Here is a 57,671-nt window from a genome sequence, read left to right on the forward strand (position 1 = left end):
CTGCGCCTGACGATGGGCTCAACCGTCGAGCAGCGTCATGGTCGCGGCTGCATAGCGGTCGCCCGCCACCGCGCCCTCGGCGGTGAAGATCCCGTCCAGCCGTGCCAGCTCGTCAGCGCTCAAGGCAATCGAGCTCGCCGCCACGTTGCTTTCCAGGTACTTGCGTTGCTTGGTCCCCGGGATCGGGATCAGGTATTCGCCCTGAGCCAGGACCCAGGCCAGGGCCAATTGGGCGGCGCTGATGCCCTTGTCCGCGGCCAATGCCTTGACCCGTTCCACCAGGGCCAGGTTGTGGTTGAAGTTGTCCGCCTGGAAGCGTGGGTTGGTGCGGCGATAGTCATCGGCGGCAAAATCCTGCGCGGACGTCTGGGTGCCGGTCAAAAAGCCTCGGCCCAGCGGGCTGTACGCGACGAAGGCGATGCCCAGGCGCTGGCAGGTCTGGAGCACGCCATTGCGCTCCGGTTCCCGTGACCACAACGAGTACTCGCTTTGCACGGCCGCCAGCGGATGCACGGCATGGGCGCGCTGGATGGTGTCGGCGCTGGCTTCCGACAGGCCGATGTGGCGGACCTTGCCGGCCTTGACCAGCTCGGCCATGGCGCCGACGGATTCTTCCACCGGCACCTGCGGATCGATGCGGTGCTGGTAGTAGAGGTCCAGGTAATCCGTTTGCAGGCGCTGGAGGCTGCCGTCGATCGATTGCCTGATGTACTCGGGGCGGCCATTGACGCCACGGGCATGGGGATCGCTGCTGCGCACCAGGCCGAATTTGCTCGCCAGGTAAAGACCCTCGCGCTTGCCCCGCAGCACACGCCCCAGCAGCGCTTCGTTGGTGTGCGGCCCATACATGTCGGCGGTGTCGAACAAAGTCACGCCCAGCTCAACGGCGCGGTGGAGGGTGGCGATGGCTTCCTGCTCATCCACGCCCGTGGTGTAGAAATCGGACATGCCCATGCAGCCCAGGCCGATGGAGGAAACGTGGGGGCCGTGATGGCCGAGTTGACGGGTGTTCATGGTGAGGTTTCCCTGGTGTTGAATGACGAGTTCAGTGTCCAGTAAACGGTTGGGTGGATAAATCCGTGATTATTGGTTTAACTATTCGTCATTTCTAAACAGTGAGCCCGATGATGGATCGACTACAGGCCATGCAGGTGTTCCGGCGTATCGTCGAGCTGGGCGGCTTTGGCAAGGCGGCCGACGACCTCAAGCTGCCGCGCGCCACCGTCAGCCTGTTGATCCAGCAACTGGAAGCGCACCTCGGGGTGCAGTTGCTGCACCGCACCACCCGACAGGTGCGCGCAACGCTCGACGGCGAGGCCTATTACCAGCGCAGCGGCCAGTTGCTGGACGACCTCGACGACCTGGAAAGTTCGTTGTCGGTGCAGCGCAGCCAACCCCATGGCACGTTGCGCGTGGACATGCCCATTGCCTTTGGCTGCGCCTGGATCGTGCCTCGGTTGCCGGCGTTCTATGCGCGCTACCCGGCGTTGCAACTGGACATCGGTTTCCATGACTGGCAGGTCCACCTGCAACGCGAAGGCGTGGATTGTGCGATCCGCGCCGGCAACATCGCCGACCAGGGCTTGGTGGCGCGACCCATCGTGCGCCTGCCACAACTGACCTGTGCCAGCCCCGGCTACCTTGCCCGCGCGGGCACGCCCCAGGTGCCGGAGGATCTGGCGTCACACCGGGTCATCCGGTTCGCGTCCGGCAATGGGCGGTTCTTTCCGTTCGAATTCGAGGTGGCCGGGCAGGTGCACGAGAGGCAACTGCCTGGTGAGCTGACCGTCAATAATGCCGACGCCTATGTCGCGGCCTGCGAAGCTGGCTTCGGCTTGATCCAGGTGCCGCGCTACCACGTTCGGCGGCAGTTGGCCGAGGGCACGCTGGTCCAGGTGTTGGGCGAGTACCCGGTGCCGCTGTGGCCGATCTCTGCGGTGTACCCGCCCCATCGACAGCTATCCCCACGGGTGCGGGTGTTTATCGACTGGGTGGTGGAGCTGTTGCAGGGTGTCGCCGATGAACAGGGTGCGGTGATGGAGAGGATCTAGTCGACGTCACGGCCGCGGCCAGGCATGAACATCGCCTGGCCACGCCGGCCATCAGACGATGTCGTCGATGAGGATGTGTCGCTCGCCACGGCTGCACTGCTCGATCCGTGCCTGCACCTTGTAGACCTGGCGCAGCATCGACTCGGTGATCACCTCATGGCTCGGGCCGCTGCCCTGGGTGGTGCCGTCGGCAATGACCAGCACCTGGTCGGCAAAGCGCAGCGCCTGGTTGAGGTCGTGGATGGCAATGAACACGATGACCTTGCGCTCGCGGGCCAGGGCGCGCATGAACTTCAGGACCTGGACTTGCCGGTGCATGTCCAGGGCGCTGGTCGGCTCATCCATCAGCAGGATTTCCGGTTCGCGCACCAGGGTTTGTGCAATCGACACCAATTGCTGCTGTCCGCCGCTGAGCTCGCCGAGGTTGCGAAAGGACAACCCGGTGATGCCGAGCGCGGCGAGGATGTCGTCTACCCGTCGCAGTTCATCGTCGTGGACGACCCAGCCTTGGGTCAGTTGTTTACGCGCCAGCAGCACCGACTCGTACACCGTCAAGCGAGCGCTGGCATTCAAGCCCTGGGGCATGTAGCTGATGCCTTGCGGTCCTTTTTCCGAGTCCTGCAGCACCACCTGACCGGGGCCGTCGATCAGGCCGGCCATCCGTTTGAACAAGGTGGATTTGCCCGCCGCGTTCGGGCCGACCACCGCCACGACCTGGCCGCCGACAAAGGCCGCGGTGGTGACGCCCTCGATGACGGTGCGCTGGCCGTAGCGGGCCCCCAGGTTGTCCAGTTGGAGCTTCACCATGTGTTTTTCTTCCCGCCCAGGATCAGTGATATGAAGAACGGCACGCCGATCAACGACGTGACCACGCCGATGGGAAAGATCGCGCCGGGAATCAGGGTCTTGCTGACCACCGAGCTGGCGGACAGGATCAATGCGCCGGTGAGCAGGGACGCCGGCAGGAAGAACCGTTGGTCTTCACCGATCAGCATCCGCGCGATGTGCGGCCCGACCAGCCCGATGAAGCCGATGGTGCCGACGAAGGCCACGGGGAACGAGGCGAGCAGGCTGACCATGATCAGCGTTTGAAAGCGCAGGCTGCGCACATTGACGCCGAAGCTTGCCGCCTTGTCGTCGCCCAGGCGCAACGCCGTCAGGGCCCAGGCGCGCCTGGCGAAGATCGGCAGGGTGACGAGGATCACCAGGCAAATGACCCCCAGTTTTGGCCAGGTGGCCTTGGTCAGGCTGCCCATCGTCCAGAACACCACGGCCGCCACCGCTTGCTCGGTGGCGAAAAACTGCACCAGCGCCAGCAGGGCATTGAAGGTGAAGACCAGGGCAATGCCCAGCAGCACGATGGTTTCGGCGGTGACGCCGCGGCGCATGCTCAAAAAGTGGATCAACAGGGCCGATAGCATCGCCATGATGAAGGCGTTCAGCGGCACCATGTACTGCGCCGCCAGGGGAAACAACGCGACGCCGAACGCCAGTCCCAACGCGGCGCCGAAACCGGCGGCCGCGGAAATACCCAGGGTGAACGGGCTGGCGAGGGGGTTGTTGAGGATCGTCTGCATCTGTGCGCCGGCCAGGGACAATGCCGCGCCGACCGCGACAGCCATCAAGGCCACCGGCAGGCGGATGTCCCACATCACCACCCGAACTTGCGGGGACGCGCTGTCCGGCGACAGCAGGGCGCCGAGCACCTCTTCGAGGCTGTAGCGCGCCGGCCCGAGGGCCAGGTCCAGCAGCACGCTGCCCATCAGCAACACCACCAGCGCGCCGAGGATCAAGCGTTTGCGCAGCACCAGGCGTCGATAGGTTTCCCGCTGGACCTCCAGGGTCTCGTTCATCGAGCTCATGGCTGGGCCTGCGGGGCGTGCAGGCTGACGAAATAGCCCGGTTCGTACGGCACCGGCAGGAATCGCTCATGCAGCTCGCGGAAGGCGGCATCCGGGTCAAGGTCGGCAAACAGGTCCGGGTGAAACCACTTGGCCAGTTGCTGGATCGCCACGAACTGATAGGGGCTGTTGTAGAACTGATGCCAGATGGCGTGGAACGCCTGGTTGTCCTGGGCCTTGATACCCGCATAGGCCGGGCGTTGGGTATACCACGCCAGTTTGCGCCGCGCCTGGGCCATGTCCGCGCCGGGGCCGACGCCGACCCAATGGCCGCCAGGGGCGAAGGCTTCCCAGTTGGCGCTGGTGACCACCACCTGATCGGGGTTGGCGACAATCACCTGCTCGGCGTTCAACTGGCCGAACGTGGTGGGGATGATGCCTTTGGCAATGTTGTTGCCACCGGCCAGCTCGACGAACAGCCCGAAGTTCTCGTTGCCGAAGCTCAGGCAGCAGTCATCGGTGTAGCCGCCGATGCGCTCGATGAACACATTGGGACGGGCAGGGTGGCGGGCTTCAATCACATCGGTCACGCGCCGGATCTGTTGGTTGCGAAAATCGATGAGCGCCTCGGCCTGCGCTTGCTTGCCAAACAATTGGCCGAACAGGCGCATGGTGGGCTCGGTGTTCTGCATCGGGTTATTGCGGAAGTCGACGTAGACCACGGGAATGCCCAGCGCGTCGAGTTTCTCGATGTAGCGGGCGTCCTCGGTGGCGTGTTGGGCTTCGATGTTGAGGATGATCACGTCCGGGCGTTGGGAGATGGCCTGCTCGATGTCGAAGGTGCCGTCCTCGAAGCCGCCAAAGGTCGGGATCCTGGCGATGGCGGGAAACTTGCGCAGGTAGGCGCCGTAGGTGTCCGGGTCGGACTGGATCAGGTCCTTGCGCCATCCGACGATGCGTTCGAGGGGGTTCTGGGTGTCCAGCGCCGCGACCAGGTACAACTGCCGCCCTTCGCCCAGGATCACCCGCTGGACCGGAAGGTGGACCTTGACCTTGCGCCCGAGCAGGTCGGTCACGGTGCTCAAGGCGGGCGCCGGGTCGGCGGCCAGGGCTTCGCGCGGTGCCAGTGAGCCTAGCGAGAGGCCCAGCAGACCTGTGAACAGCAACGCGGCGAGCGTTCGGGTGCGGCGAAAAACGGTAACCATGGTTTATGCCTTTACAGAAGCCAGGCCGGACAACGACGCCTGTCGTTGCGACGGACCGGACGTTTCAGAAATCAACGGTGGCAGACAGCAGCAGGGTGCGCGGCGCCCCCTGGGAAAACGCGCCGTAGGAGGCGACTCCCGACCAGTACTCGCGGTCGAACACGTTCTGCACGGTGGCGCGAAGGGTGGTCGGTCGTTGCGCGATGCGCGTGGTGTAGCGGGCACCGACGTCGAAGCGGGTCCAGGCATCCAGCGCCTGGGTGTTGGCCTGGTCGACGTACTGGCGACTGGTGTAGATCGCGCCGCTGGTCAGCGTCAGGCCTTCGATGCCGGGTATGTCCCACTCCGCCCAGAGGTTGGCCTGGACTCGCGGAACACCCACCGGTGTGTTGCCACGGTTGGCGGCGACGCGGCTTTTGGTCAGTTGGCCATCCAGCAGGGTCGTGCCAGCCAGCAGGCGCGTGCCCCGGGCGATCTCGCCGGCCAGGTTCAGCTCGACGCCCCGGTTGCGTTGTTCGCCCTGGACCGAGAACACCCCGGAGGCCAGTTCTCCGCTGGGCTTCTTGATCTGGAACAGCGCCAGCGTGGCCATGAAGCTGTCGTAGTCGAGCTTGAGCCCGACTTCCTGCTGCCGGGAAACGTAGGGCGAAAAAACCTCGCCTGCGTTCGAGGCGGCGGACGGCGCGATGTCGCCCTTGCTCAAGCCTTCGACGTAGTTGTAGTAGAGCGAGACATGCTCCCAGGGCTTGGCGACGACGCCGAACAGCGGCGTGTTCTTGCCTTGGTCGTAGTCGGCGGTGACCGCTCCCGTGGCGTTGTAGTTGTGCGACTCGATGGTTTGTCGGCGCAGGCCGGCGGTCACTTGCAGGCGCCCGTCGAGCACGGACAGAGTATCGGCGAGGGCGATGCCGGACAGTTCGCTCGCGGAAACCTTCGGCGTGCTCGGCTCAGCAATCGAAGGCTTGGGCCGGTCGATCGGGTGGTAGATGTTCGACAGCAGCGGCGCGCCGGAATTGATGCCCCGGGACAGCTCATCGCGGTAACGGCTCGCTTGCAGCACCGTGCTGTGGCTGACCGGCCCGGTATCGAAGCCCAGTCGCGCGCCGATGTCGACGGTGTAGCGCTGGACTTCGAATTTGTAATAGCCGGGAATCGAGGAGGTATCGCCAGCGGCATTGATGAGGGTTGGGGTCTGGTCCGACAGACGTTCGACCGCCGATTGGCCGCCGCCGGCGTGGGCGAACACCGTCAACGCATCGCTGAGGTCATACTCGCCGCTCAGCAGCGCGGACCGGTCCCGGGTCTTGGACCGGCCCCAGTCCTGGCTGACACTGGTGCGTCCGTTGGCGGCGGACGGAATCTGCACGCCCGGCGCGATCAGGAAGGGTCGGGACGCGGCGTCGAGCTCCTCTTGCTGGTCGATCAGGTCCAGCGTGGTCCGCAGGCGTTCTCCCTGGTAGTCCAGGGAGAGGGCGCCGATCCCCAGGTCCCGGGATTGCTGGTCGATGGCCGTGTCCCCTTGCTGGAGGCTGCCGTTGAGCCTGACGCCGAACCGGCGTTCCTCGCCGAACCGGCGGCTGACGTCGAGGTGGCCCCCCAGTTGCGAGTTCATCGCGTAGCGGCTCGTGAAGCGGGTCAGGTCCTCGTCGAGCGGCCGCTTGGGCACCACGTTGATCACGCCACCGACGGCGCTGTTGGGCGACATGCCGTAGAGCAGGGCGCCCGGACCCTTGACCAGTTCGATGCGCTCGGCGTAGTCGGCGAACACCCGGTAGTTGGACGCCACGCCGTAGACACCGTCGAATGCCAGTTCGCCGAGATTGCCTTCCCCTACCGGAAAACCACGGATGAAGAACGAGTCGACGATTCCGCCTGCCTGCCCGGTGGAGCGCACCGAAGAATCACGTTCGAGCACATCGCCGACGGTGACCGCCTGCTGGTCCTTGACCAGGGTCGAGGTGTAGCTGCTGATGCTGAAGGGGGCGTCCATCGCATCCTTGTTGCCCAACAGGCCGAGACGCGCACCGCGAGCGACCTGGCCGCCGGGGTAGGTTGGCGGCAGGCTGTCGACGGGCTTGCCCAGGGTCTCGATGTTGATGGGCGGCAGCGCTACTCGACGCAGCACCAGGGTATAGCTGCCATCGTCGCGCCTGATCATGTCCACGCCACTGTCGGCCAGCAGACGGCCCAGGGCTTGCTGGGTCGTATACGTGCCGGACAGCCCGGGGCTGAGCAAGCCTTCGGTGATTGCCGGCTGGAACGACAGGGCCAGACCGGCTTGCGCGGCAAAACTCGACAAGGCGGGGCCGAGCGGGCCGGGCGCGATGTTGTAGGCGCGGACTGCGACCGTATCGAGTCGAGTCGGCGGGGCGGCCAAGGCCAGCGACCCGCTGTCCGCGCCCAGGACCAGGCCGAGCAACACACTGCGAAAGACGGGCTTGGTCAGACGATCCGGACGCCGGGGCCGCGCAACAAGCATGGATGGATGACCCTATGGACGAGGAAAAATGGTTATTCCTTTCTTTGCCAGCCGAGGCGAAAAAAAGTATCACCCTCGCGATGATTTTTTTCGTCGGGTCAGGCGGGGGAAAGGGTCACCCAGTAGCCGCTCAGGTGGCCGCTGACCAGGATCGGGTAGGTTTGCACCAGCATGTTCAACGTGCGTTGCGTGTCACTGACCGGGAAGGCGCCGGAAATGCGTAGCCCGGCGATGGCCGGGTCGCAGCGCAGGAAGCCGCGGCGATAGCGCGCCAGCTCGCTGACGAAATCCGCCAGGCGCATCTTGTCGACCACCAGCATGCCTTGGGTCCAGGCGCTGGCGTTGCGATCGGTCGGGGTCAATTGGCCAATGTCATGGCTGGAAAAATCGGTGCGCTGCCCGGCCGCGACGATCAACGGCGCCTGCTGGGTGCTTTGCGCCAACTCGACCCGCACGGCGCCGTCGAGCACCGCCAGGTGAGTGCGCGCCTGAAGCTCGCGGACGATGAACTGCGTGCCCAGGGCCTGCATCCGACCCTGGCCGGTGTCGACCCGGAACGGGCGGGCCAGGACGGCGGTGTCCGGGGCGGTCTGCACCAGGATTTCCCCTTCGCGCAGCCTGACAAGGCGTTGCCGGGTGTCGAACAGCACGTCGATGGCCGAGTCGGTATTGAGGGTGATCCGGGAACCGTCCGCCAGGCTCAATTCGCGGCGCTCGCCGACGGCGGTGCGGTAGTCGGCGGACCATTGCTGCTGTTGCGCGAGTTTCCAGGTGCCCCACCCGGTAGGCACTGCCGCCAGCAGCAAGGCCAGCTTGCCGAGCGCCCGGCGACGGTTGGGGTGGCTGGGACGGTCCAGCGTCGACATCGCCAGCGTCGCCGGTAACCCGCCGAGCTTGCTTTGCAGCAATTGCGCGCGGTTCCAGGCCCGATCCCGCTCGGGGCTGCTGACTTTCCAGCACTCCCATTCGGCGCGCTCGGTGTCGCTGAGCTCGCTTTCGCTCAAGCGCATCAGCCACTCGGCCGCCTCCTCGAGGACCTTGGGGTCCAGGGGCGGCTCATGGCGATGGGTCAGCATTCATTCCACCAGCATCAGGCACTGGATGAAGGCGTGCTTCATGTAGCGCTTGACGGTGATGAGCGAGATGTTCAACTGTTCGGCGATATCGTCGTACTTCAGGCCGCCGATCTGCGACAGCAGGAATGCCCGGCGGACCAGCGGGGCCAGGCTGTCGAGCATGGCGTCGATTTCGTGCAGGGTCTCCAGCACCATCCAGCGCAGCTCGGGCGATGGGACGTCCTGGACGGGCAGGTGCGCGAGGGCTTCCAGGTAGGCGCGTTCGAGGGCCTTGCGCTGGTACCAGTTGATCAGGATGCCCTTGGCCACGCAGCTCAGGTAGGCCCGTGGCTGTTCGATGGTGGTGACCTGGGACGCGAGGATGCGGGTAAAGGTGTCCTGGGCCAGGTCCGCTGCATCCATGGCGTTGCCGAGCTTTTTCTTCAGCGTGGCGTACAGCCAGCCGTGATGACCGGCATACAGCGCCTCGATCACGCGCAGATGGTTGTCGTTGTTCGCGGGCAGGGATTGGCTCATGGCTGCAGTTTTTTGCAATTGAGAAGTATTCCCAATGCTAATTGACAACCCGCCTGCGACGCAAGCGTGATTCCATCTGCGCCTTTCAGCGGCCGGGCAGGCGCCTGAGGGCGTGTACCAGGGCGTCGATTTCAGCGTGGGTGTTGTACGCGTGGACGGACGCGCGACTGACTTCTGGCAGGCCGCGCTGCTGCATGTCCAGCAACGTCGAGCCGGCCCGGGAGGTGCTGACGTTGATGCGTCTGGCTTGCTGCGCCAACCACTGCTGGAGCTGGGTCGCGTCGCTCTGGTGATGGGTGAACGTCACGATGCCTGACTTGAGCGCGCCCAGGTCCTGGACGGTTACCCCGGGGACCGTCGCCAATTGTGTGCGCAAGTGGCTGGCCAGTTGCTGGATGCGTTGCCACATCGGTTCGATACCCTGGGCGAGGGCGTACTCCACGGCGGCACCGAGGCCCAGCTTCGCCGCCACGTTGCATTCCCAGTTTTCGAAGCGTCTGGCGTCGTCGCGGATGGCGAAGGTTTCGGGTGTCAGCAGCGACGCGGCGTGAAGGTCGAGGAACGTCGGCTCAAGGGTCTGGCACAACGCGTGTTCGACGTACAGAAAGCCCATGCCCCGGGGGCCCCGCAGATACTTGCGGCTGGTGGCGGCGAGCATGTGGCAGCCGATCTTCTTCACGTCGATGGGCATCTGCCCGACGCCCTGGCAGGCGTCCAGCAGGAACAGCTTGCCGGCTGCCCGCGTCAATGCGCCGATCTGTTCGATGGGTTGGACCGGGCCGCCGTTGGTGGCGATCACCGGAAGCGACACCAGCGCCACGCGTTCATCGTCCAGAAGGGTCTTGAGCGCCGACAGGCAGACCTGGCCGTGCTCATCGTTGGGCAGGACCCGAAGCTCGATCCCGCGCTGGCGTTGCAGTTGCAGGTAGGGAATGTAGTTGCCGGCGTACTCGGTGGTGGACGTCAGCACCACGTCGCCCGGCCTCAATGGCAAGGAGTAGAAGGCCATGTCCCAGGCGCGGGTGGCGTTTTCGATCACGGCGATTTCATCGGCCCGGGCGTTGATCAGACGGCCAATGGCGCCATAGACGTTCTCCAGTGCTTGCGCCTGTTCTGCGGCGGCTTCGTAGCCTCCCAGGCAGGCCTCACGCTGCAAGTGGCCGGTGATGGCGTCGAGCACCGGCTGGGGCATCAGCGCTGCGCCGGCATTGTTGAAGTGGATCAGCTCCGCGGCACCGGGCGTGTCGGCGCGCAGTTGTTCAATGTCCAAAGCGAAACTCCTTGATCATTCCCCCGGCGGCGCGGGGCTGGCTTGCAGGCTGGCGGGCCAGTAGCGCAACGCGACGACCGGGATCAGCGCCAGCGCATACGCCAGGCAGACGAACAGGTAGGTGTACTGCAAACCATAGACCTGGCTGAGCAGGCCGCCCACGCAGATCCCCGCGATCGATGCAAACTGCGCGCTGCCCTGGGCGATCCCGAGCACATGGCCTTGCTGGCTGCTGTCGGCCGCTTTCGAAATCAGCGCCATCAGCACCGGTGTGGTGGCACCGAGCAGCACGCCCCAGATGAAATAGGCCACCACGAACACCAGGGCGTTGCGCGTGACGCCCGCCACGGCGGTCAGCGCGATACAACCCAGCACGACGTAGGTGATGCGTTGCAGGGTGTCCTGCTGGGAGCGGTGTTCGAAGTAGCGTGACCAGGCCGTGGCCGACAGGATGAAACCCAGGGCCAACAGGCCGTAACACAAGCCGACGACGGCGTTGCTGACCTCGAATACCGTGCTCACGTACAGGGAAAATGAGGTCTGCGGCAGCATCCGCGCCAGCAGCAGGATGCCCATCACGCACAGCAACGACAACAGCGGCGATCCCTGCCAGGGGCTGCTGCCGCGTCCGGTGGCCGCACTGGCGGTCTGAGCGGCTGGCTTTTTCACCGGCGGCACGTCCGGCAGGGTCACGGCAGCCACCACCGTGCAGACTGCGCACAGTACCGCCGCGATCATGTTGATCCAGAAGAACGTGGCGTAATCGAGGATCAGGCCGCCGACCACCGCGCCGAGCAACGACCCCACGTTGGTCGATATCTGCAGGATCGCGAACAGCCGCGCCCGGCGCGAAGGGGCTTCGATGCTGACGCCGTAGGCCTGCGCCGGGGCAATGTAGCCGGCGAAGGCGCCTTGCAGGAAGCGCAGCACCAGGATCACCCAGATGTCCCCGGCCAGCGCCAGGCCCAGTTGGGTCAAGGACAGCCCGGCAAGGGCGCGGATCATCATCAACTTGTGGCCATAGCGGTCGCCGATACGGCCCCAGAAGGCACTGGTCAGGATGATGCCCAGCATCGGCCCGACGTACACGGCGATGCTGGCGAAGCTGAAAACCGACTCCGAGGACGTCAGCCCACGCAGGTGGACCGGCCAGAACGGCCCGCTCATTTCCATCGCACCCATGGAGACGAGCTGGATCGCGAACAGAAGATAAATCAGGATTCTTACGTTCAAACCCTGGGTGACACCTGCGTGGGACATGACTCAGCCTCGGTGGTTAGGCGCTGGCAAGCGGGTTGGTCAGCGTGTGCTGCAAACGATAGTTGGAATACTGCAGCAAATGCATGCGCAGCAGCGATCGTGTTGGCCACGGGTCTTCAAGGAAGGCCTGGCGTTCGACTTCCCACAGCGGCGCCGCGACACGGTCGCGCACGGCCTCGAAGGCACTTTCGGTTTCCTCCCGCAGCACGGTCCACAGCCGGGTGTCGTCCAGCGCATATTCCGTGCTCAGCCACAGCGCGACTTCGTGCAGGTGGGTCAGGAACGCGGCGTCCAGCACGAACATGCGCACCGGCTCGATATCCTCCACGAACACCGTCGGCAAGATGCCGGGCTGGACATGGGGCTGCAAGGTATAGCCACGCGCTTCCAGCAGCGGCGCGTAGGTACGGCCGTCGCCAAAATCGCGGATCAGCAGACTACGCGCTTTGCCATCGGGGGAAAACAGCACCATGGTGTTTTGCTGGTGGGCCTCCAGCCCGATACCGTACATCAGGTAGATCGCCACCACCGGGTGCGTGACCACCCTGGCGTACTGGCGGAACCAGTCCTCCACATTGCGGGCGCTGGCGCGCAAGCCGTCGCGTTCGATCAGGTCGGTGAACAATGGGCGAGCACTGCCGGGCAGGCGCGTGAACAGCGATGCGACGGTGATGGGCAGGCAGTCGTCGTTGCGCTGTAAGGCCTGCCTGCTGGCGCGATAGACCACCGACAGGTGCCGACCGGGGGCGTCGTCCTGGGTGATCGCGTTGCGGTAGCGCACGCCGATCTCCTCCGGGAAGATTTCCAGGCGCTGGCCAAAGCCGTTTTCGGCGGCAAGGATCTGCGTGATCACCGTGCTGATGCGCGGGCCCATGTGGATCGACTTGGCTTGCAGGCTGCGCAGCTCACTGGTCATCCACACCGCAATGGGCAGTTTGATCAGCGGCGCGGCCTCTTGCTGCGCGGGCATCATGGTCCGATAGGACATGGTGGGCAGGGTGAGGATGTCCGGGCCGTCGGTGATCAGGATGCCTTGTTCAATTTCCGCGGCGAAATGCTTCAGCACATAAGCCTGCAAATGCCAGGCGTGGATCGGCAGCGGCAGCCACTGTTTTTCATCCAGGCCTCTGTCGTTGAGCGCAGTTTTCCATTGCTCCCAGTGCGCCGGGAAGTTCGCCGCGAACCAGCCCAGGTAATCGGTGACGTGGGGCATGCTCTCGCTGATGGCCATGTCGGCGCGCAATGCCGCGATACGCAGGGGCACCTGGGCATTGAACTCGGGCGACAGCTGCTCGACTTCTGCATCGCTGAGGCCCGGGCGGGACTTCCACGTGGGGTAATACGGGTGGCCTTCCAGTGAACCCCATTGGTCCAGCAGGATCGCCGCGTCCTGGGTGCTGGCGTGTTGGCGCAGATAGTCGGTCAGGCTGGCGAGGCCTCGACCCTGGCTGGCCTGGGCCAGCCGGGCGTTCCATTGCTGGCGATGCCGGCGGGCGTGGGCATCGTTCATCAGGCTGTTCTCCATGTCGGCCTTGAGCCCGGCCACGCCTTCGTCGGTGGGCGCGAAATCGAAGCTGTCCCGCAGCACGTCCAGCAGGTCCTGGTGGCTGTCGACCACCTGGCGCACACCTTCGTCGGTGACCAGCACCACTTCACCGTCGTGGATCAGGGTATCGGCCGGGGCCAGGGTGATGTGCGAAAAAAACAGATGTCCCCGGGCGTTCTTGAGCGGGTAGGTGGCCTGCGTGCCGTCGGCGCAAAACACCAGGGCGCGGCGATCCAGGATGTTCTCGGCAAACAGGCAACGCACCAGGCGGCGCATGGCGTTTTTGCGGGAGTAAGCGATCAGTGTCTTGAAGTCATCCATATCGGCTGTCTGCTCGTCGATGAGTAAAGAGGAGGTTGGGCTCATGCCGCGTGGGGCCAGTGACGGGGGAAGTAGTCCAGCGCCGAGTCGCGCAAGCCCTGCATGTAGGCCACGCTCCACTGCAGAACTTCCTCGATGTAGGGCACCTTCAGTTCGAAGCGCCTGGCCATTTCCACCAGCAGCACCAGGCCGTAGGCGACGTCTTCATTGAAGGCGCGGCTCTGGCGCTCGATCACGTAGCCGGCGCGGTTGTTATCGGCGGGCACCATCGGCGCGAGGATGTCGTTGTAGGCCTGGTTGGTGCGCAGGATCGACAACATGCTGCTGCGGTCACGGATCTGCTCGCCGTAGGCGTCGACGATTTCCTGTTTCAAGGACTTGACCGAAGACAGGTCCACGCCCAGGCGTTCGCTGATGACGGCGCAGAGCCGTTGGCTTTCCTCGTCCATGCGCTCCAGGAAGTAGGCCCCCAGTTCCGGGCACTCCGTCCACCAGCACAGCGGCTGCGGGAAGATCTTGCGATGCCACTGGCCGTAGGGCCCGATCAGCCCGTAGATCACCGAGCTGTGCATGATCGGATTGCCGGGCGTCAGGGTGATTTCCAGGTAGTTGTCGAGCAACGTCACGCATGGGCCGTACAAGCGGCTGAGCAGTTCGCCGAGCTGTTGGCGCGAGGCCTGCGATTCACGGGCGTGGGTCGCGACGTACAGCTGGCTTTTGCCGCCGCCCATGCGGATCGACCGCCCGGGCTTGAGATCGAACGCCGTGTGCGGGACATCCTTCATGCCCCAGATCACCAGGTTGGGTCGCTGCGCCAGCGCGGCTTCGGCCAGCCAATCGAACCCGCAGAAGCCCGGGATGGCACCGATGTACACCGGTTTGTCCGTGCTCAGGTGCGCGGCGATGCTTTGCAGGGTTTGCGGGCGGGCGTGGGCCGGCACCGTGATGATCACGATGTCGGCGTCCTCGACCGCGGCCTTGGCGTCCGTGGTCACTCGGTCCAGTTGCGCGCTCAGCGTCGAGCCGTCCGGCATCAGCGCCTGTATCGGCGTCCGACGGAGGTGTTGCTCGACGACCTGCGCATTGCGGGTGAGCAGCGAGACCTGGACATCGGGCAGTTGCTTGAACAGGACTGCGTTCAGGTGGCCGGTCCTGCCACCGCCACAGATGGCGACTTTCAGCACATTCATTCAGAGGCGTTCCTGTGTGGGGTGAAGGTTACGCAACGCTCAGTTGCAGGGGCGCCGAGCTGGACTCCAGCCATTGGGTCTTGCCCAGCCAGGTGTCCAGCTGCGCGCCAACGTTCGGGTCGAGCAAGCCACGCTCTTGCAGCCATTGTTCGTTGAAGACGGTGTGCAGGTATTTTTCGCCGCCATCGGCGATCGGCACCACGACGTTGCCGGTCAGCACGCCGGCGTGGATCAACTCCAGGGCCTTGAAAATCGCACCACCGGTCGAACCGCCCACCAGCAGCGCCAGGTTGCGGGCGACGTAGCGTGCGGTTTCGAAGGCCTGGCTGTCGGTGACCTGCACGCCCAGGTCGATGCAGCTGTAGTCGAGCACCAGGCCGACGGTGTCGCCGGCCGGGGTACCCGTGCCGGACTGGTAGTACGGATAACCGGGATGGCCGAACACAATGGAACCGGCGGGCTCGACCCCGACGGTCACCGTCTCGGGGTCATGCACTTTCAGGCCGCGGGCGATGCCGGTCATCGAGCCACCGGTGCCGACACAGCCGACATAGGCACCGATCGTGCCGTGCGCCTGGGCAATGGTTTCGCGCACGAAGTCGCTGTAGCCACCGGCGTTGGCGGCGTTGTCCGACTGGTTCATGAACACGGCACCGGGAATCTGCGTCGCCAGTTCGGCGGCCATCCGCTGGCGCTCGACCACGGCGACTTCATCTTCGCGGTAGTTGCCGGCGACGAATCGAACATCGGCGCCCAAGGCTTTCATGACCGCGATTTTGTCCTGTGCCGCGTGATGATCGACCACGGCAATGAACTGCAGGCCGAACTCCACGGCCGCCATGGCCAAGCCGATGCCCGTGTTGCCGGAAGACGACTCCACGACCACGCCACCGGGCTTCAGGCGTCCTGACTTGAGGGCCGCCAGCACCATGTTCCTGGCCATGCGGTCTTTTATGCTGCCACCGGGGTTGTTCTTTTCGATCTTCAGCAGCAGCCGTGCATTGGTATCAGGCACATCGATGCCCAACATGGGCGTGTTGCCAATCAGTTCTGAAACTTTGCCAAGTATCATGAGTAAGACTCCCTTTTTAGCAGTCAGGTAAAAATGTGTAGTGGCCTTGCGTACAACAAGTGGCGGTAATACGCCGGGGCAGGGGATGGCGATGGAATTCATTTTCCAGCAGGTCCATCTGATAACCGGCGGTGTTGGCGTAGATCAATAAGTCACCGGCCTGGGGTGAGGTTTCAAAGTTGATCAGGCGATAAGTAATGACGTCATCGTCCAGGCAACTATGTCCGGCGATATAGGCGTGTGTCGGGGTGTGCGGTGGCGCGCTTGCACTGATCAGGATCGGGTCCACCAGGTATTCGGATGAAAACCATGTTTCACAGGCACTGAAACTGCTGCCCTCGACGAAAATAACGGTTTTGTCATTGGCCAGTTTTTTACAGCGAGTCACCCGGAACACTGAAATGGCGGCCTGGTCGACCAAACTTCGGCCGGGTTCCAGGGCCAAGGTCATGTTTTGCGATTGCAGATAATGGGCAATCGTTTGGCCGGGTAAACAATCGGACTCCAGGAACAATGCCAACCATTGGCTGGCGGTGAGTTGACTGCCGTAGGGGTAAAAAGCCTCGGGCACTGTGTGGTTGTAATAATGGCTGGGGTTATTGTCGTTGCGCAGGAAACTGTCATAGCGCTGCGGGTCGACATATCGGATGGGCAGGCCTCCACCGATGTCGATCATGACGGGGGCCAGCCCCATTTCCCGGGCGGCGTCGACATACGCCACCACTTCGCCAAACGCCTGGACGCGCGATTCATGGCCGTAGCCGCCGAGGTGGAAATGAAAACCTTCGAAGTGAAAATGCTGTCGTTCCTGCGCCAACTGTTGCAGGCACCCGAGCACATCGTCGGCGCCCATGCCAAAGCGGCTCGTCGGGCAGCTTTTTGGCCGGTAACGCAACAGGATTCTGGCTTTTCTTGACGCTGTTCTGGACGCCAGCAGCGTTGCCAGGTGGCCGATTTCTTCCCGTGAGTCCACACAGATGAGGGCGCCGACGTCCACCAGGGCTTGATGGAATACTGTCGTTTTCGCCGGTCCCGTTGCGCATAAATGCTGTCCTGGAATACCGGCCCGTAACGCGGCGTGCAACTCGTGAAGGCTCGAAACATCGACACCAATGCCCATCGCCGCTGCCGCCGCCAGCAGGCTCTGGGACTTGTTGGCCTTGGCGCCGTAAAACAGCGTGTGGGCGACGTTGTAGTGTTTCAGCACGCCCTGAAGCGCCGCCGCGTTGAGCTTGAATGCGTGGGGCCATACCAGGTTCAGCGGCGATCCATAGTGGTCGACCAGTGCTGAAAGTTTGCCTGGACAGTGCTGGATGAACTGCGCGATTAGCGGGTCGAGCAATGGCGCCAAGAGGGTCGGTTGATGCACTTCAGTTACATTGTTAAATGTTGGCGTCATTACAGTAGGCATAGTTAACCCCTGGCGTATAAATCAACACCCATCAAGTTTTCGATAACTTGGTGTTATCGAAGAATATGAACTTGCCGTTTTTCAGGCATGAACGATTTAAACGCCTGGCGGTGCGTGCCAAACGAAACCCGGCCTCACTATCGTGACGTCAGGTTTTATCAATACTTCACAAAGATATTGCATAGAAATCCATTCCATGAGGTTTTACCTGGGCGTGAAGAGGCCGTTATCGAGTCTGCGGCTTATTCTCGAACAGGGTCATTAGCTGACATTCAAATGACATCACTGCACTGCACTTCCTTGGGGAGTACGAAAACTTCCTTTGTTGTGTGAGAGATATCTTCGATGGCGAGAACCATATTGCTAACGCGAACGATTATCAAGTAAGGTTTTCAAATATTTTGAATATTTACTCGTTGGCTGAACGTGTGCAAACGCTTGTTTGCTCACGTTTGCAGGTGCCCATCCGTACTTGGAAGAGCGCCTTAATACCTTGATCAACAAGGAATTAACCGACGTTGTAAGGGGCTGTTGCAGGACCGCGATGGCCCCGCCCGAAATCGATGAAATTTCGCTTGAACCACGACAGTTGCATGCCTAGGAGAGCTTTATGACCACTGAACGTCCCGGTACCACCCCCACGCTTCCCATCAGCTACCTGTTCGTCCCGGGGAACCGCCCCGAGCGTTTCGCCAAGGCCGTCGCGGCGGCTCCGGACGCGATCATCCTCGACCTCGAGGACGCGGTTCATCCCGACAGCAAAGCCGCGGCCCGCGCCGCGATCTGGGCCTGGCAGGAGAGTTCGCCCAACGTTTCCTGCCAGCGCTACATCCGCCTGAACAGCGTTGGCAGTGAGTTCTTCCGCCAGGACCTCAAGTGGCTCGAAGACATGCGCTACCCGCAGCGCTGCTCGGGAATCTTCCTGCCCAAGGCGCAGTATGGCGAGGGGTTGTCCGAGGTGGTCGAGCGCTTGCTGGCGTGGAGGCCCGGGCTCAAGGTCGTCGCCATCATCGAGACCGCCAGGGGCTTGCATGAGGTCGAGTCGATCGCCGGCATCGCCGGGCTCTCGCGGCTGGCGTTCGGCTCCCTGGATTTTTCCCTGGACATCAACTGCAGCCAGGTGCCCGAGGCGTTTCTCTTCGCCCGCAATCGCATCGTGCTGGCGTCGCGAACCGCCGGCTTGCCGGCACCGGTCGACGGCGTGACCCCGGCGATCAGCGACCTGGCGGCGGTCAAGCACGAGGCGCACTACGCCAGGTCCCTGGGCTTTGGCGCCAAGCTCTGCATCCACCCCGGCCAGTTGCGTACGGTCCAGCAGGCATTCCTGCCCGATGCCCACCAGTTGGCGTGGGCGGACCGGGTGATGCAGGCCGTGGCCAGTGGCAGCCATGCCGTGCAGGTGGACGGCGAGATGGTGGATCTGCCCCTCATCGAGCATGCGCAACGGCTGCTGGACGTGGCCAGTCTCTACGGGGAACCCGCCAAGGCGGATGCCTGCTGAACCGGCCATCGATCAGGGGAAATGCCATGCAACAGGGTTATCAGATTTCGCTCCGACCGTTGTGCGAGGTGCTGCAATCGGAGCACGTCGATCCGGCCAACGTGGAGTCGGTCCGGCAGTCGATCTTCCGGGCCGGCCATTGGCTGGAACCGATCATTGTCGAGCGCTCCCGAGGCATCGTGATGGACGGCAACCACCGGCTGAACGCGGCGCTGCAGTTGGGGTTGAAGCGAGTGCCGTGCATCCAGCTCGACTATGCCGATCCTCGGGTGCGCGTGCGGCACTGGCAGACCGGCCAGGCGTTCGAGGTGGCGCGGATTTTCACCACCATCGAGCGCGGCGAACTGTTCCCGTACAAGACTACGCGGCACGCGTTCTACCCGGCCCTGCCGGTCATCGCGATCCCGCTGGAGCGCCTGTATGGGTAGGCGGCTCGCCGGGGCGGGCAGGGTGCGGAAAAAAATAACGCCCGTGGGGTGATACTTTTCCGCAGGTCGGCTGGCAATAGGAGTGATTACCATTTTCTCTTGCTGAAAAGGATCCTTACGTCATGTCTGTTGCACGTCGACCTTGCGGTGAATCCGCGCTTTCATTCGCGATTCGTTGCGCCACGCTGGGCATTGTTCTGGTCGCAGGGAGCGCCAACAGCTGGGCTGCAACCTCCACGTCGCCGGCCAGTGCCGACGCGAACGCCGACGCTTCGGCGCCGGCGGATGCCCAGGGCCTGACCCTCGATGAGATCAACATCACCGGTGCCTACAACGGCGCGACCGCGCTGCCGCCGGCGCTCGCGAGCGGGCAGGTGGCCCGTGGGGCACGCCTGGGCATGATGGGCAACAAGGACGTGATGGACACCCCCTTCAACGTGACCAGCTACACCGCCAAGACGTTGGCCGATCTGCAGACCGTGACCGTGGCCGACGCCTTGCAGAGGGATCCCTCGGTGCGCTCGACAGGGCAGACGGGCGGCATCGTCGATTCGTTCTTCATCCGTGGCTTTCCGATCGGCGAGGGCAACATCGGCGAGTTGGCCTACGACGGCGTCTACGGCGTGGCACCCAACTATCGGGTGTTTACCGAGTACGCCGAACGGGTTGAAGTCCTCAAGGGGCCGGGCGCCCTGATGTACGGGATTTCACCGAACAGTGGCATCGGCGGGGTGATCAATATCGTCCCCAAGCGCCCGCTGGACGAAGACCTGACGCGCTTGACCACCACCTACGAATCCGATTCCCAGGTCGGCGGTCATCTTGATCTCAGTCGCCGCTTCGGTTCCGAGAACCAGTTTGGCGTGCGCTTCAATGGCAGCCTGCGGGGCGGCGATACTGTCGTGGACGATCAGGAGCGTGAGCTGAACATCGGCGCCATTGCCCTCGATTACCGGGGCGAGCGGTTGCGCTTGAACCTCGATTTCATCAGCCAGAAAGAAAGCTTCGAAGGTGCCTCGCGGCCCTTCACGATCGCACCGGGCGTGGAGGTGCCGTCCGCGCCCAACGGCCGGACCAACCTGCCGCAGAAGTGGGGCTGGTCGGACACCCGTGAACAGTCGGCCCTGCTGGGCGGCGAGTATGACCTGAACGATTCGCTGACCGTGTTCGCTCATGCCGGCGGTGGCCGCTCGGACGTCGATCGGATGTCCGACCAGGTGCCCAGGATCCTCAACAGTGCCGGGGATACCAGCAACGTGCCGGGGCACTATAAGTTCAACGTCGATCGTTCGACCGCCGACGTCGGCTTGCGCGGCGTGTTCGCCACCGGCCCCGTCACCCACACCACCACGGTGATGGCGACCACCTATCAGGATGAATTGTCCCGGGGGATCACCAACGGTACGGCGATTACCTCGAACATCTACCACCCCGTGGATGCCCCCAAGCAGTACCTGCGTTCGCCCAAGGTCCAACGGGTGTCCGAATCGGAGCTGTCCGGCGTCGCCGTGACCGACACGCTGTCGGTGCTCGACGACCGGTTGCAACTGACCCTGGGCCTGCGCCGGCAAAACGTGGAGTCGCGCAATTACAGCAACGGCGCGGTCAGCTCCCGCTATGACGACAGCGCGACCAACCCGATGGTGGGCGTGGTGGTCAAGCCCTGGGACGACGTGTCCTTCTACTACAACTATGTCGAGGGCCTGAGCAAAGGCGATACCGCGCCGAGTGGGGCAAGCAACAGCGGCATGACGTTCGCCCCCTACGAGTCCAAGCAGCACGAGCTCGGCGTCAAGTATGAGCATGGCACCTTCATGACCACCCTGGCGTTGTTCCAGATCGAGAAGCCGGGTGGCGAGCTGGGCGCGGATGGCGTGTTCTCGGTGCAGGCCGAGCAACGCAACCGCGGTGTCGAGCTGAGCATGTTCGGCGAAGTTGCCCCCGGCACCCGGCTGATGGGCGGCGTGACGCTGCTCGATGGCGAGTTGACGGAGTCGGCCACCGCCGCCAACCGGGGCAACAAACCCGTAGGCGTGCCGGACGTCCAGGCCAACCTCTGGGCCGAATGGGACACCCCATGGGTGCAAGGCTTTACCCTCACCGGCGGGGCGATCTATACCGACAAGCAGTACGTCAACCAGGCCAACACCCAGTCGCTGGATGCCTGGACCCGCTTCGATGCAGGAGCCCGCTACGCCACCAAAATCGAAGGCCGGCCGACGACGTTCCGGGCCACGGTGCAAAACGTGTTCGATCGCGAGTACTGGTCGGGCGTCGCCTCGTATGGTGCGTTTTCCGCCGGTTCGCCACGCACGTTGCAGTTGTCGGCCACGGTCGATTTCTAGACTGTGTACGAAATAGTTTGAAACGCAGGTTAGGCAAGGCAAAAACCGGCGAGGAAGCGCAGTTGACTGGTTGTCAATGAGCATTCCGAGCCGGTTTTTAACGCCGCATAACCAAGTTTCAGGCTATTTCGTACATAGCCTAGACGCACAACAACGGGTGGCCGCCGTACCGGGCCACCCCCGTTCGATCACCCTCTGAAAAGGACTTTTCATATGCAAGGCAATCCAGGCATGACGCCCTCCAATGCGCGCGCGCCATTGCGCCCGGCGGCAGAGCCGCAGGCCCACGATCCCGACCGGTGCGCCAACGAACCGATTCGCGACCTGCTGCGTTGTTATGGACTGCGCACCAGCCTGATCCGCTTCAAGGTGATCAACGCGTTGCTGGCGGCCGCCCAGGACGGCCGCACGATGGGCGTGCGCGGCGTGCATGCTTATTTGGCGAAAACGTCTGCCGACCTGTCGTTCGTCAGTGTGCGCGAAGTGCTCAGGCGACTTTGCGAAGAGGGACTCATCCTGTTCCAGGCAGACAAGACCTACTGCTTCACCGCCGAGGCTTGGGCGATGCTCGAACAGCACCTCGATGACGGACGGTGACCCGCAAGGGCAAGGATTCAAAAAAGGGGGTAGGTGCGCGGCAGTTGCGAACCGCGCACCGGACGATCAACGCAAGGTGTAGCCGTTGTCCACGATCCAGTCCTGGCCATACACGCCGCGTGCACCCCGGCTCAACTGGAAGAGAATGACGTCGGCCACGGCTTGCGGCTCAAGAAACTGGCCCGTCAATAACCGCTGGTTGACCGTGTTGGCCACGGAGCCCAAGGCCTGTTCATCAAGGCCCAGGGTGCCCCAGATCGGCGTGGCGGTTGGCCCCGGTGAGACCATGTTGAGGCGCACGCCGTGGGGCGCCAGTTCTACCGCCAGGGTGCGCATCTGCGCGCGCAATGCGGCCTTGGAGGCAATGTACGCGGCCAACCCGGCAAAGGTGGCCTGTTCCAGGAAGGTCCCGATGAAGACCACCGATGCCTCAGGGGCCAGATGCTCGCGCAGGCTGCTCAAGGTGTTGAGCGCGCCCGCGCCATTGACTGCCCATTGACGGTCGAAGGCCGCCAGGTCCAGGCCATCGGCCAGTTGTGCGATGCCGGCGTTGGGCACCAGGCAATCCACCTGGCCCAGGGTGCCGACCCGTTGCGCCAGCCTGGCCTGGTCCGCTACCTGTGTGACGTCGCCAGGCAACCAGGACAGCAGGTCGCCGAAGCGCTCGACCAGTTCGCCGAGGCCGCCGATCTGGCGCGACATCGCCACCACCTTCGAACCGCTTTCCAGCAGGCGCCGGGTGACGGCCAGGCCGATGCCCGAACTGGCACCGGTGACTACGCTGAGGTTGGGCTTGAATTCATTGTGCATGGGGCTTCTTCCTAGGTTCGCCAAAAGGGGCGAGTGACCTGATCAGAAACCGTGCCAATCGGTAGCACTATATAAATCAATGACTTGAAACTGATCGTGTCAATTTGACTCGCGCTGGCCAGGGTCAAAACAACCTTCACGTTGGTCGTTATAACTCGTATGGCGTGACCCATCCTGCTGCTGCGCAGATCGTCGCCCAAGGTCCCATCCGTGGGGCCTTGGCGCTAAAGGCATCAGAACAGCCGGGTGAACAACCAGTACAGGCTCCCGGACAACAGGATCGCGGCAGGCAGCGTCAGGACCCAGGCCATTACCAGGTTGCGGATCGTGCGCATTTGCAAGCCGGCCCCGTTGGCGACCATGGTCCCGGCCACGCCCGACGACAGGACGTGGGTGGTGGACACCGGCAGGCCGAACATGTCGGCGGCGCCGATGGTCAGCATCGCGACGGTTTCGGCCGAGGCGCCCTGGGCGTAGGTCAGGTGGCTCTTGCCGATTTTTTCACCCACCGTCACCACAATGCGTTTCCAGCCGACCATGGTGCCCAGGCCGAGGGCGATGGCCACGGCGATCTTCACCCACAGCGGGATGAAGCGTGTGGAATTGTCGATCTGCTGCTTGAACAGTTGCAGCTTGGCGCTGGTGTCGGCGTCGAAGTGGCCGACCTTGTTCTTGTCCATCAGGCGGATGGTTTCGCTGGTCAGGTACATGTCGTTGCGCACGTTGCCCACGGCCTCGGCTGGCACCCTGGCCAGCGAGCCGTAGCCCTTGACCTCGGCGCCGATACTGCCGGTCAGGGCAGCGAGGGCCGGAACCAGTTGCGGCGTCGCCTCCTTGGTGCCGACGTAGGTGGTCAGGATCGCGCGTGGATCTGCCGGTGCCGGCAGCGGCGAGTTCTTCACCAGGGCCTGTTGAGTGACTTCGGCCACGGCGGCGAATTGCAGCGCCTGGTCGGCGGGCATGGCGCGGTTCAGCGCGTAAGCCATGGGCAGGGTGCCGACCAGGATCAACATGATCAGGCCCATGCCTTTCTGCCCGTCGTTGGAACCGTGGGCGAAGGACACACCGGTGCAGGTCAGGATCAGCATGCCGCGAATCCACCACGGCGGCGGCGTGTTGCCTTCGGGTGCCTTGTACAGCGCGCGGTTCTTGACGAAGGCGCGCAGCGCCAGGAGCAGCAACGCGGCGCAGCCGAAACCCACCAGTGGCGACAGCAGCAACGCGTAGCCGATCTTGGTGGCCTGGGCCCAGTCCACGCCGCTGGTGCCGTCGCGGCCATGCATCAGCGCGTTGGCGACCCCGACACCAATGATCGAGCCAATCAGGGTGTGGGACGAGGAGGCCGGCAAGCCCAGCCACCAAGTGCCCAGGTTCCACAGGATGGCGGCGATCAACAGGGCGAAGATCATGGCGAAACCGGCGGAAGAGCCGACCTGCAGGATCAGTTCCACCGGCAGCAGCGCAATGATGCCGAAGGCCACCGCGCCGCTGGACAGCAGCACCCCGAGGAAGTTGAAGAAGCCCGACCAGGCCACGGCGAAATTCGGTGCCATGGAGTTGGTGTAGATGACCGTGGCGACGGCATTGGCGGTGTCATGGAAGCCGTTGACGAACTCGAAGCCCAGGGCGATCAGCAGGGCTACGCCCAACAGCAGAAATGGCGTCCAGGTGGTCACCACCGTGCCCAGTTCGTTCATGTCGTGCATCAGGCTGTAGGCGGTGAACAGCAGCCCGCTGCCCAGCACGGCGAAAAACACCACCAGGGTGATCACGCTCGGCTTGCGGTTGAGTTGCGGTCTTGAGCTGTGGGCGACTGAACTCGGTGAGTCCATGGCCAGGGTCGGGTTCGTCATGATGAAATCCGCTTCTAATAATAAGCTGTTGAGGGAAGGCTCGAGGTCGGGTGCCCGATCAGGTCCGGATCAATAGACCTGCGGCACGATGAGCTCCGGTGGCGTCGGGCTGCGGGTGTAATCTTCCTGTCGCACCCGTTGTGGCAACTCGATTGCCGGCACTTCCACCTCTTCGTAGGGCATCTGCCCCAGCAGGTGATGAATGCAATTGAGTCGGGCCTTTTTCTTGTCGTCGGCTTGCACCACCCACCACGGGGCCTCGGCGATGTGGGTGCGTTCGAGCATGATTTCCTTGGCCTTGGTATAGGCTTCCCAGCGCCGGCGGGACTCCAGGTCCATGGGGCTGAGCTTCCATTGCTTGAGCGGGTCGTGGAGGCGACTGAGAAAACGCAGGTGCTGTTCCTGGTCGGAAATCGAGAACCAGTACTTGATCAGCTGGATGCCCGAGCGGGCGAGCATCCGCTCGAATTCCGGCACGGTCCGAAAGAACTCTTCGTACTGGTCGGCGGTGCAGAACCCCATGACCTGCTCGACCCCGGCGCGGTTGTACCAACTGCGGTCGAACAGCACGATTTCGCCTGCTGCCGGCAGATGGGAGACGTAGCGCTGGAAGTACCATTGCGTCCGTTCACGGTCGTTGGGCGCGGGCAGGGCGGCGACCCGGCAGACCCGTGGGTTGAGTCGCTGGGTGATGCGCTTGATGACGCCACCCTTGCCGGCGGCATCGCGGCCTTCGAACAGGATCACCACCTTGTGCCCGGTCTTGACCACCCAGCTCTGCAGCTTCACCAGTTCGCCTTGCAAGCGAAACAGCTCGCTGAAGTAACGCCGGCGACTGTCCTTTTCGCTGCCCGGCGGCGTGTGCTCGTCGAAGAAGGTGTCCATGTCATGCCCGTCTTCGGATAACTCCAGTTCCAGCTCTTCGTCGGTGTGATCGAGCAGCTCGCGGTGGATGCGCTGGATCAAGATGTCCTGGCTAAGCATGGGGGGGAACTCGCGTCGTGGAGAGGCGAATTCGACGCTAGTCGCAATTTGTTACATGTGCGTGACGGTCATCTGCGCTTCACGCGATCGCCATGGGCTAAACCGTTTATCTACGCTCGATGCCCGCACGTTCCACTGGAGATCGAAGAACACGCCGCGCTGTCATCCAGGTGTCATCGACCCTGTGGCAAGCTTTTTGGCAAACCCGCACCGGGTGATCCGACCCGTTGGCAGATGAATGTGCAAGGAACACCGCGATGAAAGGCGACGCCCCCCTGTTTGCGGCCATTGACCTGGGTTCCAACGCGTTTCGCTTGATGATTGGCCAGACGGTCAAGCGCAACCGGCGCCTGGTGATCCAGGAAGTGAAGACCCTGCGTGAACCGGTCCGCCTGGCCGAAGGCTTGCAGGCCGGGGCGCTGGATGAGTTGGCACTGGATCGGGGATGGCAGGCGCTGGCACGGTTTGGCAAGAAACTGCGAGGTTTTGAAGCCGGCCGGGTGCGGGCGGTGGCGACCAGCGCGGTGCGCGAAGCGGCTAACGCTCAACTGTTCCTAGATAGCGCCCAGCGCCACCTGGGCTTTCGGATCGACGTGCTGTCGGGGCAGGAAGAAGCCCGTCTCGTCTACGCCGGGGTCGCTCATACGGTGCCGGGTGTCGAGGACACGCGGCTGGTGGTGGACATCGGCGGCGGCTCATCCGAGCTGATCCTGGGGCGGGGCGACCAGCCACTGTTGACCGAGAGCCTTGCCATAGGCAGCGGTACCTTTGGCACGCGCTATTTCCGTGACGGACACATCACGGCCCCGGCGTTGCTGGAGGCCGAGCGCGTGGCCAGCCTGGCCTTTGAAAAAGTCGCGATGGGTTTTCGTGCCCAGGGTTGGCAACTGGCGATCGGTTCGTCCGGCACGGCGCGGATGCTGGCCAAGGTGCTCAAGGCCAATGGCCTGAACGACCTGGGACAAGGCGGCATCACTTACACCGGGTTGTTGCGCCTGTCGTTGCGCCTGCTGGAAGTCCGGCATGTCGAACAACTACGCCTGGCCGGCCTGCAAGCCCATCGCCTGGGCAGCTTGCCCGGCGGCCTGGCGATCATGCTGGCGGCCTTCAAGGCTTTCGGGATCACCCAGATGATCGCTTCCGAACCGGGTTTGCGCTTTGGCGTTCTCCATGACCTGATCCACAAGCGCTGATCCGGCGCTGTCACGCCCGTCTTCCCATACTGGCAGCGGCTCTATCCAGAGCGCTCGCCACCGTTGTTCCATCCAACCGCGAATGCACTGGGCTGTCGCCAGCGACGGCCTGGGCCCGAGTGATTGCGCGAACGGGGCTTTTCGCTCTTTCGATATGCATTCAGTGAAGGCACAATGCGCATCCTTTTTTGGCTCGCCTTGCCGGAGGCCGCGAAAATGATCAAGACGCCGTACTACCTCATCGACAAACAAAAGCTGCTGGCGAACATGCAGAAGATCGCCTACGTGCGCGAGCAGTCCGGGGCCAAGGCCTTGCTGGCACTCAAGTGCTTCGCCACCTGGTCGGTGTTCGACCTGATGCAGCAGTACATGGACGGCACCACGTCGTCGTCGCTCTACGAGCTCAAGCTCGGCCGCCAGAAGTTCGCGGGCGAGACCCACGCCTACAGCGTTGCCTGGGCCGACGACGAAATCGAAGAGATGCTCGCCAACTGCGACAAGATCATCTTCAACTCCATCGGCCAGTTGCAGCGCTACACCCAAGCCTCGGCCGGCAAGGTCCGTGGCCTGCGGGTCAATCCGCAAGTGAGCAGCTCGGACTACCTGCTGGCCGACCCGGCGCGACCGTTCAGCCGCCTGGGCGAATGGGATCCGGAGAAGATCGAGCAGGTCATCGAGCAGATCTCCGGCTTCATGTTCCACAACAACTGCGAGAACGGCGATTTCGGTCTATTCGACCAGATGCTCGGCACTATCGAGGAACGCTTCGGTCATCTGCTGCATAAGGTCGAGTGGGTCAGCCTCGGCGGCGGCATCCATTTCACCGGCGAGGGCTATGCCCTTGACGCCTTCTGCGCGCGGCTCAAAGCCTTCTCGCAGAAGTATGGCGTGCAGGTCTACCTGGAGCCGGGCGAAGCGGCGATCACCCAGAGCGCTTCTTTGGAAGTCACCGTGCTCGACACACTCTACAACGGCAAGCACCTGGCCGTGGTGGACAGCTCCATCGAGGCGCACATGCTCGACCTGCTGATCTATCGCCTGAACGCCAAGCTGGCACCGAGCGAGGGCGAACACACCTACATGGTGTGCGGCAAGTCCTGCCTGGCCGGAGACATCTTCGGCGAGTATCAATTCGATCGTCCGCTGTCCATCGGCGATCGGCTGTCGTTCATCGACGCAGCGGGCTACACCATGGTCAAGAAGAACTGGTTCAACGGCCTGAAAATGCCGTCCATCGTAGTGAAACAACTCGACGGTAGTGTCGAGCTGGTTCGCGAATTTGTTTACGACGACTACCTGTCCAGCCTCTCTTGAGCGGACAGAAGGAGACTTGAAGAAATTGAAGAAGAACGTACTTATCATTGGTGCAGGAGGTGTCGCCAAGGTGGTGGCCCACAAGTGCGCGCAGCACAACGACGAACTCGGTCGTATTGCTATCGCGTCGCGCAACATCTCCAAATGCCAGGCCATCATCGACAGCGTCAAGGCCAAGGGTAGCCTCAAGCAACCCGCCGACATCAAGGCCTTTGCACTGAACGCCCTGGACGTCGAAGCGACCAAGGCGCTGATTCGCGAAACCGAGTCGCAGATCGTGATCAACGTCGGCTCCGCTTTTCTCAACATGTCGGTGCTGCGTGCCTGCATCGATACCGGCGTGGCCTATCTGGACACCGCCATCCACGAAGAACCGGGCAAGGTCTGCGAGACGCCGCCCTGGTATGGCAACTACGAGTGGAAGCATCTGCAAGAGTGCCAAGAGAAGAACATCACCGCCATTCTCGGCGTCGGCTTCGACCCGGGTGTGGTCAATGCCTATGCGGCCCTGGCGCAACAACAGTATTTCGACCGCATTGATTCGATCGACATCCTCGACGTCAATGCCGGCTCCCACGGCAAATATTTCGCCACCAATTTCGATCCGGAAATCAATTTCCGTGAGTTCACCGGACAGGTGTGGAGCTGGCAGGACAGCCAGTGGACCAGCAACACCATGTTCGAGGTCAAGCGCACCGACGACCTGCCGGTCGTAGGCTCGCAGAACCTGTACCTGACCGGCCACGACGAAGTGCACTCGCTGTCGAAGAACCTCGACGTGCCCAATGTGCGTTTCTGGATGAGCTTCGGCGAACACTACATCAACGTGTTCACGGTACTGCGTAACTTGGGCCTGCTCTCCGAGCAACCGGTCAAGACCGCCGAGGGCCTGGAAGTGGTGCCGCTGAAAGTGGTCAAGGCCGTGCTGCCTGACCCGAGTTCGCTGGCGCCTGGCTACACCGGCAAGACCTGCATCGGCGACCTGGTCAAGGGCGTCAAGGACGGCCAGCCACGCGAAGTGTTCATCTATAACGTGGCCGACCACGAAGATGCCTTCGCGGAAACCGACAGCCAGGGCATTTCCTACACCGCCGGCGTGCCACCCGTGGCTGCCGCGCTGCTGGTCGCCCGTGGCCAGTGGGACGTGCAGCGCATGGTCAACGTCGAAGAGTTGCCGGCCGAGGCGTTCCTCGAAGCGTTGGACGTGATGGGCCTGCCAACGCGCATCAAGGATGAGCAGGGAGACCGTCCCTGGAACCAACAGGCCTGAACGGCTTGGGTAACCGGTAGGTAGCGTTTCGCGTTCCAGAAAAAATGCCCCGTGTCGCAAGATGCGGGGCATTTTTCGTTTTGCAGGGTCGGCGCGGGGCCGCGGTCATTCTGGCCCCTGGCCGCCAAACTCGGATACTCTCTCAGGCGCCGGGGGAATGAGCCCGGCGCCAGCATTCGTTTTCCCGCCAGCCGCCACAGGACATCCAGCGCTCACGTATGGTCAAGCACATCGATCCCGATCTGACGTTGCTGAAAATGCCGTCGCTCAAGGCCGTCAAGTCATTCGTGGCGGCCGCCAAATACCAGAGCTTCACCCGTGCGGCGGAGGCATTGTGCGTCACCCAGGCGGCCATCAGCCGACAGATCCGCGAGCTTGAGGCCTACCTTGAGGTCGATCTGTTCAAAAGGGTGGGGCGGGCGGTCGAGCTGACGGAAGCCGGGGTGATTTTCTTCGACGCGGCGCAGATGTCGTTCGTCAATATCTCCCAGGCGGCCGAGCGCATTCGTACCCACAATGCCGGCAAGCGCGTCCTGACACTGTGCTGTTCCCCGGCGTTTTCCGCGCTGTGGCTGTCGGCGAGGCTGCCGACGTTTTTCAGCCAGAACCCGGACATCGACCTGAACCTGATCACCACGCAGAACTTCCTGTCCATGGAGCCCGGCATTCGCCCGGACATCTTCATTACCAAAATGGCCAAGATCCAGGATGGCTACCAGTGCTACCCACTGTTCCATGACGTGATCTATCCGGTCTGCACGCCCCAGTACAAGGCCGCGCACCCCGAGCTTTCAAGCCTGGAGGGGTTGCGCGACGGCGTCCTGCTGAACCTGAGCCCCTACGGGCGCTCCCAGGTCGCGGAGCACGTGGACTGGGGTGTCTGGCTGGCCTTCAACGACATCGACATCAACGACCGCCCGTTCGACAGCCCTCATGTGCTCAATGCCAATGACTACAACCTCATCATCACCATGGTGCTGACACACCAGGGGGTGGCGCTGGGGTGGAATCATCTGGTGGAGAAGTTGGTGGAGGACGGCACGTTGATTCGTCCGGTGAGTGAGGAGGTGGTGCTCAGGGAGAGTTTGCATTATCTGACCTTTCGCCAGGATCGGCAGAATGATGAGGCGTGTTGTCGGCTGCGCGATTGGATGCTTGCGCAGTTGGCTTGAGTCTCCCTGTGGCGTGGCGCTCGCGGCCATATCTCAATCCCCTGTGGGAGCGGGCTTGCTGGTGCATGCAAAGGCTTCGTACACCCCAAATCCCTTGTGGGAGCGGGCTTGCCCGCGAAAGCTGTGTGTCTGTCATGAAAATGTTGGATGTGCCGCCGTCTTCGCGAGCAAGCCCGCTCCCACAGGTCTTGCTGGTGCATGCAAAGGCGGCATACACCCCAAAATCTCGTGTGGGGTCAGGGCACACCCAAACCCGCATTTTGCCCCCTTTTTTCCAAGCTCAACCCCCTAAAACCGACTGATTGATAACACTAGGTTATGCATTGCTCGGAATAAATGTTTCTTGTTGAGAAATGATTTTGACACGTACTCTTCACCCAAGCCGTAAGCGTTTATGAAGACGGTATGTTGAACAAGCGGGCCCTCGAACAGCTGTAACTAAGGGGCGTTGTTTTGTCAGGTAAGTTTCTAAAAATAAGATCGTGGTACGTCGTTTGGTGCCTGCCAAACGATTAGACATTGTTTCAGTGGATGCTTTTTCGCGTTGTATTCGTGCCGTGTCTGTATGAGCGAGTGCAGGGCGAAGAAGGGCTTTCGCAGATAACTGAAAGATGTGCGCTGGTCAGTTTAGGTTTTTATTTTCATTAAATCGGTCCCGTTCACACGGGGAATTTATATCGTGCGCCGCCGGACTTGGCTCGAGGCGCTTGTTGATACTTCCGGCCATTTGAAATCGGAGAAACCGTCTTGAGATTCGAAGGTATTTATACACCGGCGGTGACGCCGCATACGCCCGATGGCGATATCGACTGGAATGTGTTCGATGACGTTCTGGAGTCGCTGGTCGAGGCGAAAGTACACGGCATTATTATTGGCGGCTCGACCGGCGAATATTATGCGCAGACCGCTGAAGAGCGTCTGGAACTGGCCGCCCGGGCCAAGGATGTCATCGGCTCGCGGGTTCAACTGATCATCGGCACCGGCGCCATCCGTACCGAAGACGCGGTGTTGTTCGCCAAGGATGCCAAGGCCATCAAGGCTGACGCAATCCTGGTCACCACGCCGCCCTATGCGCTGCCGACCGACCAGGAGAACGCGATCCACGCGTTGACCATCGACCGTGCGGCAAACCTGCCGATCATGCTTTACAACTACCCAGGCCGCATGTGCGTGCAAATGAACGAGGATTATCTCGCTCGCGTGGGTAAGTCGAAGAATGTCGTCGCCATCAAGGAAAGTTCCGGTGACATGGGCCGGGTTCACTTGTTGGCGCGGGAGTTTCCGCATATCGCGTTGTCGTGTGGCTGGGACGATCAGGCCCTGGAGTTCTTTGCCTGGGGTGCGCGCAGTTGGGTGTGTGCCGGTTCCAACTTCCTGCCCAGGGAACATGTCGCGTTGTATGAAGCCTGTGTGCTGGAAAAGAACTTCGATAAAGGTCGCCAGATCATGTCGGCAATGATGCCGCTGATGAATGCACTGGACGGTGGAAAGTTCGTGCAGTCAATCAAGTTCGGCTGCGAATTGAATGGATTGAAAGTAGGTGATGTGCGTGCGCCACTGCGTCCGTTGAATGCGGGTGATAAACGAAGTCTGCAAACCGTTATCGCCAACGTGAAACGCACCGTCGCACACATTACCTCGGGAGCCAACCATGCGTGATCTGCTTACTGCGGCTGAATATGCCGCTATCGCCAAATCCATTTCATTTGCGTCCAATGCGTTTATCGACGGGGCTTTCAAACCGGCGATTGGCGGCAAGACATTTGCCACCCATAACCCCGCCACCGGCGCATTCCTCGCGGACATCGCCGCCTGCACCGTCGAGGATGTCGACTACGCGGTGAGCAAGGCCCGGGAAGCGTTCGAGGACGGGCGCTGGAGGCTGTTGGCGCCGGGCGAACGCAAGGCCGTGCTGTTGAAGTTCGCCAAGTTGCTGGAGGACAACCGTCACGAATTGGCGGTGCTGGAAAGCCTGGACAGCGGCAAGCCTGTGCGCGAGTGCCAATGCGTGGATGTGCCGGACACGATTCACACCCTGCGCTGGCACGCTGAAGTCATCGACAAGCTTTACGACCATACCGCCCCGGTGGGCAATGATGCCCTGACCATGGTCGTGCGCGAGCCGATCGGGGTGGTGGGTTGTGTGCTGCCCTGGAACTTCCCGCTGCTGATGCTCGCCTGGAAAATCGGCCCGGCGCTGGCCGCCGGCTGCTCGGTGATTGTCAAGCCGGCCGAGCAGACCACGCTCACCACGTTGCGCGTCGCCGAGTTGGCGTTTGAAGCGGGCGTTCCGGCCGGTGTGCTGAACATCGTGACGGGCACCGGCAAGGACGTTGGCGAACCCATCGGCCTGCACAAAGACGTCGATATGGTCAGCTTCACCGGTTCCACCGCCACCGGCCGCCGCTTCCTGCATTACGCCGCCGACTCCAACCTCAAGCGCGTGGTGCTGGAATGCGGCGGCAAGAACCCCGCCATGGTGATGGATGACGCCGAGGACCTGGACCTGGTGGCCGAACAAGTGGTCAACGGCGCCTTCTGGAACATGGGCGAGAACTGCTCGGCAACGTCGCGCCTGCTGGTGCATGCATCGGTCAAGGATGAACTGCTCCAACGCATGGGCGCCTACCTCAATGAGTGGAAGATGGGCGATCCCCTCGACCCGCACAACCGCGTGGGGGCCTTGGTCAGCAGTGATCATTTCGAGAAAGTGAAGTCGTACCTCGACTACGCGAACGGCGACAAGCTCGCCGTCGTGTACGGCGGCGACACCCAGGATGGCGCCTTCGTGCAGCCGACCGTGATCGATGGCGTCGACCGTGACAGCCGCTTGTTCCAGGAAGAAATCTTCGGCCCGGTGTTGTCCGTGACCTCGTTCACGTCGATCTGCGAAGCCATCGCCCTGGCCAACGACACGGCCTACGGCCTGGCGGCGTCGGTGTACACCGGCAGCCTGCGCAAGGCGATCAAGCTGTCACGGGAGATTCGCGCCGGCATCGTCACCGTCAATTGCTTCGGTGAAGGTGACGCCTCGACGCCGTTCGGCGGGTACAAGGAGTCGGGGTTCGGTGGTCGGGACAAATCGGTCTTCGCCCATGACCAGTACACCGAGATCAAGACCATCTGGATCGATGTGTCCGATCGGTCGGTTGACGAGACCGTAAAATGAGCGCCCATACCATCAAGCGTCTACCGGTAGACACCGGCGTTTCGGGTTGGGAGGCCATTTCGACGCGCTCGACGCCCGTGCGCATGCTTGATGGGCAGGTGACCGCCGATTGGGTGATCATCGGCGCCGGTTTTGCCGGCCTTTCCGCCGCGCGCAGGCTGTCGCAGCTGCGCCCGGGCGAGCGCATCGTGGTGCTGGATGCGCACGAAGTGGCGAAGGGGCCGGCCGGCCGGAACTCAGGCTTCATGATCGACGTGCCGCATAACCTGTCGTCGGGCGAGTACTCCGTGGCCGGTGAGTCGGCCACCGCCCTGGAGATTGCGCAAAATCGGTTTGCGATCGATTTTGCCTCCCAGGCCGCGCATGAATACGGCATGAGTGCGCACACGTTCGATCCTTCCGGCAAGATCAACGCGGCGGCCACCGAGCGCGGGCTCAAGCTCAATGACAACTACGCCAAGTCGCTGCATGGTATTGGCGAGCGGTATGAGTTGTTCGATGCCGCGCAGATGCGCGAAATCACTGGTTCGACTTACTACCACGGCGGGTTGTACACCCCCGGCGCGGTCATGATCCAGCCGGCGCAATACATCCGCGACCTGGCGGCCGGGCTGGCGGACAAGGTGACGCTGCTGGAGCGCTCGCCGGTGATCGAGTTGTCCAGGGCCGGCAGCGACTGGGTCGCTCGCTCGCATCGCGGTACCGTCACTGCGCCCAAGGTGATTCTGGCGGTCAACGGCCACATCGAGGATTTCGGCCACTTCAAGGGCCGCCTGTTGCACGTGTTCACCTACGCGTCGATGACGGCCGGCTACCGGGATGAGCAGTTCGACAAGACGCTGCCCGGCAGGGACCGGTGGGCGTTGCTGCCGGCCGATCCCATGGGCGCCACGCTGCGCAAGATCACCTCGGACGGTTTGTCGCGAATCGTCATCCGGACCAAATTCACCTACGACCCCAGCATCCAGGTAACCCCCAAGCGGGTCGCGGCCGTTGCGCAAGAGCAGCGGCACTCGCTGGACCTGCGCTTCCCTGAATTGAAGGACACGCCGTTCGAATTCAGTTGGGCGGGGCGGCTCTGCCTGAGTCGCAACAGCGCACCGGCGTTTGGCGAAATTGAACCGAACCTCTACAGCGCTTGCTGTGAGAACGGCCTGGGCACCGTCAAGAGCACCCTGGCCGGGGTCATGGCCGCTGAGTTGGCCACGGGCACCGACTCGAAGTTCCTTGAGAGTTTCAGTCATGCCCCGGGGCCGAGCAGGCTGCCGCCCAGGTTGTTGACGCAATGGGGGGTGCGCTCGGTCATTCGTTGGCAGGCATTCAAAGCGGGAAAAGAAGGTTGAAGCAGTTGTAAAAAAAGAAGCGGCTTTCAAAAGCCGGAGCCAGTTCCATAAACGTAGAACGGGGAAACGCCATGAACAAGATCTGGAAGACAGTCTGCGCCGTCGCCATCGCCGGCATGATGAGTCTGCAAGCTCACGCTGAAGAAAAGACCATCACCATGGGGACGATGAACTGGGAGGACCTGACGCCCATCACCGGTATCACCAAGAAGGTGCTCGAAGACTCCGGCTACACCGTGAAAGTCGTCGAGTTTTCCGAGTGGGGCATTGCCTACGCGGCGTTGACCAAGGGTGACGTCCAGGTGCTGGCGTCCCAGACCGACTATGCAGCCTCCGACTACTGGAACAAGAACAAGAACAAGCTCGAAAAACTGTCGCCGGTGTCCTTCGGCCTGTACCAGGGGCTGGCTGTACCGAGCTACGTCGACATCGATTCGATCGACCAGTTGAACGCCAACGCGGACAAGTTCGGCGGCAAGATCATCGGCATCGAACCCGGTTCGGGCCTGATGAGCGACGCCACCAACGTGGTCAAGGCCTACGACCTCAAGCTCAAATTGATCGAGGGCAGCACGTCGGCCATGACCGCCGCACTGAAGTCGGCGGTCGACCGCAAGGAGTGGGTTGCGGTGACCGTCTGGGATCCGTCCTGGATGACCAAGAAATTCGACCTGAAATTCCTCAAGGATCCAAAGGCGATCTTCCCACCGCTGCAAGGCTACTACTGGATTGGCCACAAAGGCTTTGCCGAAGCCAACCCACGTGCGCGTGAACTGATGGCCAGTGTCTATGTGCCGATTGCCGACATCACCTCGATGAACGCCGAGGTCAAGGACGGCAAGACCATGGAGCAGGCCGTGAAGGGCTGGACCGACAGCCACAGCGATCTGTTGAAGCGCTGGGGAAACATCAAGAACTGATACGCCTTGCGTGCTTGCCACTGCCGCCCTTTGATTAATGAGAGAAGCCGGTACGAACCGGCTCGATGGGTTACGAAATGACAACGGCCAAAATAGACACTCACGAAGTGCTGGTGGATTGCCAGTCGGTCTGGAAAATCTTCGGTAAGAGCGCGCCCGCGGCGATCGATGCGGTCGCCCAGCGCGGGCTCACCAAGACCCAGATACTGCAAGAATACAGCTGCGTAGTCGGCGTCTCGGATGTCAGTCTCCAGGTTCGGCGTGGAGAGATCTTCTGCATCATGGGGTTGTCTGGCAGTGGTAAATCCACGCTGATCAGGCTGCTCAACAAACTCATCACCCCCAGCGCGGGCAAGGTCCTGGTCAAGGGCAAGGACCTGTCTGCGTTGTCACCCAAGGCGTTGCGCGAGGTGAGGGCGCGGCACATCGGCATGGTCTTCCAGAGCGTGGCCTTGTTGCCGAACCGCACCGTGCTGGAAAACACCGCCTTTGGCCTGGAGGTCCAGGGCGTCGGCAAGGCCGAGCGCTACAAGGTGGCCGAGCGGGCGCTGGCGAAGGTGGGGTTGAGTGAGTGGGCTTCGCGCTATCCGACCGAACTGTCCGGCGGGATGCAGCAGCGGGTCGGCCTGGCCCGGGCGATCACCGCCGACCCGGAAGTGATCCTCATGGACGAGCCGTTCAGCGCGCTCGACCCGCTGATTCGCCGCCAGTTGCAGGACGAGTTCCGCCAACTGACCAAGGACCTGGGCAAGTCGGCGGTCTTCATCACCCACGACCTGGACGAGGCGATACGCATCGGCGACCGCATCGCGATCATGAAGGACGGTGTGATCATCCAGGTCGGCACGGCCGAAGAGATTGTCTTGAACCCGGCCGATGACTACGTGGCCGAGTTTGTCGCCGGCATTTCCCGGCTGCACCTGGTCAAGGCGCATTCGGTGATGACGCCGGTGGAGCCGTTCAAGGCGGCCAATCCCGGTTGTGATATCGCCAAGCTGGCCAAGACCACGCCGGACGCGGACATCGATGAGTTGATCGGCCTGACCATGAAGTCCGAGCGCGATGCCCTGGCGGTGGTCGATAACGGCGTGGTGGTTGGCGTCATTACACCCCGTGACTTGCTGCGTGGCGTGCAGGGTACTGCTAACGAGTTCATTGCACCGTCGGCCGTCGATGCGCTGGAGGCGGCGACATGAGTACGCCTGATTTCTCCAGCCAGTTCGACGCGGCCATCGACGCCACCCTGGAGTGGTTGTCGGAGCATGGCGAGTTTCTTTTCGACGCCGCCAACGGGGCACTGACCAGCGTCTACAAAGGCGTGCTGTGGTGCATCGCGTACCCGCCGTCCTGGGTTGTCGCGCTGATCGTGGCCCTGGTCGGCTGGCGAATGATCGGTGCGCGTTTTGCGCTGCTGGCAGGCCTGGCGCTGATGTTCTGCGCCTTGATCGGCCTGTGGCCGGAAACGGTGAGCACCCTGGCCCTGGTGCTCACCGCGACGGTGCTGGCCTTGCTGGTCGCCATCCCCCTTGGGGTTGTCGCCGGCCTGACCCCGGCGTTCGATCGCGTGGTGGACCCTTGCCTTGACCTGGTGCAGACCATGCCGCCGTACATCTACCTGTTGCCGGCGATTGCGCTGCTCGGCTACGGGCCGGCCACGGCGCTGCTGGCGACGTTCATCGTCGCGGTGCCGCCGGCCATGCGGTTGACCTCGCTGGGCATCCGCATGACGCCCAACGAGTTCATCGAACTGGGCAATGCCAGCGGCGTCACCGGCCTGCAGATGTTCTTCAAGATCCGCTTGCCGTTCGCCATGCCCAGCATCATGGCCGGGGTCAACCAGAGCCTGATGATGGCGTTCGGCATGGTGGTCATCGCCGGCATCGTCGGTTCGGGCGGGTTGGGCGAAGCCATCTACGGCGCGGTGCGCACGTTGGACATCGCCAAATCCATCAACGCCGCCATCGCCATCGTGATCCTCACCATGATTCTCGATCGTCTCGCGCAGGCCGCCGCCCGTACGCGAGTGGGAGACAGCCAATGAGTATGTCGGACATGCGTTTTTCACCGGGCCAATTCCTTGCGCCCGGCGTGGATTGGCTGAACGCCAACCTGCACGGTCTGTTTGTCGCCATCAGCCAGGTCGTCGAAGCGGTACTGGGCTTTGTCGAGCATGCGTTGCTGGCACCGCACCCCTATGTGCTCATCGGCATCGTCGTGGCCGCGGCGTTCTTTTTCGCCAATCGGCGGGTGGCGCTGTTTGCCGCGTTGATGTTGGCGTTCTGCCTGTTTTCCGGCCTGTGGGTGGCGTCCATGCAAACCATCGCGCTGGTCTCGGTGGCGGTGCTGATCTCGGTGTCGGTGGCGTTCCCGTTGGGCGTCCTGGCCGCCCGGGTGAAGAAGGTCGAGGACGCTTTCCTGCCGATCCTGAACATCATGCAGACCGTGCCGCCCTGGGTTTACCTGATCCCGGCGGTGATGCTGTTCAGCCTCGGGCGCGTACCGGCGATCATCGCGACGATTGTCTACGGCATCCCGCCGATGCTCAGGCTCACCACCCTGGCCTTCAAGCAACTGCCCAAGGACCTGCTCGAACTGGGCCAGGCATCGGGGGCTTCGCCTCGGGACATCCTGTTCAAGATCGAACTGCCCACGGCGGCGCCGACCCTCTTGGTCGGCCTGAACCAATGCATCCTCATGTCCCTGGCCATGGTGGTCCTGGCGGGGTTGGTGGGGGCCGGTGGCCTGGGGGCCGAAGTCACCCGGGGCCTGTCCCGAATGGAGATGGGCCTGGGGCTGCGGGCTGGCCTGGCCATCGTCGCGGTCGCCTTGCTGATGGACCGACTGTCACGCGGGGCGTTGCAGCGTCACGCGCCGGCCAAACTGGTTTAGGAGGAGCCTGCATGAGACGCAGTTTTTTCTGTATCGATTCCCACGCCTGCGGCAACCCCGTGCGCGTGGTGGCCGGAGGCGGGCCGCTGTTGCCCGCCGTTTCCATGGCCGAGCGCCGGGAGATATTTGTCCGCGACCACGATTGGGTGCGCACGGCGTTGATGTTCGAGCCCCGGGGCCACGACATCATGTCCGGCGTGATCATCTATCCCTCAGTGCGGGACGATTGCGACTTCGGCGCGCTGTTCATCGAAGTCAGCGGCTGCCTGCCGATGTGCGGTGCCGGCACCATTGGGCTGTCGACGGTGGTCATCGAAGAGGGTCTGATCGTTCCTCGCGTACCGGGCACCCTGGCCATCGAAACGCCGGCGGGTCGGGTCGATGTGGCGTATACGCTGGAGGGCGAGACGGTCGATGCGATTCGGTTGTTCAACGTCGCCAGTTACCTGCACAGCGCTGATGTATCGGTCGAGGTCCCCGGCGTCGGCGTGCTCACGGTGGACATCGCCTATGGCGGCAACTTCTACGCGGTGGTCGAACCCCAGGCGAACTGGGCAGGCTTCGACGGGTTGAATGCCGCGGATATCGTCGGCCTGAGCCAGAAACTTCGCGATGCCCTGGCGGACATCTGCGACCCCGTCCACCCCGAGAACAGCCGGATCCGCGGCGTCCACCACATCATCTGGTGCGATGCGCCGCACAACGTCACAGCCGATGGTCGCTGCGCGGTGTTCTACGGCGATAAAGCCATCGACCGCTCGCCCGGCGGCACCGGCACTTCGGCCAGGATGGCCCAGCTGTTCGGCAAGGGCCGCTTGAAGGTCGGTGACACGTTCCGCAACGAAAGCCTGATCGGCACGGTATTCGAAGGGAAGGTCGAAGCGGCCGTCGCTGTCGGCGCCTTCGCCGGCATCCGGCCGAGCATCAGTGGCTGGGCGCAGATCATTGGCCATAACACGATCTTCGTCGACGACAAGGATCCGCTGGCCCATGGGTTTCAGTTGGCCTGAGGACGAAAAGGCCGAGGTTGGGTGTCGGTTTGTGCTTTCGATGCCCAGCCGTTAGACGCCGTTTTTTTCTTGCTTGTGCAGCATCTCCAGTGTTCGCACATCGACACTCACCGTGCTGTCCAGCGCCCGCGCATACACGGAGCCCGCTTCGGCAGCGGCGCGGAACAGCGTCATGCACGACGCGAACTTCATGGCATCGAGCTCCCCCAGCAGTCGCTGGACCGGCACTGACGAGTCCAGCACGGTGCGAGTCGCCCGTTCCAGACGCGGTCCCAGCAGGGGGTGCTGCAGGTAATCGCGCGCTTCTTCAATGTCCCGCAGCCCATAGTAGGCGGCGTTTTCACTGCGACCCAGGCCGCGCAGTTGGGGAAAGATGAACCATATCCAGTGGCTTTGCTTGCGCCCGCGCTCAAGCTCAGCCATGGCGGTTTCAAAGGTGGAGGTTTGGGCCTGGACGAAACGTTCCAGTGATTCAGTCATGGGATGCCCCCCGCAGGCAAGTTAATCCCGGTCAGTTAAGCGGATCCCTGAAGAACACACAAACCGTGGCGAGGGAGCTTGCTCCCGCTGGGCTGCGAAGCGGCCCTCCTATCTACCCTGACACCTCGCGATATCAATCGTGTCCAACAGGGGCCGCTTCGCGTCCCAGCGGGAGCCAGCTCCCTCGCCACAGGTATTGCTCGGCCGTGCAGGCCTTGGTTACAGCCGCTCAGCCTGGAGGCCCGTCAGCGCAGCTCCAACGCCTCATGAAACTTCGCCTGGGACTTGCCCGCACGCTTGGCCCGATAAAGGGCTTCATCAGCCTGGGCCAGGGCTTCGCTGAACGCGCCGCCGGTCCATAGGGCGCCGCCGATGCTGCAGCCGATCTGGAGCGTTTCTCCGGCCAGCAGCATCGGTTCGGCCAGTTTGGCAACGATGCGCTGGGCGGCGCCCTGGATGTTGGTCAGGGTTTCTCCCGAGCGCAGGCGCAGCAGGAGGACGAACTCATCGCCGCCATGGCGCACGGCGATGTCGCCGTCGCGCACCGTTGTGAGGAGGCGATTGCCGACTTCCTGCAGCAGCGCGTCGCCCATGGCATGGCCGAAGCGATCGTTGACGGGCTTGAACCCGTCGAGGTCCAGGCATAGCACGCCGAAATCAGGCCGCTCGCCGCTTTCGCTGGCCACTGCCTCGACGTATTTGTCCAGCGCCGCCCGGTTGGGCAAGCCGGTGACGGTATCGCGGTAGGCCATGCCTTCGGCCACGGCCAGTTGGCTTCTTTTTCGGGTCAGGCTGTCGACGAGGTGGCGGATCGCGAGGCTCAACGTCTCGACCTCACGGCTGCCCTTGAGCAGCGGGATGCGCACGTCAGCGCCTTGGGACAGGCGCGCGGCCGCATCGGCGATCTGGTCCACCGGCCCGGTGATGATGCCTGCCACGAACCAGCCAACCAACGCGAATACCACCGAAAGCACGATGCCCCAGATCAGGATCTCATCGCGCAACTGATGCGCTTCGGCAAAGGCTGCGTCGGCCGGCTGTCGGGTAATGACCGTCCAGCCCAGGCCACGGTAGTCGTCAACGCCGGTGCTCTGGGCGAAACCGGCCAGGTAGAGGTTGCCGTCCTGCCAGCGCGCCACCGACCAGTTTTGTCCGCTGCCGTCGTCGAGCTGGATGCCCAGGGGCTTGCCGATCATCGCCTTGGGACCCAGCAGCACGGTGCCGTCCTTGCTGACCACCAGGAACTCCAGGCCAGGTAAACGCTTCTGCAACGGCTCGAACAGGGATCGGCCAACCTCGGCGGCCCACTTCCAGGACAGGTGGGTCGCCAGCACGCCCATGAACTGGCCGGCGTTGTCACGGACCGGCATGCTGATGTCGACGAACTTCATCGCTTCGCCAGAAGGGTTGGGCAGCAGCTTGGCCAGCATGACCGCGTCGTGGACGTCGCCGATGAAGGTTGTGTCCTTGCCTTGGAGGAAGACCGGGCGCGCCGAAATGTCCGCGCCTTCCAGCAGTTTGTCGGTGGAGGCCACCACCGTGCCGTGCGCGTCGGTCAGGCCGATCCACGAGTAGCTGGGAAACTGGTCGCTGAGGTGGTTGAGCAGCGACCGGGCCTCGCCGGTGTTCGCCGGGTCGCGCAGGGCTTGCAGCTGGCTCAGGACCGTGAGCGACTTGGAGCGACTGCTCATGTCGCGGTCCAGGCGATCGATCATCGAGTAGGCGTACTCGCTCAACTGCAGCCCGTTGTGCTCCTTGAGCCTGGAGATGGAGGACTCGCCGATGGCGGCGCCGAACAGGCAACTGAGGACCAGCACGACCGAGGCCACTGCGATGGCGAAGCGCGCCCGGAGGCTGTTGAAAGGAAGGAAATGCATCGTTTGCCGCCATGGATTGAGTCGCAAAGCCAGGGTCCTTGGCGTTTTATTTCGCTTATCGTCGCAGAATTCCTTGATCTAGGGTACTGGGTGGTCGGTTGTAGACCTTTGAGGGCCGCTACCAGCCTTTCACGCCGCTCATGTCCGGCAGTTTGTGGGCGATGCCTTTGTGGCAGTCGATGCAGGTGGCTTCGCCATTGGCCAGTGACGTCGAGTGCATGGCGGCGGCTCGCTTGCCCTGGCGGGTGAAATCCATGAATTCGAAGTTATGGCAGTTGCGGCATTCACGTGAATCGTTGGCCTTGAGCCTGTTCCATTCGTGTTCGGCCAGCTCGCGGCGCATGGCGAGGAATTTGTCGCGGGTGTCGATGGTGCCGAAGAGCTTGCCCCAGACCTCTTTAGACGCCTGCATCTTGCGTGCGATCTTGTGCGTCCATTCGTGGGGAACGTGGCAATCCGGGCAACTGGCGCGTACGCCTGAGCGATTGGTGTAGTGGATCGTGTCCTTGAGTTCGACGAAGACGTTGTCGCGCATTTCATGGCAGGAGACGCAGAACGTCTCGGTGTTGGTGGCCTCCAGCGCGGTGTTGAAACCGCCCCAGAAGATGATCCCGGCGACAAACCCTCCCAGCGTCAGGAAACCCAGGCTGTAGTACAGGCTGGGGCGACGCAGGACACCCCAGTAATCCTTGAGCAGGGCGAACAGTGCTTTCATGTTGCCTCCTCAGGGCTTGCGGGTGGCCGCGTTGGCGTCGTCTTGCAGGATCTTGTCGATGGTCTCGAACGTGTTGCCCACCAGCGGCTTGGCATCCGTCTGCGGCACGTGGCACTGGTTGCAGAAGTACCGGCGCGGTGAAACGGCCGCCAGGGCCTGGCCGTCGCGGTCCATGTAGTGGGTGATGCTGATCATGGTTGCCTGGGTCCGTGCGCTGTTGGCGCGGCTGTGGCAGGTCAGGCATTTGTTGCCGTTCTTGTCGATCTGGTAACCGCGAATGGTGTGGGGGATGGTCGGCGGTTGGTCGGGGTAATTGCGTTCGCGCTTGAGGTCTTTGTTTTCTTCCTCGGCGATGGGAGGCGCCGGCAGGCTTTGGGAGAGGGTGCCACCGGGACGGCGGCCGTCCATCGCGGGTGCGTCCAAGGGGTAATCGACGTCGGCGGCGATCGCGATCCCCATGATCGCGAGCAGGAGCAACGGCAGGGTGCGAAAAAGCATGACGGTTCTCCTCAGGCCACGCTGATCAACTCGATGCGTATCGCGCATTTTTTATAGTCGGTCTGCTTGGAGATCGGGTCGGTGGCATCGAGCGTGACTTTGTTGATCAGCTTGTTGGCATCGAAAAACGGCACGAAGACCAACCCCTGGGGCGGTTTGTTGCGACCGCGGGTTTCGATGCGGGCGCGGATCTCGCCGCGACGGCTGACCAGCTTCACTTCGCTGCCGCGACGCGCCTTCAGAGCCTTGGCGTCGTCGGGGTGCATGTAGACCAATGCATCCGGCACGGCCTTGTGCAGCTCTTCGACACGCTGGGTCATGCTGCCGGTGTGCCAATGTTCAAGGACGCGGCCGGTGGACAGCCAGAACGGGTAGTCGGCGTCCGGGGCTTCGGCGGGCGGCTCGTAGGGCAGGGCGAAGATGATCGCTTTCTTGTCCGGGTAGCCGTAGAACTGCACCCCACTGCCTTTCTCCACATAAGGGTCGAGCCCTTCGCGGTAGCGCCAGCGGGTTTCCTTGCCCTCGACCACCGGCCAGCGCAGCCCACGTTCGCTGTGGTAGCGGTCGAAGGTCGCCAGGTCATGCCCGTGGCCGCGACCGAACTGGGCGTACTCCTCGAACAGCCCTTTCTGCGGGTAGAAACCAAAGGCCTTGGCTTCATCGTTCTTGTAGCCGGCCTCCATCTGTTCGACGGGAAACTGGTCGACCTGGCCATTCCTGAACAGCACTTCGAAGAGGGTCTTGCCCTTGAGTTCGGGGGCCTGGGCCAGTAGTTCGGCGGGCCAGGTTTCATCGGTGGTGAAGCGCTTGGAAAATTCCATCAGTTGCCACAGGTCCGAGCGGGCATCGCCCGGCGCGCTTACCAACTGGTGCCAGAACTGGGTGCGCCGTTCGGCGTTGCCGAAGGCACCTTCCTTTTCCACCCACATGGCGCTGGGCAGGATCAGGTCGGCGGCCTGGGCGGAAACGGTCGGGTAGACGTCGGAAACGATCATGAAATTGTCCGGGTTGCGCCATCCCGGCAGGACTTCCTGCATGATGTTCGGCCCGGCCTGCATGTTGTTGCTGGCCTGGGTCCAGCAGACATTGAGCACACTGTCCTTGAGCATGCGGCTTTGTTCCACCGCGTGGAAACCGGGCTTTTCCTGGAGGGTGCCGGCGGGCAGCTTCCAGATTCTTTCGGCGGTGGCGCGGTGCTTGGGGTTGGTCACCACCAGGTCGGCAGGCAAGCGATGGGAGAATGTACCCACCTCCCGTGCCGTACCGCAGGCCGATGGCTGGCCCGTCAGCGAGAAGGGACTGTTGCCCGGTTCGCTGATCTTGCCGGTGAGCAAATGGATGTTGTAGATCAGGTTGTTGGCCCACACCCCGCGCGTGTGCTGGTTGAAGCCCATGGTCCAGAACGATACGACCTTGCGCTTGGGGTCGGCATACAGCTCGGCAAGGCTTTTCAGGCGCTCGGCGGGAACCCCGGTTTCCCTGGCGGTGCGCTCCAGCGTGTAGGGCTTGACGAAGGCGGCGTACTGCTCGAAGGAGATGTCCGTCCAGGTGTTGGCCTTGGTGGCGTTGGCGGCTTTCTGCTCCCTTGGATCGTCGGGGCGCAGGCCGTAGCCGATGTCATCCGCGCCCTTGGCGAAGCGGGTGTGCTTGCTGATGAAATCCTGATTGACGGCGCCGCTTTCGATGATGTGATTGGCGATGTAGTTGAGGATCATCAGGTCGGTTTGCGGCTTGAACACCATGGGAATATCGGCGAGTTCGAAGCTGCGGTGCTCGAAGGTGGACAGCACCGCGACTTTCACGGTCGGCTGGCTGAGGCGCCGGTCGGTGACCCGACTCCAGAGTATCGGGTGCATCTCGGCCATGTTCGAGCCCCAGAGCACGAAGGCGTCGGTGGCTTCGATGTCGTCGTAGCACCCCATCGGCTCGTCCGCGCCAAACGTACGCATGAAGCCCATCACCGCCGAGGCCATGCAGTGACGAGCGTTGGGGTCGATGTTGTTGGAGCGCAAGCCTGCCTTCATCAGCTTGTTGGCGGCGTAGCCTTCCCATACCGTCCATTGCCCGGAACCGAACATGCCGACCGAGCCGGGACCTTTGTCTTTCAGGGCCTGCTTGAATTTCAACGCCATGATGTCGAAGGCCTTCTCCCAACTGATCGGTTGGAATTCGCCTTGTTTGTCGTACTGGCCGTTCTTCATGCGCAGCAGCGGCTGGGTCAGGCGGTCGGAGCCATACATGATTTTCGACAGGAAATAGCCCTTCACACAGTTCAGCCCGCGATTGACCTCGGCCTTGATGTCGCCGTGGGTGGCGACCACCCGGTTGTCCCGGGTCGCGACCATGACGCTGCAACCGGTGCCGCAGAACCGGCAGGGTGCCTTGTTCCAGTCCAGGGTGACCATGTCGGCTTCGGTCACCAGGTTGCTGGCCGACGTCATGATCGGAAGACCGGCAGCGGCGGCGGCAATGGCGGCGGCCTGGGACTTGACGAACGCTCGGCGGGTCAGGCTCATTCGGGGTCACCTTCGGGTTCGAGGAGCTCGTGATAGATCAGCGCGGCATTGAGAACGCCTGGCAGGCTGTTGATCTGTTGAATGCGCTGCAGAATCTGGTCTTCATCCACGGCCTCCAGCACCACCACCAGTTTTCCGGCAGCACTTTGCTGATGAATTTCCAGGCCTTCGAGCAAACACAGGTTCGCCTTGACCGCTTCGAACAACGAGGGCCGGGCGAGTACGACAAGACTGGCAATGTGCAGGGCTTCGTCCATGAACGGGCTCCAGCGCGTTGAGCAAAAGTCATCCGTCAGTTAGGCGGACCGGGCGGGCCGTAGAGCATCTGGAAAAACCAGACGAGAAACCCGTAGCCGCCGACGATGGCGACCGATAACAACGGAAAGAGACAGACAACAAGGAACAGGAACAGCCGAGTTTCCTTGCGGCGTTCGGGTTTGCGATCTTCAGCCAATGACATGGGCAATCTCCAGCCGACCTGGATTGATACTAGCCCATGATGTTTGTGTGGTTTATTGGGTCGGTATTATCCGACCAGCGGTCAGAAGGCTGTGGAGCCGCCCGCAATTTCGATACCTGGCCCAAAAAACGGTGGGAGTAAACCTGCTCGCGAAAGCGGTCGATCAGCCAGCAAACCAGCCAGCTGAACCAACGCCTTCGCGAGCAGGCTCACGCCCACCAAGGGGACTTTGGTGTTCGGTGTCGGCTTACAACCAGTAACGCAGGCCGAGCATCAGGGACTGGGCCTTGTACTCGGTTTTCACATCACCCTGGGGCAGGTTCTGGATGTCGCCGAAATGGGCTTCACGCGTCTTGAAGTAGCGGTAGTCCAGGGACATGGACCAGTGCTCGGCGAGTTCGAAACCGACCCCGGCACCGAGTTGGTAGGCCGGGACCGTGTCGCGGTGGCTGTTGCCGAACTGGACGCCGCCGGCTTCCAGGCCGCTGATGGTCAACACCGCATAGCCCAGGCCGCCGCCGACGTAAGGCGTGACCCGGTTCAACGGCGCTGGCAGGTTCGAGACGTCGTACCAGAGGTTGGCCATCAGGCTGCTGGCTTCCTCTTTCCCTTCGCCGTCGATGCTGCCGCCGCCTTCATAGACCCGGTGATTGAACTGGGTCAGGGTGTTCTTGCGGTAGCTCAGTTCCAGTTCGGGTCGCAGCCCGATCGGCAAGCCCCAGCCCAGCGCCAACCCGGTGGCGTAGCCGGAATGCAGCGGTTGGTTGTATTGCATCTCGACGAAATCGAGGTCGTTCTGGTTGAGGTCCTGGTCGGCGACCCAGTTCAGGCCACCCATGGCACTGACATAAGGGCCAAGCGTGTCAGCGAAACTGGACGCGGGGGCGATCAGGCCCAGGCCGATGATGCCCATGACGAAAGAGTGAGTGGTTTGCTTTAGGTTCATGCTCGATCCGAAGTGTTCTGTGGTTGAAAAATCAACGAAGCGTGTCCGGGGACCGGCGCACGGCCCCCGGCGTACTCATACAAGGTGCAGGTGCGCTGCGGTTTTCTCGGCCGGGCTTCGGGAGGTGTTCGTCCGCTGCTCAGCCAGGGAGCAGAGGTTGTCCAGCGCCTTGGTCATCGCCGCCGTCAGTGCTTTGCGCAGCAGCCCCCGGTAGAGAAAGCTCAATGGACCGGAGATCCTCGCGCTATGGATGACATGGGTCTCTTCGGATGAAAGCCTGCGCATCCGATGATCGAACTCAAGGTCGATCCACAGCAGCTTCGCGGTGTTGCGGTAGCTCTCGTGCAGGCTCACGGCCTCCAGTTTCAGGGGCATGTTCAACCCGTTCTTGAGAACACATTTGCCGTGCGTCCCGGCCTGGAATGGACCCTCGAGTTCGCAGTGGCGAACGTCGGTGTCCCACAGCGGCGCTTGGGAGAAATCGCTCCAGATCTTCCAGATCTCGGAAGGCGGCGATTTGACTACGATTTGCACGTTTACATCGTTCACGGCGTCACCTTGGTTGGGGGCTCGATGAGGTTCAGGGAAGCGGTCATTCAACATTCTCAGGCGGCGGGCGCGGACTGGCTCAGCACCTGGGCGGTGATGCTGGCCTGACCGATTTTTTCGCCACGGTTGAACAGGTCGATGTAGATGCGGTTGGTCTTGAACGACCGCAACTGCGCATCGAACCCGGGTTGTGGCGCCAGCGACAGCGGACTGTTGCGCGCAATGGGCCGCTCCAGGGTGAAGCTCAAGGCCAGCAGGTTCATGGGGGTCTTGAGCGGGATATGCAGGTGACTGTGGGCAATCTGCATGTAGCACTGGCGGGCCACTTCGAGGAAATACACCATCGAATGGTGGTGCGGATCGCCCTCATGGAAGAAGTGCCGGTCCGGTAGTTCCACCGTGTCCACGCTCAAGCCCTGGGCGATCCCGCTCATCTCACTGACGATGACGTTTTCTGCGCGAGCCTTGTGCAGCAGCGCCTTGTCGCGGCAGGGCGCGGCGGTGAACGCCACGGCCGGCGAGGTCTCGAACGCCGAGCTGTGGGCCATTTCGAGCACGCAGGTGCACATCAACTGGCCGCCCTGCATGACTTTGGCGGTGAACGCCTGCGCATCCTGGCCCTGTTCCAGGTGCAATTGAATCGGCGTTTCTTTTTGCACGTACTGCTGGAACTTGATGCTCAGGCGTTTGATGTAGGCGGCGCGGCCACCCGGCGGCGTGGCGAGTTCGAGCAATTGCAGCACGCCTTCGATCAACAGGATGCCGGGGACGTGGTCCAGCGGGTGATCGAAGAAGTAAGGGTGGGCCTCGTTGACCACCAGCTGCGCCTGCAAGGCATGCGGACCTCGCCGGACGTCGGCGATCACGATATTTTCCTCGCGACGCGGCCGCAGCGCCGGACGCTGGGCGTCAGCCCCCCGGTGCAGGGCGAAGAGGCCTTCCATGGCGCGGACCCGGACCCGTAGCCCGGTCAGCAGCGTGCTGGTGAGCATGTCGCTGAGCTGCAACACATCGACACCGTCGTGCTGCGGCTCGCGCACCAGGTTGACCGGCCGCACGGGTGGGATGAGTTGCTGCAGTTCGTGGGACGCTGAATGGGCGAACCGCAGCATGAACGGCAATTTGATGGGGGCGGTCGTGGCGTCTGCGCCCTGGTGCCATTCGCGAAGTTTTTCGGTGAACAACCACATCACTGTCTTGCCGGCGTCGCGCACCTCGATCACGGTGTGGCTCGCCTTGCGCAACATCACCGCCAACAGGGTTTCGATACCCGTGGCTTCAGCCAGGAAACCGGTCATGTCCCGCAGCGAATCCTGTGCAGGCGCTGGATCAGGTTGCAGCTCGCAGACCTCGACATGGGGGTATTGATCGCGCGGCTTGCCGGCCAGGCGGCAGGCTTCGTCCAGCGAACGGGCAGCGTGGGCCAGCACGGCCGCGCGAATCACCAGCAAGGGTTTTTCGCGGGCGTCTGCCTGATGACGGCGCAGGGCAAATACACCCAGCCCTTCACCTTGCAAGACCGGGGAGCGCTGGGCCCGTTCAACCTCGATCTCGCCGCTGATAAAGCGTCCGGCCCCGAGCAGCAGCGTGGTGATGCCGTCGTTGAACCATTGCGGGGAAGCCAGCAGGGTTTGCCAGAACAGGCCCGTGGTGCCCACCAGGGTCTGATGGAAACCCCTGAAGTCAAAGATCTGCGCCGGGTACCCGGACAGCATGTTCGGCAGCATGGTTGCCACGTCCGTGACCTCAACACCCGGTGGCGTCCCTTCGGCATGGCCGTAGAAATGATGGGCGCTGCTGTACGCGTTGCTGAAACGCTCGCCGCCCATGTTGCAGCACATGACCATCGCCGTGTCGGGCGAGCCGGCGACACCCGGCAGGCGGCGCAGCAGGTGATTGACGCGGTCGGTGATCAACAACTTGAACGGATCGACATGGGCCAATGGCTTGGGGCCCATGCCGAAACCGTCGATGTCGATGAGCTGGTCTTGGGCAAGGAATTTTCCCTGCAGCAACGGTTGCTCGGGCGTCACGGTGTAATCCACGAAACGCCCGTAGGGGAACACCACCGAAGGGGCCGCCGGCTGGTCGAACTGTTGCTGGAAGGCGTGCAAGGAACTGTGGCTGCCCAGCGCGGCTTCGGCTTCGACAATCGCAAGGTCCAGCATCAGCACGCCGGGAGCAACCCGAGGGGCGGCGAGCGCGTGGCCGGGCACGTACTCATCCACCACCAGGTGAGCGTTGGCCCCGCCAAAGCCGAAGCTGGAAATGCCGACGCGGATCGCCGAGGAGCGCTCCGCCAGCGGCTGCACCTGCCCGGTGGCAAGCCGCAGGCACGTCTCGTCGACCTTGGCACTGGGGCGGTAGCCAGGTTGGGGAGGAATGCCTTTGTGGCGCAGGATCATCAAGGCCTTGGCCAGCGAAGGACCCCCGGCGGCCGCCAGCGGGTGGCCAATGACCGACTTGATCGAGCCGATGGTGATTTTCCGGTCGTCGGGGCGGTGGCCTGCGAAGAAACTGTTCAGCGAAGCCAGCTCGGTGGCATCACCCAGCGGGGTGCCGGTGCCGTGGGTTTCGATGTAGTCGACGTCGCTCGGGTCGAGGTCCGCGTAGGCGCGCTGGTAAGCGGTGAACTGCGCCTGTTTTCCGGGCGCGAACACTGAGCCTTCGGCGCCGTCGGCGGACAATCCCAGGGCCCGCAGGACCCCCAACGGTTGGCGCTGGGCAAGCAAGGCCTGGGCGACGGGCTCGACCAGAAAGGCTACCGCGCACTCGCCCGGCACGATGCCGTCGGCATCCTGGCCGAAGGCTTCCATTTGGGCGCGGGCAGAGAAGGCCGTCAGTTGAGAGAAGCCGAGGAACAATGCCGGCGGCAATACCGTGTTGAGTGCCATGACGATGGCGTTGTCGGCCTGTCCACTGTTGACCAGCGCCTGGGCCATGTCGATGGCGTAGGGAAACGAACTGCAAGCGGTGTCGACTGACAGCGCCGGGCCGCCCAGGCCAACCGCCGCGGCGAGTTCCGCCACCTGTTCGCCCGGCGTATAGCCTTGCTCTGCAGCGGCTTTGGCGGCTATGCCGCTGACGAAGAAGCTCTCGTCGCTCCAAGACGTCGCCACCACCAGGGCCGTGCGCTCGCAGGTCAGGGCCGAACCTTGAGCGGCGAGTTGGCCGAGCAGTGTCTGGAGGACTTTCTGGCCGATAGCGACTTGTCGCCCTTCATGTCGCGAAGGGGTTTCGGGGGCATCGGTCAGGCAAAAGGCGCTGTCCAGGTAGACGCGATTGCGTTCCCCCGGTTTTGCCGAATAGATCGACGCCTTGTCCAGTTCCCAACGGGCCGGCATCGATTCGATGGGCGCTATCTGCCCCTGGGACAGCAGGTGCCAGAGCGCGTCGATGGACGACGCCCCAGGAAATTCACCGGCCATCGCACTGAAGCAGAAATCGCCTGCTGTGGTCACTGCGCCACTCATACCTTGTCTCCTGATCGCCAAAATGCTGGGTGATCGGCTCGATCACCCGGATTCCATTCCTGTATTGCGCAGCGTGTTTCAGCCCAGCCTTGCCAGCAGTGACAGGGCGTCCTGGGGCGTGCGACGGGACATCAGCGCTTCGCCGGCAAACTCACTGGCCGAGCAGTGTTGGGCCATGGATTGGCAGAGCGTTTCGCGGCTGAAGCCATTGAGGCCCAATTGGGCGAACGGTGTCTGGACATCGATCGACTGCGCCGTGTCCGCGACCAGCGGCGACAGTGTGTCGAGCAGCAGGTTGTGGGCCGGCGCCGGCGTCTCGGCCGTGACCGCCGCCGGGGCGGGTTCACAGGCCTCGGGCCCTGGGCCGGCAAGGGCGGCATCGATCAGGGCGATGGTCGCCTGCGGGTACTTGGCGTTGGCCAACTCGGAGCTGTTGGCCTTGAGCTGTGGCCACGTGGCGACCACGGATTCGAGGAAGTCCAGTTGCACCAGCGAGTCGAGGCCCAGGCCTTCGTAGCTTTGGTTCAGGTCGATCTGCTCGGCCGAAAAACCGGTGATGGTCGCCAGTTGCGCCAGTACCCAGGCTTGCACATCCACCGCGGGCGCTTGTGGGTCGGCTTCAAGGCGAGCCAGCAGGGCCGTCGGGGTGGGCGCATCGAACAACTGCGAGGTTTGCGCCTGCTTTTCCGGGAAGTGCTGGGCGAGGGATTCGAAGATGTCCACCAGCCCCAGGGAGTCGATGCCCAGGCTCTCGAAACTTTGATCGAAGTCGATCTGCTCCTGCTTGAAGCCGGTGGCCGAGGCAATCTCGGCGCGCAGCCATTGGGCGTAGTCGAGTGCCGCAGGTGCTTCGACGACGGGTGCCGCGGCCAGGATCGGCGCCGTGGCGTGGACCGTTTCGAGCACCGCAACCGGCTTGTTCACCGGGGCGTCGATGCCTTGGGCATAGACCCCTTCGATGACTTGCTTGTGCGCGCTGAAGTAATGCGCGGTGACGGACTCGGCCTGCTCCAGCAGGCGCATCAGGATCGATTCCTTGGCGACATTGGATTCGCACAGTGAATCGATGATCTTTTCCGAAAGGGAAAAATAGCTGTGGGCTATTTTTCCATTGGACACGATGAATTCCTGCACAACATCGTTAAGTTGCAAGCGCATGAGGTTCTCCTAACCGAAGTCGGTAGACGTTTCTGTCAATAAGAAAAATCAAAAAGTCATGGCCCAGGGCCGGGCCTTGGGTGAATCCACCCATCAAACGGGCAGTAGTCGACAGGGCGACTTAAAGTTGGAGTTCTACTGCGTCAACCTCGGACGGTGTTGTTCTTGTGGCACCCTTGAGTAACCCGGACCTCAGGTTCAGATACGCCACCAGGGTCATGGCGTCGGCGCCCTGGAAGGCAATGTAGCCATCAGGACGAATCAGCATCAGCGTGCCCTCGCTGGCGTGGTAGCGCTTGTGCAGCCGCCAGTCAGGGTCGAGCAACGTCGAATGCCAGGCGGGCAATCCGGCGCTGCTGAGGGCGTCGATCACGCAATAGGCCTTGATGCCCGGGTAGTCTTTTTCCACGGTCTGGGCCAGGGTGTAATAGCCCGGCAGCAGCGGTGAAAACTGATCGGCCCCGGTGAACACCAGCAGCGTGAAAGTGCCGTGGAACAGGTCGATCAAGCGTTTTGCCGGCAGCCCTTGCAGTTGCCACAGCTCGACATCCGGCGCCAATTGCCCCGCGCGCGGCGCCGCGCTCTGGAACTCGGGCTTCTGGCCTTTGCGGTACCAGTTCTTGCGCTGTTTCTTCGTCAGCGACTCCTGGATGTAATCGCTTTTAGCGTAGTGGTATTGGTGACCGGAAATCATCGACGGCAGCTTGCGCTGGACCTTCTTGCGGTTGCTCAACAGCGGCAGGACATTGTCCCGCAGCCAGACCAGCGCGCGTTGGCGGACGGTGATCAGGCCGGTCAGGCGGTGGGCGGTGTTCTCGACTTCGAGGGCGACCGGGTAGCGCTCGTCGTTGTAGCTGTCGAGCAGGGTGGGCTCCGCCAGCCCCTGGTCGACGTAGGCCATTTTCCACGCCAGGTTATAGGCCTCGGAAACCCCCAGGTTCATCCATTGCCCGCCGATCGGGCTGCCGATGTGCGCGGAGTCGCCCACCAGGAATACCGAACCCTGCTGCATGGTCTGCACGCGGCGATGCTGGAACGAGGCGATAGTGGTCGACGAGATGTTGGACAGCGTCATCTTCTGCCCGCGTCCTTCGCACAACCGCTGGAAGTTTTCCAGGCTCAGGGAAGGGCGCTCGCCTTCCGGCGGCAGGTTGTAGGGCATCTCGATGAACAGGCGATAGCGAGACTGGGCACTGATCGGCGCGACCGCCACGTAGCCGTCCTGCGCGCCGAGGAAGAAGGCGCCTTCGTCCTTGCTGCCGGACCACTCGATGTCGGCGTCGGCCAGCATGAAGAAGCGGTCGTAGGACGAACCTTCGAACGTCATGTCCAGGCGTTTGCGGATGTTGCTGCGCGCGCCGTCGCAGGCGGCCACCCAGCGGGTGGTCAGCGTTTCTTCGTGGCCGTCGGCGTGCCGCAGGGTCATGTTCACGGCGTCGGGCTGGTTTTGCAGGTCCACCAGCTCGGTGTTCCACTCGACCTGCGCGCCCAGTTCATTGAGCCGCTCCAGCAGCAGTTTCTCGGTCTGCGGCTGCGGTAGGCTCAGCAGCAACGGGTACGTCGCATCCAGGTAGGAGAAGTTGTAGTTCAACACCCGCTTGGCGTTCGACTGCACCGAAAACTGGTTGATGGTGAACCCATCCCTGACGGCTTGATCGGCGATGCCCAGGTCGCGGAAGATTTCCAGGGTGCGCGAATGGATCGCCATGGCCTTGGTCGCGGTGGAAGGGCCGGCGTTCTTTTCGATGATGCGAAAGCCAACCCCCCACTTTTTCAGCATGATCGCCAGGGACAGGCCAATCGGGCCGGCGCCTACGATCATGACGGTGGGGGCGCTGCCAGGGCGCTTGAAATACGTGGGGGCCAACGTGCTCAGAGTGTTCATCGGTCAGTACCAATTTCTGTAGAAGGGAGAGTGAGCGATGCCGAGCAGGGCATCGTCGCCAGATGAGTCGCCGTAGGCATAAATGTAGAAGTCATCGAGGTTGCTCAAGCAGCCCTTGAGCCGTGTGACTTTCTCTCTCTCAACGCAATTGGTGCCGCAAATGCCGCCCGTCAGTTTGTTTTTCGCTGTGGCCAGGCGAGTGCCGCAGACGTAGTCGAAACCCACCGCCTGGCCCCAGGGGATCAGGTAATTCTCGGGCGAGTTACTGACCAGCGCGGTGACGTGGCCCATGGACTGATGCCATTGCAACCGGCGCAGGGCCTCGGGCCGCAGCCACAGTGGCAACAGTTCGGTGATGAAGTACTTGGCGTGCTCGCGCTCATCGTCCACGGACAGGCCGCCCAGATAACAGGCGATGAAGGCCAGCCGGGCTTGCATCAATGGGGTGATCCCGACGACCACGCTGAGCATTTTCGGCAACAGGGGAATGATCCTGAGCCAGAACGACCGGGTGCCGGCGATGTAGCGCATGTAGCGCCAGAACGTGTGCCGGTCGGTCAACGTGCCGTCGAAATCGAAGACGGCCAGTACCGGTTGGGTGTTATCAGCTTGCATGAGCCACTTCCTTGAGCGCGATGATTTCGATGGTCCTGGGCAGCTTGAAGCCCGACAGGTAGCGCGAAAGCGGGGTGGCGATCGCGTTCTGGGTCAGGTCGGCACTGCCTTCCACGCACAGATGCAAGACGTTCACTTCCTTGTTGTCCGGGACGATGTAGGCCTTGGCGCGCGTTACGCCAGGGTGTTTCAGGGCGATGGATTCGATTTCCGTCAGGTCGACCATTTGCGCCTTGATCTTCGAGATCCGCAGGCGCTGGCAATAGAAGAACACATGGCCGTCTTCGTCCTGCCACACCAGGTCTCCGGTGTGGAACCAGCCATCACGCCAGAACCGGGCGTTGGCGTCATCGGCATCCAGGTAACCGTCGATCACCATCGAACCGCGGATCAGCAGTTCCCCGATGCGTCCGCGGGCAACGTCACGGCCCTCGGCGTCGACGACTCGCAGGTCCACACCGCTGATCGCGCGTCCCATGGCACCGCGGTGGACCTGGCCAATCGAGCTCTGGACGATCACCGGCATGCTTTCGGTCAAGCCATAGCCTTGCAGCACTGCGTTGCAGCCGAGCAACTTGCCCAGCTTCTCGGCTTCGTCGGCCGGCAGGTGGCTGCCGCCGGAATAGACCATCAATTTCGGGTGCATCGGCAACAGCGCGCCCTTGCGCTTGGCCAGGCGCGTGTTGAAGTAGCGGATGACGTCGGGCACCAGGCAGGCGAAGCTGACCTGATGTTCGGACAGGACTTCAGCCAGGTCGCGGTTAAGCAGCGTGTTGGTCATCAGCAGGGTGGCGCCGATGCTCAACGGAAACACCATCATCACGGACAACCCGAAGATGGCGTAGAGCGGCAGCGTCACCAGATGGACCGACCCGACGCCTTGCAGATGGAACTGCTCGTGCAGCCCGTCGCTCGATTGCGTCAGGTCGAGATAGCGGTGGGCCACGGCCAGGGGCTTGCCCAGGCCCCGATAAGTGAACTGCACCGAGACCACCGGGTTGTCCTCGGGCAACATCAGGGGTTCGGCCTCGTGCGGCACCTGCGCGACGGCAGTCGCATGGGCTGGCAGCGCCGCCGCCGGCTCGTCCCCCACCTCCAGCACCAAGGTATGGCGGATGCCGGAGTCCGGGTGGAACAGCTCGCTGTGCTGCACCGCCAGCGCGGCAGTCGTGACCACCAGCGTGGGCCCGGCCAGGCCGATGACGTTGGACATCTCGAACGGCGTCAGCTTGTGGTTGAGGATGACCGGCACCGCGCCGCGACCGATGATCGCCAGGTAATAAGCGATGAACGCCACGCTATTGGGCAGCACTAACGCAACGTTATCGCCGGGGACAACATCGAGCGCTTTAAGCACACCATTACAGCCCTGTGCCATGTTTCGCAATTGACGGTAAGTGACGGTCTGTTCTTCCGCGTCCAGATACTTGATGGCTATCTGATCGGGGAAAGATTCCGAAAAACCGACAAAACGATGCAGAAAACCTTCTTTACTGGAAAGGCTTTTCATATACCAACCTCTTTCAATCCTTGGATGTATGGCGTGTCTGAAAAGTGCTACAGAGGCAGGCTATAGTTGTTTTATGTCAATCAAGCATCTAGGTAGTTATTGTTTCGATACCAGTTCAGCGTATCGGTCAGGGTTTCACTGACAGGGCGGAACTTGCAGTCCAGCTCCCTTGAACTCTTTTGATGGCTGAAGTGTGTGCGGCCTTGCTCTTGTTCCATGAGTTTGACCGTGGAAGTGCTGATCAACACCGGTTTCTTGGTAAGACGGTAATAACCTTCGTAGACCAGGGCGATGATGCGCAACATGAGCAAAGGCACTTTGCGTTCCGGTGCCTTGATTCCACTGACACTGGCGAGCGCCTGGAAAATACTTTTCATGTCCATGTGGTTGCCGGCGGCCAGATAACGTTCGCCGGAACGACCGCGGGTGATGGCTGCGATCTGATGCTCAGCCACGTCACGGGCGTCGACCACGGAAAAACTTCCAGGAAGAACACCAGGGAGTTTTTGTCCTACAAAATCGAGCAGGAACTGTCCCGAGGAGGTCGGGCCAATATCACCGGGACCAAACATCCAGCCCGGCAATACCATGGCGATGAACATGTCGGGGTGCTGCACTAGAAACGCTTGGACCTTCTGCTCGGACAATATCTTGCTCAAGTAGTAATCGTCCGCTTCCTGCTCACTGCGAGACATGGTTTCGTCGATGACTTGATCCCGGTTGCCCTTGAGCACGGCAATGGAAGAGGTGTGCACGGCACGACGGATGCCGGCGTCATAAGCGACTTGCAGCAGACGTTCGGTGCCGGTGACGTTGGTGTCGTAGAGTTTTTGCCAGTGCTTTCCGCCTTTGTAGCTGTCGCGGAAATAGGCGGCCGTATGGAACAGGGCGTCGCAACCTTGCAGGGCATGGCTGAAAGCGTCGACATCGAGCATGTCGCCTTCCACCAGTTC

Annotated in this window: 48 protein-coding genes (1 of these 48 running past the window's edge); 17 read left to right on the forward strand and 31 right to left on the reverse strand. The window is 62.5% G+C overall.

All coding sequences use genetic code 11. The annotated features are described in order from the left end of the window. Positions 1-18: 18 nt before the first annotated feature. A complete protein-coding gene (locus tag V3H56_RS11295) occupies positions 19-1,014 on the reverse strand; it encodes an aldo/keto reductase (protein WP_042732496.1) in 996 nt (331 codons plus the stop codon). 113 nt (positions 1,015-1,127) lie between these two features. On the opposite strand from V3H56_RS11295, the gene V3H56_RS11300 reads away from it, so the two are divergent. Beyond that, positions 1,128-2,051 carry a LysR family transcriptional regulator gene (locus V3H56_RS11300; RefSeq protein WP_123578038.1) on the forward strand — a complete coding sequence of 308 codons (924 nt, stop codon included), beginning with the start codon at positions 1,128-1,130 and terminating at the stop codon, positions 2,049-2,051. 51 nt (positions 2,052-2,102) lie between these two features. Here the strand turns inward: V3H56_RS11300 and V3H56_RS11305 are convergent, their stop codons facing one another. The 12 genes from V3H56_RS11305 to V3H56_RS11360 form a co-directional block, all read right to left on the reverse strand. Then, positions 2,103-2,858 (reverse strand): ABC transporter ATP-binding protein, encoded by a 756-nt coding sequence (locus V3H56_RS11305; RefSeq protein WP_042732498.1) that lies wholly within the window; start codon positions 2,856-2,858, stop codon positions 2,103-2,105. Further along, entirely contained in the window at positions 2,852-3,913 is a 1,062-nt protein-coding gene (locus tag V3H56_RS11310; RefSeq protein ID WP_042732499.1) for an iron ABC transporter permease, read from the reverse strand. The genes V3H56_RS11305 and V3H56_RS11310 overlap by 7 nt, the downstream gene beginning before the upstream one ends. Further along, the gene (locus V3H56_RS11315; RefSeq protein ID WP_338474634.1) at positions 3,910-5,097 is read right to left on the reverse strand and encodes an ABC transporter substrate-binding protein; all 1,188 of its coding nucleotides are present in this window, start codon (positions 5,095-5,097) and stop codon (positions 3,910-3,912) included. Before V3H56_RS11315 ends, V3H56_RS11310 begins: the two co-directional genes overlap by 4 nt. Positions 5,098-5,161: 64 nt before the next feature. Next, positions 5,162-7,576, reverse strand: a complete 2,415-nt coding sequence (locus tag V3H56_RS11320) for a TonB-dependent receptor (RefSeq protein WP_338474635.1) — start codon at positions 7,574-7,576, stop codon at positions 5,162-5,164. Positions 7,577-7,674: 98 nt separating this feature from the next. Beyond that, positions 7,675-8,652 (reverse strand): FecR family protein, encoded by a 978-nt coding sequence (locus tag V3H56_RS11325; RefSeq protein ID WP_338474636.1) that lies wholly within the window; start codon positions 8,650-8,652, stop codon positions 7,675-7,677. After that, positions 8,653-9,168, reverse strand: coding sequence for a sigma-70 family RNA polymerase sigma factor (locus V3H56_RS11330; RefSeq protein WP_047735507.1), 516 nt, complete (start codon positions 9,166-9,168; stop codon positions 8,653-8,655). An 85-nt stretch (positions 9,169-9,253) separates the two neighbouring features. Then, positions 9,254-10,438 (reverse strand): aminotransferase class V-fold PLP-dependent enzyme, encoded by a 1,185-nt coding sequence (locus tag V3H56_RS11335; protein ID WP_042729712.1) that lies wholly within the window; start codon positions 10,436-10,438, stop codon positions 9,254-9,256. A 15-nt stretch (positions 10,439-10,453) separates the two neighbouring features. Next, a complete protein-coding gene (locus V3H56_RS11340) occupies positions 10,454-11,698 on the reverse strand; it encodes an MFS transporter (protein ID WP_338474637.1) in 1,245 nt (414 codons plus the stop codon). 16 nt (positions 11,699-11,714) lie between these two features. Beyond that, complete coding sequence (locus tag V3H56_RS11345; RefSeq protein ID WP_338474638.1) at positions 11,715-13,610, reverse strand: IucA/IucC family protein; 1,896 nt, start codon at positions 13,608-13,610, stop codon at positions 11,715-11,717. After that, positions 13,607-14,755 (reverse strand): NAD/NADP-dependent octopine/nopaline dehydrogenase family protein, encoded by a 1,149-nt coding sequence (locus V3H56_RS11350; RefSeq protein WP_042729715.1) that lies wholly within the window; start codon positions 14,753-14,755, stop codon positions 13,607-13,609. Before V3H56_RS11350 ends, V3H56_RS11345 begins: the two co-directional genes overlap by 4 nt. A gap of 28 nt (positions 14,756-14,783) precedes the next feature. After that, positions 14,784-15,827, reverse strand: a complete 1,044-nt coding sequence (locus V3H56_RS11355) for a cysteine synthase family protein (RefSeq protein WP_047735504.1) — start codon at positions 15,825-15,827, stop codon at positions 14,784-14,786. A gap of 16 nt (positions 15,828-15,843) precedes the next feature. Then, positions 15,844-17,238, reverse strand: a complete 1,395-nt coding sequence (locus V3H56_RS11360) for a Y4yA family PLP-dependent enzyme (RefSeq protein WP_338474639.1) — start codon at positions 17,236-17,238, stop codon at positions 15,844-15,846. A 610-nt stretch (positions 17,239-17,848) separates the two neighbouring features. On the opposite strand from V3H56_RS11360, the gene V3H56_RS11365 reads away from it, so the two are divergent. From V3H56_RS11365 to V3H56_RS11380, 4 genes are all read left to right on the forward strand, one after another. Further along, entirely contained in the window at positions 17,849-18,739 is an 891-nt protein-coding gene (locus V3H56_RS11365) for a CoA ester lyase (RefSeq protein WP_042729718.1), read from the forward strand. A 26-nt stretch (positions 18,740-18,765) separates the two neighbouring features. After that, complete coding sequence (locus tag V3H56_RS11370; protein WP_338474640.1) at positions 18,766-19,167, forward strand: ParB N-terminal domain-containing protein; 402 nt, start codon at positions 18,766-18,768, stop codon at positions 19,165-19,167. Between the two features lie 122 nt (positions 19,168-19,289). Next, positions 19,290-21,512 (forward strand): TonB-dependent siderophore receptor, encoded by a 2,223-nt coding sequence (locus tag V3H56_RS11375; protein ID WP_047735502.1) that lies wholly within the window; start codon positions 19,290-19,292, stop codon positions 21,510-21,512. Between the two features lie 231 nt (positions 21,513-21,743). Further along, a complete protein-coding gene (locus tag V3H56_RS11380; RefSeq protein ID WP_234408035.1) occupies positions 21,744-22,109 on the forward strand; it encodes a fe2+ zn2+ uptake regulation protein in 366 nt (121 codons plus the stop codon). Positions 22,110-22,175: 66 nt separating this feature from the next. Here V3H56_RS11380 and V3H56_RS11385 read toward each other — a convergent pair whose 3' ends face one another. The 3 genes from V3H56_RS11385 to ppk2 all read right to left on the reverse strand — a co-directional run bounded on the left by V3H56_RS11385 (position 22,176) and on the right by ppk2 (position 25,756). Further along, on the reverse strand, positions 22,176-22,919 hold the full coding sequence (locus tag V3H56_RS11385) for an SDR family oxidoreductase (RefSeq protein WP_047735500.1): 744 nt from the start codon (positions 22,917-22,919) through the stop codon (positions 22,176-22,178). A 233-nt stretch (positions 22,920-23,152) separates the two neighbouring features. Beyond that, entirely contained in the window at positions 23,153-24,772 is a 1,620-nt protein-coding gene (locus V3H56_RS11390; protein WP_042729723.1) for an inorganic phosphate transporter, read from the reverse strand. A 69-nt stretch (positions 24,773-24,841) separates the two neighbouring features. Beyond that, positions 24,842-25,756 (reverse strand): polyphosphate kinase 2, encoded by a 915-nt coding sequence (gene ppk2, locus V3H56_RS11395; RefSeq protein ID WP_042729724.1) that lies wholly within the window; start codon positions 25,754-25,756, stop codon positions 24,842-24,844. Positions 25,757-26,013: 257 nt separating this feature from the next. Here ppk2 and V3H56_RS11400 point away from each other — a divergent pair, with 257 nt between their 5' ends. From V3H56_RS11400 to V3H56_RS11455, 12 genes are all read left to right on the forward strand, one after another. Continuing rightward, positions 26,014-26,949, forward strand: coding sequence for a phosphatase (locus V3H56_RS11400; RefSeq protein WP_047735498.1), 936 nt, complete (start codon positions 26,014-26,016; stop codon positions 26,947-26,949). 216 nt (positions 26,950-27,165) lie between these two features. After that, positions 27,166-28,263, forward strand: a complete 1,098-nt coding sequence (nspC, locus tag V3H56_RS11405; protein WP_042728662.1) for a carboxynorspermidine decarboxylase — start codon at positions 27,166-27,168, stop codon at positions 28,261-28,263. 25 nt (positions 28,264-28,288) lie between these two features. Further along, on the forward strand, positions 28,289-29,533 hold the full coding sequence (locus V3H56_RS11410; protein ID WP_042728661.1) for a saccharopine dehydrogenase family protein: 1,245 nt from the start codon (positions 28,289-28,291) through the stop codon (positions 29,531-29,533). A gap of 218 nt (positions 29,534-29,751) precedes the next feature. Then, positions 29,752-30,705: a LysR family transcriptional regulator gene (locus tag V3H56_RS11415; protein ID WP_042728657.1), complete on the forward strand. Its 954-nt coding sequence runs from the start codon at positions 29,752-29,754 to the stop codon at positions 30,703-30,705. 747 nt (positions 30,706-31,452) lie between these two features. Beyond that, positions 31,453-32,364: a dihydrodipicolinate synthase family protein gene (locus V3H56_RS11420; protein WP_042728656.1), complete on the forward strand. Its 912-nt coding sequence runs from the start codon at positions 31,453-31,455 to the stop codon at positions 32,362-32,364. Further along, the gene (locus V3H56_RS11425) at positions 32,357-33,874 is read left to right on the forward strand and encodes an aldehyde dehydrogenase (protein ID WP_338474641.1); all 1,518 of its coding nucleotides are present in this window, start codon (positions 32,357-32,359) and stop codon (positions 33,872-33,874) included. Before V3H56_RS11420 ends, V3H56_RS11425 begins: the two co-directional genes overlap by 8 nt. Next, positions 33,871-35,217: an FAD-binding oxidoreductase gene (locus V3H56_RS11430; protein WP_053145033.1), complete on the forward strand. Its 1,347-nt coding sequence runs from the start codon at positions 33,871-33,873 to the stop codon at positions 35,215-35,217. Before V3H56_RS11425 ends, V3H56_RS11430 begins: the two co-directional genes overlap by 4 nt. 71 nt (positions 35,218-35,288) lie before the next feature. Then, positions 35,289-36,137, forward strand: a complete 849-nt coding sequence (locus V3H56_RS11435) for a glycine betaine ABC transporter substrate-binding protein (protein ID WP_042728653.1) — start codon at positions 35,289-35,291, stop codon at positions 36,135-36,137. Between the two features lie 77 nt (positions 36,138-36,214). Further along, positions 36,215-37,333 (forward strand): glycine betaine/L-proline ABC transporter ATP-binding protein, encoded by a 1,119-nt coding sequence (locus tag V3H56_RS11440; RefSeq protein ID WP_042728660.1) that lies wholly within the window; start codon positions 36,215-36,217, stop codon positions 37,331-37,333. Next, positions 37,330-38,178, forward strand: coding sequence for an ABC transporter permease subunit (locus V3H56_RS11445; protein WP_042728652.1), 849 nt, complete (start codon positions 37,330-37,332; stop codon positions 38,176-38,178). Before V3H56_RS11440 ends, V3H56_RS11445 begins: the two co-directional genes overlap by 4 nt. Continuing rightward, the gene (locus tag V3H56_RS11450; RefSeq protein WP_042728651.1) at positions 38,175-39,026 is read left to right on the forward strand and encodes an ABC transporter permease subunit; all 852 of its coding nucleotides are present in this window, start codon (positions 38,175-38,177) and stop codon (positions 39,024-39,026) included. The genes V3H56_RS11445 and V3H56_RS11450 overlap by 4 nt, the downstream gene beginning before the upstream one ends. Before the next feature lie 11 nt (positions 39,027-39,037). Beyond that, positions 39,038-40,036, forward strand: a complete 999-nt coding sequence (locus V3H56_RS11455; RefSeq protein WP_042728650.1) for a 4-hydroxyproline epimerase — start codon at positions 39,038-39,040, stop codon at positions 40,034-40,036. Positions 40,037-40,087: 51 nt separating this feature from the next. On the opposite strand, the gene V3H56_RS11460 is transcribed toward V3H56_RS11455, so the two are convergent. The 15 genes from V3H56_RS11460 to V3H56_RS11530 form a co-directional block, all read right to left on the reverse strand. Continuing rightward, positions 40,088-40,516 (reverse strand): DUF1810 domain-containing protein, encoded by a 429-nt coding sequence (locus V3H56_RS11460; RefSeq protein ID WP_212803689.1) that lies wholly within the window; start codon positions 40,514-40,516, stop codon positions 40,088-40,090. Positions 40,517-40,761: 245 nt separating this feature from the next. Next, complete coding sequence (locus tag V3H56_RS11465) at positions 40,762-42,393, reverse strand: diguanylate cyclase (protein ID WP_338474642.1); 1,632 nt, start codon at positions 42,391-42,393, stop codon at positions 40,762-40,764. A gap of 118 nt (positions 42,394-42,511) precedes the next feature. After that, positions 42,512-43,108 (reverse strand): cytochrome c3 family protein, encoded by a 597-nt coding sequence (locus V3H56_RS11470; RefSeq protein ID WP_338474643.1) that lies wholly within the window; start codon positions 43,106-43,108, stop codon positions 42,512-42,514. Between the two features lie 9 nt (positions 43,109-43,117). Further along, positions 43,118-43,606, reverse strand: a complete 489-nt coding sequence (locus V3H56_RS11475; protein ID WP_042728646.1) for a nitrate reductase cytochrome c-type subunit — start codon at positions 43,604-43,606, stop codon at positions 43,118-43,120. Positions 43,607-43,617: 11 nt separating this feature from the next. Continuing rightward, positions 43,618-46,122, reverse strand: coding sequence for a nitrate reductase catalytic subunit NapA (gene napA, locus V3H56_RS11480; RefSeq protein WP_042728645.1), 2,505 nt, complete (start codon positions 46,120-46,122; stop codon positions 43,618-43,620). Continuing rightward, complete coding sequence (locus V3H56_RS11485; protein WP_042728644.1) at positions 46,119-46,379, reverse strand: chaperone NapD; 261 nt, start codon at positions 46,377-46,379, stop codon at positions 46,119-46,121. Before V3H56_RS11485 ends, napA begins: the two co-directional genes overlap by 4 nt. A 35-nt stretch (positions 46,380-46,414) precedes the next feature. Then, on the reverse strand, positions 46,415-46,582 hold the full coding sequence (napE, locus tag V3H56_RS11490) for a periplasmic nitrate reductase, NapE protein (RefSeq protein ID WP_042728643.1): 168 nt from the start codon (positions 46,580-46,582) through the stop codon (positions 46,415-46,417). A 247-nt stretch (positions 46,583-46,829) separates the two neighbouring features. Further along, positions 46,830-47,528, reverse strand: a complete 699-nt coding sequence (locus tag V3H56_RS11495) for an outer membrane beta-barrel protein (RefSeq protein WP_042728642.1) — start codon at positions 47,526-47,528, stop codon at positions 46,830-46,832. A gap of 75 nt (positions 47,529-47,603) precedes the next feature. Further along, a complete protein-coding gene (locus tag V3H56_RS11500; protein WP_047739394.1) occupies positions 47,604-48,077 on the reverse strand; it encodes an SRPBCC family protein in 474 nt (157 codons plus the stop codon). A gap of 56 nt (positions 48,078-48,133) precedes the next feature. Further along, a complete protein-coding gene (locus V3H56_RS11505; RefSeq protein ID WP_047735487.1) occupies positions 48,134-51,550 on the reverse strand; it encodes a beta-ketoacyl synthase N-terminal-like domain-containing protein in 3,417 nt (1,138 codons plus the stop codon). A gap of 78 nt (positions 51,551-51,628) precedes the next feature. Beyond that, complete coding sequence (locus V3H56_RS11510; RefSeq protein ID WP_047735485.1) at positions 51,629-52,708, reverse strand: acyl carrier protein; 1,080 nt, start codon at positions 52,706-52,708, stop codon at positions 51,629-51,631. A 121-nt stretch (positions 52,709-52,829) separates the two neighbouring features. Further along, on the reverse strand, positions 52,830-54,593 hold the full coding sequence (locus V3H56_RS11515) for an FAD-dependent monooxygenase (RefSeq protein WP_047735483.1): 1,764 nt from the start codon (positions 54,591-54,593) through the stop codon (positions 52,830-52,832). Between the two features lie 3 nt (positions 54,594-54,596). Then, positions 54,597-55,208, reverse strand: coding sequence for an HAD-IB family hydrolase (locus V3H56_RS11520; RefSeq protein WP_042728637.1), 612 nt, complete (start codon positions 55,206-55,208; stop codon positions 54,597-54,599). Continuing rightward, positions 55,198-56,718, reverse strand: coding sequence for a class I adenylate-forming enzyme family protein (locus V3H56_RS11525; RefSeq protein ID WP_338474644.1), 1,521 nt, complete (start codon positions 56,716-56,718; stop codon positions 55,198-55,200). Before V3H56_RS11525 ends, V3H56_RS11520 begins: the two co-directional genes overlap by 11 nt. 80 nt (positions 56,719-56,798) lie before the next feature. Continuing rightward, positions 56,799-57,671: the 3' portion of an SDR family oxidoreductase gene (locus V3H56_RS11530; protein WP_338474645.1), read on the reverse strand. Its footprint extends 141 nt past the window's final position; 873 of the gene's 1,014 nt are visible here — the last part of the coding sequence; its start codon lies off the right edge, out of view — the gene reads right to left on this strand; its stop codon occupies positions 56,799-56,801.

The organism is Pseudomonas sp. MS646, assembly GCF_036693845.1.
GTDB classification, from domain to species: domain Bacteria; phylum Pseudomonadota; class Gammaproteobacteria; order Pseudomonadales; family Pseudomonadaceae; genus Aquipseudomonas; species Aquipseudomonas chlororaphis_E.

Coding starts and splice junctions, on each gene's coding strand:
- V3H56_RS11295 (WP_042732496.1), bottom strand. CDS start 1,014: ATGAACACCCGTCAACTCGGCCATCACGGCCCCCACGTTTCCTCCATC.
- V3H56_RS11300 (WP_123578038.1), top strand. CDS start 1,128: ATGGATCGACTACAGGCCATGCAGGTGTTCCGGCGTATCGTCGAGCTG.
- V3H56_RS11305 (WP_042732498.1), bottom strand. CDS start 2,858: ATGGTGAAGCTCCAACTGGACAACCTGGGGGCCCGCTACGGCCAGCGC.
- V3H56_RS11310 (WP_042732499.1), bottom strand. CDS start 3,913: ATGAGCTCGATGAACGAGACCCTGGAGGTCCAGCGGGAAACCTATCGA.
- V3H56_RS11315 (WP_338474634.1), bottom strand. CDS start 5,097: ATGGTTACCGTTTTTCGCCGCACCCGAACGCTCGCCGCGTTGCTGTTC.
- V3H56_RS11320 (WP_338474635.1), bottom strand. CDS start 7,576: ATGCTTGTTGCGCGGCCCCGGCGTCCGGATCGTCTGACCAAGCCCGTC.
- V3H56_RS11325 (WP_338474636.1), bottom strand. CDS start 8,652: ATGCTGACCCATCGCCATGAGCCGCCCCTGGACCCCAAGGTCCTCGAG.
- V3H56_RS11330 (WP_047735507.1), bottom strand. CDS start 9,168: ATGAGCCAATCCCTGCCCGCGAACAACGACAACCATCTGCGCGTGATC.
- V3H56_RS11340 (WP_338474637.1), bottom strand. CDS start 11,698: ATGTCCCACGCAGGTGTCACCCAGGGTTTGAACGTAAGAATCCTGATT.
- V3H56_RS11345 (WP_338474638.1), bottom strand. CDS start 13,610: ATGAGCCCAACCTCCTCTTTACTCATCGACGAGCAGACAGCCGATATG.
- V3H56_RS11350 (WP_042729715.1), bottom strand. CDS start 14,755: ATGAATGTGCTGAAAGTCGCCATCTGTGGCGGTGGCAGGACCGGCCAC.
- V3H56_RS11355 (WP_047735504.1), bottom strand. CDS start 15,827: ATGATACTTGGCAAAGTTTCAGAACTGATTGGCAACACGCCCATGTTG.
- V3H56_RS11360 (WP_338474639.1), bottom strand. CDS start 17,238: ATGCCTACTGTAATGACGCCAACATTTAACAATGTAACTGAAGTGCAT.
- V3H56_RS11365 (WP_042729718.1), top strand. CDS start 17,849: ATGACCACTGAACGTCCCGGTACCACCCCCACGCTTCCCATCAGCTAC.
- V3H56_RS11370 (WP_338474640.1), top strand. CDS start 18,766: ATGCAACAGGGTTATCAGATTTCGCTCCGACCGTTGTGCGAGGTGCTG.
- V3H56_RS11375 (WP_047735502.1), top strand. CDS start 19,290: ATGTCTGTTGCACGTCGACCTTGCGGTGAATCCGCGCTTTCATTCGCG.
- V3H56_RS11380 (WP_234408035.1), top strand. CDS start 21,744: ATGACGCCCTCCAATGCGCGCGCGCCATTGCGCCCGGCGGCAGAGCCG.
- V3H56_RS11385 (WP_047735500.1), bottom strand. CDS start 22,919: ATGCACAATGAATTCAAGCCCAACCTCAGCGTAGTCACCGGTGCCAGT.
- V3H56_RS11390 (WP_042729723.1), bottom strand. CDS start 24,772: ATGACGAACCCGACCCTGGCCATGGACTCACCGAGTTCAGTCGCCCAC.
- ppk2 (WP_042729724.1), bottom strand. CDS start 25,756: ATGCTTAGCCAGGACATCTTGATCCAGCGCATCCACCGCGAGCTGCTC.
- V3H56_RS11400 (WP_047735498.1), top strand. CDS start 26,014: ATGAAAGGCGACGCCCCCCTGTTTGCGGCCATTGACCTGGGTTCCAAC.
- nspC (WP_042728662.1), top strand. CDS start 27,166: ATGATCAAGACGCCGTACTACCTCATCGACAAACAAAAGCTGCTGGCG.
- V3H56_RS11415 (WP_042728657.1), top strand. CDS start 29,752: ATGGTCAAGCACATCGATCCCGATCTGACGTTGCTGAAAATGCCGTCG.
- V3H56_RS11425 (WP_338474641.1), top strand. CDS start 32,357: ATGCGTGATCTGCTTACTGCGGCTGAATATGCCGCTATCGCCAAATCC.
- V3H56_RS11430 (WP_053145033.1), top strand. CDS start 33,871: ATGAGCGCCCATACCATCAAGCGTCTACCGGTAGACACCGGCGTTTCG.
- V3H56_RS11435 (WP_042728653.1), top strand. CDS start 35,289: ATGAACAAGATCTGGAAGACAGTCTGCGCCGTCGCCATCGCCGGCATG.
- V3H56_RS11440 (WP_042728660.1), top strand. CDS start 36,215: ATGACAACGGCCAAAATAGACACTCACGAAGTGCTGGTGGATTGCCAG.
- V3H56_RS11445 (WP_042728652.1), top strand. CDS start 37,330: ATGAGTACGCCTGATTTCTCCAGCCAGTTCGACGCGGCCATCGACGCC.
- V3H56_RS11450 (WP_042728651.1), top strand. CDS start 38,175: ATGAGTATGTCGGACATGCGTTTTTCACCGGGCCAATTCCTTGCGCCC.
- V3H56_RS11455 (WP_042728650.1), top strand. CDS start 39,038: ATGAGACGCAGTTTTTTCTGTATCGATTCCCACGCCTGCGGCAACCCC.
- V3H56_RS11460 (WP_212803689.1), bottom strand. CDS start 40,516: ATGACTGAATCACTGGAACGTTTCGTCCAGGCCCAAACCTCCACCTTT.
- V3H56_RS11465 (WP_338474642.1), bottom strand. CDS start 42,393: ATGCATTTCCTTCCTTTCAACAGCCTCCGGGCGCGCTTCGCCATCGCA.
- V3H56_RS11470 (WP_338474643.1), bottom strand. CDS start 43,108: ATGAAAGCACTGTTCGCCCTGCTCAAGGATTACTGGGGTGTCCTGCGT.
- V3H56_RS11475 (WP_042728646.1), bottom strand. CDS start 43,606: ATGCTTTTTCGCACCCTGCCGTTGCTCCTGCTCGCGATCATGGGGATC.
- napA (WP_042728645.1), bottom strand. CDS start 46,122: ATGAGCCTGACCCGCCGAGCGTTCGTCAAGTCCCAGGCCGCCGCCATT.
- V3H56_RS11485 (WP_042728644.1), bottom strand. CDS start 46,379: ATGGACGAAGCCCTGCACATTGCCAGTCTTGTCGTACTCGCCCGGCCC.
- napE (WP_042728643.1), bottom strand. CDS start 46,582: ATGTCATTGGCTGAAGATCGCAAACCCGAACGCCGCAAGGAAACTCGG.
- V3H56_RS11495 (WP_042728642.1), bottom strand. CDS start 47,528: ATGAACCTAAAGCAAACCACTCACTCTTTCGTCATGGGCATCATCGGC.
- V3H56_RS11505 (WP_047735487.1), bottom strand. CDS start 51,550: ATGAGTGGCGCAGTGACCACAGCAGGCGATTTCTGCTTCAGTGCGATG.
- V3H56_RS11510 (WP_047735485.1), bottom strand. CDS start 52,708: ATGCGCTTGCAACTTAACGATGTTGTGCAGGAATTCATCGTGTCCAAT.
- V3H56_RS11515 (WP_047735483.1), bottom strand. CDS start 54,593: ATGAACACTCTGAGCACGTTGGCCCCCACGTATTTCAAGCGCCCTGGC.
- V3H56_RS11520 (WP_042728637.1), bottom strand. CDS start 55,208: ATGCAAGCTGATAACACCCAACCGGTACTGGCCGTCTTCGATTTCGAC.
- V3H56_RS11525 (WP_338474644.1), bottom strand. CDS start 56,718: ATGAAAAGCCTTTCCAGTAAAGAAGGTTTTCTGCATCGTTTTGTCGGT.